This is a genomic window from Streptomyces sp. NPDC007205 (genome assembly GCF_040634095.1).
Classification (GTDB): Bacteria; Actinomycetota; Actinomycetes; order Streptomycetales; family Streptomycetaceae; genus Streptomyces.
Genome location: NZ_JBEYEW010000043.1, coordinates 1 through 41,817 on the forward strand (window position 1 = coordinate 1; position 41,817 = coordinate 41,817).

The following is a 41,817-nucleotide window of genomic DNA, read 5'->3' on the forward strand; positions in this document are numbered from 1 at the left end:
AGGGATCGGGCTTATCGGACGCACCGCAGGGTACGTGAGTCATGCACCTGCCCGCAGACTCAGCAGTGGAACCCTGCTCCTCCTGTCTGCGAGGCCCGCATGCGCACCCTCACACAGATGCAGCCCGACATCACCAAGTGGTTCGACCGGGACGTGTGGACCAGCGCCTTGAACAGCACCGGCTTCACCGTCACCCGCCACTGACCGACCTGGTCGGCGTCCCTGGCCGCAGCTGCCGGGACAGGCTTGCCCACCCCCGAGCGGCAGAGCTTGCCCCGACTCAGGGGGCGGCTTGCCCACCGAGTGATCCGTCCTCAGCCGACGGCCGGTGGCGGCGGCATCTCAAACGTCCCTACGTTCTTCCCCGGGACAGGGCGAGCCCTCCGTATGGTTCTCCGACCCAGGGGCGTCGGGTGTGGCTTTCAAACTTCTGCCGCTTGTGGCTTCCAGCGATTGGCCGCCCGACGCCCCACGACGACTCGGCTGCAAATTAGGAATTGCGAATGATCGCCAAGTAGGGAATCGACAGCGAGGTCGTCCGTCGGGAGGCACCAGCACCACACCGCACGGAGGCACCACATGGCCGCGATCTGGGCCGGCATCGATGCCGGCAAGACCCACCACCACTGCGTCGCGATCGACGAGAGCGGCCACCGGCTGCTGTCCCGACGCGTCGCCAACGACGAACCCGAGTTCCTCCAACTCCTCGCTGATGTACTGGACTTGGGCGACGAGGTGACCTGGGGAATTGACCTGGCTGACGGCGGAGCCGCCCTCGCCATCGCGATCCTCCTCAACCACGACCAGCCGGTGCTCTACCTCTCCGGCCGGGCCATCCACCGCGCCTCCGAGGGCTACCGCGGCGAGGGAAAGACCGACGCCAAGGACGCCGCTGTCATTGCCGACCAGGCACGCATCCGCCGCGACCTGCACCCCTTACGCACCGGAGACGAAACCGTCACCGATCTCAAGATCCTCACCGGCCGCCGCATGGATCTGGTCGCCGACCGCACCCGCACCGTCAACCGGCTCCGCGCCCAACTCACCGGCATCTTCCCCGGCCTGGAACGGGCCTTGGATCTCACCAACGCCGGCCCCCTCACCCTGCTGACCGGCTACCAGAGCCCGGCCGCCTTCCGCCGGCTCGGCGTCAAGCGCCTGGAGACCTGGCTGCGCAACCGCAGCGTTCGCAACGCCGATCAGCTGGCCGAGACCGCCCTCCAGGCCGCTGAGCGCCAGCACACCAGCCTCCCGGGCGAGAAGCTGACCGCCCAGCTGGTGCACACGCTGGCGAAGGAGGTGATGGCCCTCAACCAGCAGGTCGCCGAGATCGACAAGCTCATCGAGGTCCGGTTTCGTCAGCACCGCGACTTCGAAGTGATCACCAGCATGCCCGGCCTGGGCGAATCCTCGGCGCCGAGTTCCTGGCCGCCACCGGCGGCGACATGGCCATGTTCGGTACTCCTGACCGGCTCGCCGGCTACGGCGGCGTCGCTCCCGCTCCGCGGGACTCCGGCAAGATCAGCGGCAACCTGCGGCGCCCTCAGCGATACAACCGCAGACTCCAACGGGTCTTCTACACCTCCGCATTGTTCAGCATCCGAAGGTGCGAGGAATCCCGCCGGTTTTACGACCGCAAGCGAGCCGAGGGCAAGCGCCACACCCAGGCGGTCCTCGCCCTCGCGCGCCGTCGCGTCAACGTCCTCTGGGCCCTCCTGCGCGACGGACGGACCTATGAGGTCGTGCCGCCCTCAGCTCTCGCGGCTTGACAAACAGCATTAGGAATCGCTGGCGTGACGACGCTGCCGACACGGACCCGCCGGCCGCCGTCCTCGGCGGGCGGGTACACGACGACAGTCGGCGCACCGACCATGTACTCAGGTGCGGCGTGGACCTCGAGAGCGCATGCGGGACCCCAGAGGCATTCGTACGCTGGTGATGCTCGGGGCTACCGCGGAGGTCACCCATGCCCCGAACCATCTGGAGCGGTGCGATCAGCTTCGGCCTGGTCAGCGTGCCGATCAACGTGGTCGGCGCGACCGAGGACCACAGCATCAAGTTCCACCAATACCACCTCGAGGACATGGGCCGAGTGCGGTACCGCAAGGTCTGCGAACTGGAGGACCGCGAGGTCGACCAGTCCGAGATCGGCAAGGGCTACGAGCTGTCGAAGACCCAGGTCATCCCCATCACCGACGAGGATCTCAGCAACCTCCCGCTGCCGACAGCGAAAGCGATCGAGATCGACGCCTTCGTGCCCCTGGAGTCCATCGACCCGCTGAAGATCGCCGAGGGCTACTACCTCCAGCCGTCCAGCCCGGTCGCGGCCAAGCCGTACAAGCTCCTCGTCCAGGCCCTCGGCCGCTCCAGCAAGGTGGCCGTCGCGAAGTACGCCTGGTCCGGTCGGGAGAGACTGGGACTGCTCCGCGTCCGCGACGACGTCCTGGTCCTCCACGCCATGCGCTGGCCGGACGAGATCCGCGACCCCGCCGAGCTGTTGCCGCCGCCGGTCGAGGTGTCCGAGCAGGAGATCGAGGGCGCGCTCGCCCTCATGGACACGATGACGGTGGACGAGTTGGTGGGCCCCGACTTTGAGGACCGGTACACCGAGGCCATGGCCCAGATCATCGAGGCCAAGCGCGAGGAGAAGCCGCTCCCTGAGGCGCCCGAGCCGGAGCAGCCTGCCCAAGTGCTCGACTTGATGGCCGCGCTGAACGAGTCGGTGCAGAAGGTCAAGGCGTCCCGCGGTGAGGGCACCGGCCCGGCCGAGGTGCACGAGCTGCCGAAGCCGAAGAAGACGGCCGCGAAGAAGCAGCCGACCAAGAAGGCCGTAGCCAAGAAGGCGACCGCGAAGAAGGCGACAGGGCGGAAGCCGAAGAGCGCCTGAGGTGCGGCAGGCGTAGGGACACGGCAGACACGGCCGCGGTGACGGGGCTCTCTGGTTCACCGACGTAGATTCGGATGTATGAACGACTCCGTCAGACGCATCGATCCCTCGACTGACCCTGCATCGGCAGCGATCATGCTCGGCTGCAGGCCCGATCAGATCGGCCCATGCGCACGGTGCCAGGGACTCACAGTTCGGTACGGCAACAACGCCCAGCTCGTCTGCCCGGCCTGCCGCGCCAAGGAGCAGCCGGCTACCTAGTGCCGTGACCGGATAGGTTCACCGAGGTCTCGTGGTCTGCGGGTGCGTGAGGCACCACCGCTTCCCGGTTCCGACTGGTCGCAGGGCTGAACGACCTCGTTTGCGCGGTTGTAATCAACTTGCTGCCCGCCCCGTCGGGCGGGCAGGGTCTGAATCATGCTTGAACTACGCACCTTGGAAGCAGACGACTGGTCCCTTTGGCGGGAGTTGCGACTGGCCGCGCTTGCTGAGGCGCCCTACGCGTTCGGATCGACGCTGGCCCAGTGGCAGGGCTCCGGCGACCGAGAGGAACGCTGGCGTGCCCGTCTGTCGATTCCTGGCGCGCACGATCTCATCGCGCTCCTCGACGGCCTCCCAGTGGGCATGGCCAGCGGAGTGCCGGGCGAGGGAGCAGAGAACGTGGAGTTGATCTCGATGTGGGTTAATCCCACGGCTCGAGGCAAGGGCGTGGGTGACTACCTGATCCAGGCGGTCGAGCGGTGGGCGGCGGAGCGCGGTGCCACGACGCTGCGGTTGTCCGTCATGCCGGACAACCGCAAGGCGACCGCGCTCTATGAGCGGCACGGTTTCACGGACACGGGTGAGCCCGGCGAGCTTCTGGCCGATGGCGTGGGGAGGGAGCGGGTCATGGCGAAGAGCCTGGCCGCTGTCTGATCTCCACATCGGGCACGGCGGGATCCCCCACGTGCTCAGGCTGCGGCGGCGAGGGGGCGTCCGCCCCAGCGAATGCCCTTCTCGCTGCGGACGCGAGCGCGTTCCCGGCGTTGTGCGGCGAGTATGTCGGGGTGGCGGGCGTTGGCATTGCGCCAGCGCAGGTAGGCGTGCATCGCCCGGGTCTGCACCGTGTGATTCGGATGGTTGGAGTTGGCCAGGGGGAACTGCCGCAGCGGGCCGAAGTGCGCCTCGATCGGGTTGGCCCAGGAAGCGTAGGTCGGGGTGAAGCACAACTCGACCTTGTTCTTCTTCGCCCAGCGGCGGATGTCCGCGCCGGTGTGGGCGGAGAGATTGTCCAAAATGATGTAGATCGGGGCACCGTCGGGCCGGGCGGCGCGGATCGACTTCAGCGCGGCCAGCGTGTTGGCGGTGCCCTTGCGGCGGTGGTTGACGCCCCACAGCCGGTCGTCGCCGACGGAGTAGCAGCCGTGGAAGTAGGTCACGCCGTGCGTGCGGCGGTAGGTCGCCGGCAGACGGTCGGGCTTGCCCTGCCTTGCCCAGCAGGAGCCTGTGGTCGGCCTGATGCCCAGGGGCCCGAACTCGTCGAAGCCAAAGACTCGGTCCGGGAAGTGCTCCAGCACCTGTTCGATGCGGTCGAGCTTGGCGTCGCGCTCGGGGTCGGGCGACTCCTTCCACGTCTTGGTGCGCTGGAAGGTGACGCCGCGGCGCAACAGCAGGCACCGTAAGGCTTCACGGCCGATACGGATGACGCGGCCGTGCACACGGCGCAGATAGGCGGCGAGTTTGCGGACTGACCAGCGGGTGAAGGGCTGGCCGAGCTTGGTGGGGCGGGTGGTGGCCGTCTGGACGATGAAGTCCTCGTCGTCAGGGCTGAGCAGGCGGGGACGACCTCCCGCCCACCGACGGTCCAGACAGGCCAGGCCGATCTCGTTGAACCGGTGGATCACATCCCGCACCGTGTCCTCGTCGGCCTGGACCAGCTGGGCGATCACCGGGACACGGTTCCCGCCGGCCGACGCGAGCAGCATCATCGCCCGCCGATAGCGCACCGAGCTGGTACTGCCCCGACGCACGATCTGCTGCAGCTTCTGCCCCTCCTGATCGGTCAGTCGGCGCACCTTCACAGGCTCAGCCACCACACCTCCAGCGGTCGGAACGGACGTCATCGCCCACCCAACCGTTCCAACCGCCAACCCGGCGAACCTTCCCGGTCAGAGCACTAGCCGCGCGTCGATGCCAGGCAGCGCGAGGTGCGGTGTACGGGTCCTCGGCAACCGGTGTGCTGCTCCGCTGGCCGGCCGGAGGCAGTTGCTTCCTTAGTGGGCCCCACCGTTGCCTGGACAGTGGGCTGCACCGTTGCACCGAGAGTTGCACCGAGAGTTGCAGCACCCCTCCGCGCAGATCCGGCGTTCGCCCAGCTCACCCCCCATGGGCAAGCCACTCGCCCTTACCGACACCTCTTTCTCCGCGTAAGTCGGAGGAAGAGGAATTAGTTCAGCACAGGCCAGCACAGCCCAGAGTTCAGCCCATCCCGGCTCCGTTCGCTCGTCCCGCCGGTGCCCGGCCGGCCAGGACTGCCGCTGGGTCCGCCGTCGGCCCGCTCAGGAGCGCGGCGGGCGGGTGCGCGCGCTCGCGCGCCTGGTGTCGCGCGAGCCGCTGACCAGCGGAGATTCTCAAGAAAGTGCCCCGGAATCACTTCCGTTCGGTGATTCAAGTGCGGTATATTTGTCTCGTTGGTGGTCGGTGGCACGGCCCCAACACCGAAGCCACGCATCCCTCACTACGGAGGACTCCCCTATGTCGCACGCGGTCATGATCACCACTTCCGCCGGCAACGCCATGGAAGGGCACGGCCTTACGGACGCGCGCATCATCCTTGCCTCGGATGCCGACTTGCACCCGGAGCAGCAGGGACTGAGCATGACGCGTCGCGCGGTTGCGTACTCCGTGTACAACCCCGCGACGGAGCGGTACAGCCTGGTGACCCTTGACGGCCGGTGGATCATCCCGGGGCGGGAGGGCTACAAGACTCGGGGCCCGGTGGCGACGTACGCGCGGAAGAACATCGCGGATGTGCGCCCGGATGGGCTTGTGATCCTGGAACCGGTGCGGCACAACGGCCGGTACGCGGTAACGCGGTTCGGGGGGGGCGTAAGGCGGGCATCTGCCGTCGGCAGATCCACCATGCGACGCGCGGGGGGTACGGGTTCGAGTGTTCGTGTGGTGCTGTTCTGACCCCGGACGCCGTTCGCCGTGAGGGGTTCACGATCGTGTCTGACGGCCGCTCGGGTACTCACGATGTGGCGTACGCGGTGCGGTCTGAGCACGGGATTGAGTGGTCGGCGGATGTGGCCATGACGGCGGACGCGCCCGTGGTCGTGGCTACGCCGTTCCGTCCGGCTGCTGACGTGATCGCGGAGGGCCACGCCCGTAAGACGGCGGAGACTGCCGCTGTGGCGGAGCCTGCGCCCGTTCCGGCGCCCGTCGCGGACGTCGACACCCCGGACGTCCCGGCGGACGCTGAGGCACCGTTCTGCGCCCCCTACAGCGTGGCCGAGTACAGCATTACCCCGGACGTGTCGGCGGTCGGCCGTATCGCGTACGGCGCACCTAAGCCCGTCAAGCGCTGGAAGGTCGTCGACGCGAACGGGCGTGTTGCCTCCGATGATCACCTGTCGCGGCTCGCGGCGGACACCCGCGCCGACTTCCTGAACGGCGAGTCGGGCCACGCGCAGACTCCCGACACGTGCCCGGAAGGCACCCCGGACCATGTCCGTCCCCTGGTCAGTGTGGGCGCGCACGGTCGCGCTTACGTCACGGGTGGGGGCGCACGACTGAACATCGAGTCGGCGGACGGGCGCGCACGGTTCACGCTGCACACCGTGCCGGATGAGGCACACCAGGAAGCGCGCGACGGGTTCCACAAGCGTGCGCGGGACCTGTCCGGGGAGATCGTCAAGCGTGCCGACGGGCGCCCCGTGTTCAAGCCCGCGAAGGTTCAGATGTGGTCGGGCAAGCCCGCGCCGCGTAAGGCGTTCGAGCCCAAGGAGTACGCCCCGGGATCCATGCTCGCGTGGATGGTTGACGGCGTGCGGTTTACGGGGCAGGTGTGGGCGACCCGTGTGCAGGGTGGCGCCTGGAACGGTGACCAGGGGGAGGCTACGGCCGTCGTCGTGGCGACCGTTGACGGCCGTCGGGCACGTCGTGATGAGGCGGTGGCGGTGCCGCTCTACGCAGGATCGCGTCGGAAGCGTGCTTACGCACACGTGTCCATGCCGTACGGGGTGACGGACAACGGGGCGGTTCAGCGGTACCTCGCGGACGTGACCGTGATCGCCCCGGAGTGTGCGGCTGACGGCCTGTTCGATGTGGTCACCCCCCACGTGGATGACGTGGACGTGTGGGAGGGCGAGGGCGGGGCGTTCGTGCGCGAGTACGACGACACCCCGGCGGAGGTTCCGGCGGAGGCTGACACGGCGAACGTGGCGCCCGTGGTCGACACCCCGGCGGAGGCTGACCGGGTGGTGGGCGAGTACTGCCACCGTTGCCAGGAAGAGGGCTTGGTGATCGCTGGCACGTGCCGCCGTTGTGGGCGGGTGGACATCGTGGCCGCGATGACGGCGAGCGGTCCGCGTATGTGCCCGGCGGAGGAGAAGGCGCGTGCCACCGGGCGCCTGTACTGCCGCCGTTGCTTCCGTACCGGGGTGGCGCTGTACGCCTCGAAGTACTGGACTGCGGACGGCGAGGGGCACAGGTTCCACATCTGCGCCGACTGCTACGGGCGCCGACTGCCGGAGGCGGGTCCGGCACCGGTCAAGGCTCCGGCCGGTGAGGTTATCCGGGCCGCCCGGGCAGCGCACAAGGAGGCGGAGGAGTCGGGCGCGAGCGTCGGCGAGATTCACCGCGCCGGGGAGGCCGCGCGCAAGGCGGTCGCCGTGGCGTACGGGCAGCGTCCGGCCGACGTGATCAGCGACCCGTGCAGCGTGGACGTGTGGGAGGGCGAGGGCGGGGCGTGCATCGGCGTCGACCGGCCCAGCGCGCCGGATGCTGGATGGGGTGCTGTGCCCGTCGACACCGACCCCGCGCCGGAAATGGGTACATGTACCGCTCCGGCCGTTGGCGTCACCCCGGTACTCCCTGACGCCGTGAGCGACCCGGAAGCCGTCGGCACGTGGGACGGCGAGGGCGGCGCTGTGCCCGGCATCGAGGCGCCGCGCACATGCCTCGTGGCGGATCGGCCCGGCCCGGACCCGTACGCCGTCCGTCCGGCCGTGGCCCAGTGGGCCACCACCCCGGGCACCAACCACCGGAGCGCGACGCTGACGTGCGCGGGGGAGGAGTACCGCGTCTATCACGCCCCTGATGCGGTGCTGCCCTACACCGTGCGTCGGACCGTCGGCGGTGCCGACGTCGACCTGGGAGGCTGGGTCGGCATGGACGACGTGCGCGCGATCGTCCGGGCTGACCGCCGCCGCAGTGCCGCCCTGGAAGCGGACCGCCGCCGTGTCGAGCAGGAACAGCGGCGCGCGGCCTACCGGTTGGAGGGGCAGCGGCGGCAGGCCCCCGTACGGTTGACTGCGGAAGAGCGCCTGGCTATCGCCCGTCGCACAGAGGAAAAGCATCGTCCCATGGCTGCGGAACTCTACGTCTCGCCGATCACAGGAAGGGCAGTGCTGGCCTGGGTGTGCGGGACGTGCGACACCACGCACGATGACCACCTGTGGAGGCCGCAGACCATCGGGGGAAGCTACCGCAGTGCGCTGTCCGTCGACCGGGCCACCCTTGCTGCCCTGGTGGAAAAGCGCGGGTGGACCGTCACCAGCGCCTGGACGGCCCATGGGATGCGCGGGCACACCATGCGTGCACGGATCGCCCCGACCCCGGCCTACCTCGCGTGGGTGGACGCGACCTACGGGCCGAACCCGGCCACGCCCGAGGTGGAGGCGGGGGAGCGCATCGTCCCCGTCCAGCGGGGATGGTGGGACGTGGTCAGCAAGGAAGGACACCGCTACGAACTGACTTGGCGGCCGACCCTGACCGGGCCGGTGTGGAGCGTGCGTCACCGCAGCGCCGGCGGCTTCGAAACGGTCGCCACGACCGGCATGGCGGGCACGGTCCTGATCGGTATGCGGGTCCACTCCGCCAAGCGGGACCACCAGCCCGCGGACGAGGGGCGCTCCGAATCGGTACATGTACCGCTCGCGAGCTGACAGGCCGGTCCTCCTGGCCCCCGTCCTCGGGCGGGGGCCCGCTGCTCGGCGGCCGGCTCCCGGGCAAGGGGCCCGGGGCACTGCCGGACCGGGGCGGCAGACCGGTGGGTTCCCGAGAGTGGAGCCGGCGAGGTGCAGATGGGCACTCAGGGAAACGGAGTTGACCACGGGGCGGCAGGGATTGGTACATGTACTGGATGGGTGCGCGCATCAAGTGGCAGGACATCATCGACCGGGCCCGCGACATCGTGGAGGGCTACGACGGCGGCGTCACTGTACGACAGGTCATGTACCGGCTTGTCGCCGAGGGGCTCTTGCCCAACACCGCACCCACCTACCGCAGGCTGTCCTCCCGGCTCGCCCAGGCCCGCCGCGACGGACTCTTCCCGGACCTCATCGACACGATCCGCGAAGTCCACGTCCCGCCGGCCTGGCCCGACGCCGACGCGTTCGTGGCGGACATGCCCCAGTGGTTCCGTCTGGACCGCACCCGCGGGCAGGAGTGGGCGCTGTACGTGGCAGCGGAGAAGGACACGCTGCGCCAGCTGCTGACCGGGTGGCTCGCCGAGTACAGCATCCCCGTCCTGGTCGTGCGCGGCTTCGGTAGCCAGAGTTACGCCGACGTCGTCCGTGACCGCGCGCGCAGCGATCCCCGCCCGGCTGCGCTGCTGTACATCGGGGACTTCGACGCCAGCGGCTCCGACATCGAACGCGACTGGGTGCAGCGCACCGACTGCTGGGAGCGGGTGGAACGGGTGCTGCTGACGGACGGGCAGGTCCGCGAGTACCAGCTGCCGCCGACCGAAGGGAAGAGGGACGATCCGCGCTGGCCCGGATTCGCCCGCCGCTACGGTTTCGACCTGGACCGTCCCGTCCAGTGGGAGGTCGAGGCATTGGAACCGGCCGAACTCAAGCGCCTGGTGATGGAAGCTGTCGACGGCTACATCGACCGGGAGCTCCTCGCCGAGGTCATGGCCGAGGAAGAGCAGCAGCGTGCCCGGCTCGGCGGCATCCTCGGCCAGCAGTAGAACGGCTGAAGGAGCGCATGGACTCGGCCATCGGGCAGAACCAGTGCGGCGAATCCCGCCCTGGGCGGGTCTCGGGCTGCGAGACTTGGTCCTGCCCCGCTGTCCCCCGTCGGCGGGGCACCTACGCTGCAGGGGCAGGCGGCCGGCCGCGGTCAAAGAAAGCGGCCGGCGCCCAATCCGCCGAAGCGGGTGGCAAGGGCACCGGCCAACCGAAGACACACACCGCCCAGGACAGAAAGTGACCCGCACGGGTTGCGCCGTTCTTCGAGTGTAGCGGTGCGGCAGGCTCGTGGAACGCCTCCCTTGCCCGCGATGACGTAAGTCCGGTAGCTTTCTTTCGTTGGGTGTGTTGTGGCAAGCGCACCCCGGACCGAAGCCCAGACCGTCGCCTTTCTGACAGAGACGATCACCACGCACCGAAGGGATCCGCACCCGATGACTAACAGTTGGGCCTGTGGCGGCTGCGGCATGCTCAATGGCGACCGCGCATCGTGTGAGGCATGCGGAACCAGCAGCCCAACCGCCACCGCCGCCGATCTCGCCGTCACCGCCATGCATGATGCGGCTGCCGCCCGAAGGGCCCAGGTCAATGAAGCCGCTGGTGGAAACCACGAGTTGGCCGCCCTTCTCGGCCGCGTGGTCGATGCCCACCTCGACGACGCGCTTGCCCTGCGCAGCCTCGAGGTCGTCTGATCAGCGCGATGAGGGCCGCTCCGCACCCTCGACTCCCAGTGACCTACGCGGGGCGCCCGCCTGCAATGCATGAACCAGCCCCTGCCTCGCTCTCGCCCGCAACGCCGCCGCCGGCGCCCTGCACAACCGACCAGGAGAGATTGATGATCCGCGCCGGACGCCGGAAGTACGTCCAGAACAGCGAAGAACTCGCCGCCGCCATGGGCGTGACGATCGGCACCTTCCGCAACAAGAAGCCCTACGCCAACGAGGCCTTCCCACCCCTGATCAGCTCCGACGGGGCGCGGGTGAAGCTGTGGGACAGCGAGCAGACCGCTGCCTATCTGGTCGGCCGCCCCATCCCCGAACTGCCGCAGGCGGACGACGAGCAGGACCTCCTCGACCGCAACGAAGCCGCCGCCGAGCTGGGCATCACTCCCAAGACCTGGGACGACTACAAGACACACCCCCAGATCGCCCCCCACCTGACCAAGGTGAAGGGCGTGGAGCACTGCCCGCGCGGCATCGTGCAGGCCTTCCGGACCGGTAAGGACGCCAGTACCGATACCGGACCCAAGGGCCGGCCGAAGGGCAGCGGGGACATGGTGCCGCGCGACGAGATCTCCGCCAGGGTCGGCGACCTGCTCGACGAGGACCCGGCGGTGACCCTCGCAACCGTCCAGGAGCGCGTCGGCCTGTCCTATGCCGCGGCCGCGCGTGCCCTTCCCCGGCTGCGCGGGGAGAGGATCGCCGACCTGCTGCAGGCCGAACCGGACCTGACACCCGAGGAAGCCGCCATCCGTCTCGGCTACCCCGCCGCGGTGCAGCGCACAGCCCTTGCCAGCGCCGCCACGGAACTGCGCGCCCGGCAGGTCCAGCCGTACCTGCAGCGCGTCGCCGACGTCCTGGTCGGCGCCGGCCTGGCGGAGGCGCAGGACGTCCGGGTGCAGCGCTTGGAGGGCGACGTGCTCGCCGCGGCCGTGGCGCTGAGCGGATGCGACGCGCCCGCCCTCGTGTGGGACGAGCGCTACGGCTGGCGTACCGCGGTCAGCCGGCGTCACCCGATCGCCAAGGAGACCGGCACCCCGCCGGAGGGCGACGGCATCCGCTACCTCAGCGAGCACCAGCAGCCCGAACCCCCCGAGCTGCTGGCCGCGCTCACCGACCACCGGCACGGCACCAGGCATCCCAAGACCGTCCACCCGGCCGGAGGTGCCCTGCAGGGCTGACCCGCCGGCAAGAAGACGCGTGACACGACAACCTCGGCCTGCGGCCCGGACATCGTTTCGGTGTCCGGGCCGCGTCACGTAGCCGGTGTCGGCAGGCATGCCAATTCGCCTGGAAAACAGGCGCATTCACCTCCCGCTGGTGATGATAGTGCGGTATCTTTGTCTTGTGGGTTTCGTGGCAGAGCCCACCACCGAAGACAGACACATCCCCAGGGAGACTTTCGTGCTGGACACGATGAAGAACACCGCCCGCCAGTCGCTCACCGACACCCTCACCGACCTCGGCCGCGCCATGGACGAGCAGCGTGCCGTCACCATCGCGTACGCCGACGCGGACGAGGCCCCCTCCATCCGCACCATCGAGATCCACGACATCGTCACCGGCGGCGACGACGGCGCCGTCTTCGTGCAGTCCATGGACCGCCTGAGCGGGAACTTCCGAGGCTTCCGGGCCGACCGCATCCAGATCTACATCACCCTCGACGAGCCGTACGTCCTCGACGCGCCCACCGTCCCGCTCCCGGTGCGCTTCACCGCCCACACCGAGAAGGAGTTCGTGGCCCTGGAACTGGAGCGCGACTGACCGCACGCGGCACACCGCACGGTGCCGGGCCCGCCGTACGGGCCCGACACCGCGGCCGCCGCTCCGGTCGCCGCCACCCGCGCACCAACCCCTGGAGCCACCGCATGCCCGCGTACGCGCCGCCCACCCAGCTCGCCGAGCTCGCGGCCACCCCCGCGACCAACACCTTCCGCCCCAAGCGCGCCACCGTCCTGTCCTACGGCCTGGGCGCCGATTCGACAGCAATCCTGCTGATGTACCTGGCCAACCCCACCGCCCACGGCCTGGAACCCGACCTGAGCGACCTGATCGTCGTTCACGCCGTCACCGGCGACGAATGGGAGGACTCCCTCTCCTGCTGTGATATCGGTAAGTCCGGCTATCACAATCTGCAGAATAGAGGGACGAGGGTCAGGATCGAGAGCTCCGGCAGCTCTGGATCACTGTAGATCTCCACGGTGCGGGGCTGCTCTCGCTGAAGGACCTCCCGTACGTGCGTGGGTAGTTCGGGATCAGTGACCGGCGAGTTGGCGCCTGCACCGAATGGTGAGTCGGCCTGCTTCATGCCTACGTGCGCCCTTGGTTGATGCCCCTTGAGCATCCTCAGTGTGCCTGGCCAGGATGCGCCACAACTCGCCTGTCAGCGTCCAGAGTCCGCGAGGTGAGCACCCGTGACGCGCTCGAGGCGGTGCCGCGTCGGCGACTCCCTTGTGACGAGCTCGGCGATCCTGCCGAGCGCTCCGGGACCGATCGGCCGGCCCAGGTTCCGGGCACGGTGGTCGCGGTCAGCTGCTGGTTCTGGGCCGGTGCGGGGAGCTGACAAGCGCAGGGTGCCCCACATGGGTGAGGCGGCCGGAGCATTGATCGCGAGGAGACCGGCGGGCGGGACCCCCGTGCAGGGGTCCGTCAGTCGCGAGGATCAGGCCGTCGCAGCTGGTCTTCCGTGATGGTGAAGTGGAGTGGCGGGTCGCTGGCAGGCGGATTGATGGCCTGATCCAGCGAGGTGCAGGAGACCACGAGGTCGTTGTAGTCGAGATCCCGCAGAGGCTCGACGTTGTCGTCGGCGCCGAGCGTGATGACCAGGCCGTCCTGGATCGTGTACGCCGCGCTCTTGCGTACGCCACTGGGCTGCCAGCCCGAGGCGACGTTGTCGTTCCATTCCAGCGTCAGGGTCCACCTGTCTCCCGACACCTGCGTACCGACGCCGGGAGTCCCGGCGTACGGGCCGTCGGCGGAGTCCGACCCGGAAATGACGAAACGCTGGTCGAAGGCTGACTCCCAGCTGACCACCTGCACGAACCACTCCCCGTGAAAGGTCTGTGTCACCGCAGAGCTCCCTCCCTCGCCGTGCCGCCCTCACAGTCGCGTGTCATGTGACCACGACCTCGATTTCCCGGGACTCCTGGCGCCAGTCACCGTTGTCCGCCTGTGCGGCCGTGGCCACGAACACCCGATACGTCCCCTGTTCGAGTGCAGGGATGTCCATCTGTCCGGTCAGCGGGAGCGGGCCGGACGAGGTCTGCACGCCCGCCGGGGTCCGGACGGTGACCAGGACCTCCGTCCGGGGCGGGTTGTTCACGCAGTCCCAGCGCAGCGTGAAGAGACCTCCGCGGACCGGCGCCGGTGGCTCACAGGTGACCTGACCGACGACCGGCTGGACCACCTCGAGCCCGGTGCGGCGGGTGAACGCGCTGCTGCACCCGTCGAGCCGTCCGTTGTCCGTCACCGAGGCGAGAGCGCCGCGCCAGCGGCCCAGGGCGCCACCCGGTGAGTCGACGCTGTCGCCGAAGCGGTGCTCGATGTCGGCTGCGGTCGAGTTGTTGCGCTGGCCCCAGTGCAGAATCCCGCTGAAGTTCCGGTCGCGGGCCAAGGACTCGGCGAATGCCACCAGTTGGGCGGATCCCCGGATGTCCGTCAGCCCGGCGACCTCGACGACGCAGGTCAACTGTGCGTGCTCGGGGCCGATGAGAGCCCGGGTCGCCCCGGTGAAGCGCAGGGACGCGTACCCGACGAAGGCTCGCCCGCTGAACTCCTGGCGTGCCTCGTAGGCGATGAGAGCGTCGACGAACGCGATCAGCATCGGGTCCGACGCGTCGAAGAACACCTCGACCGAGTCGACGTTGAGGTTGCAGCTGCGATCGAGGTAGTTGTGACCGTCCATGACGGCGTAGCTGATCGCGTCGTAGTCCAGGTCGGACTGTTGGCTTTCGAAGAGCTTGTACGCGATGCATTGCCAGACGAACACCCCGGCAGCTCGCTCCGCCGGATCCGACCGGTCGAGCAGCACGTGCCTCAGTTCGTCCAGCGTCTCACCGAGGCGGTTGCCCGAGGCGGAGAGCCCGGCGAGGAAGGCCAGGAGCAGCGTCAGGGTGATCGCCAGTGCGGCGGCCAGCGCGGTCAGGGTGGCCACTCCGGCGACGGCGGTGATCGCGGCGATCGCACCTCCGACGGGCACCGTGTTCGTGTCGAGGAACTGGCGAATCTCCTCGGCCACCGTTTCGATCACGCCGAGCATGAAGTCGCCGTTCGAGCAGGCCCGTTCCAGGAAGCTCGGTGGCGCCGCCGTGTCAGGGACGGAGCTGCTCGGGCTGTAGCCGCGGCTGTTGCCGGCCATGGAGAATCGAGGGGCTGCGATCTGCGGGTCGAAGGGAACGGCCATCGTCCCGACGCGTTCGGCACGGCCCACCGGGGTGCCGGTGACCGGATTGCGCACGAGCGGCACGTTCCACCGTCGGGTCACGCCGCACAGGTTCTTGCGGAAGTTGTCGTGGGTGGTCAGACAGACCGCGATCTGGAGGAACCTCTGCCGCCCGGCGGCGCCAGCCGGGAGATTGAACAGCTCACCGCCGAGGCCCTGTGCGATCAGCGGCTTGACCTCCTGCCAGGTCCGCAGGCGCCGCTCCTCGTGCATGGTGTACTGCCAGACCGCACTGAGCACCACAGAATAGACGACCCCGAAGCGCCCGGCGGACATCAGCACGGCGTTGAACAGATCGTCGTCGCGCCGTATCTCGAAATTGCCCGGACCGCCATACCGGGCGGCCCCGTAGAGCGCCCGGAGTTTGGTGTCATCGGTCAACTGATGGGATGGGCGGCTGGGAGCGGGTTCGATCCAGTAGTGCTTGCCGCCGTCGGTGACCAGGTGCATCGCAAGGACCGAATCGGCGATGGGCGGGGAGTGGAAGTCGCCTCCGTGCGTGCCGGTGGTCAGCGCCCCGAAGACGGTCTGCCCGCCAGCGCCGCCCAGCGTGCGAAACGCCCATGGGCCGAGATACGAGGAGTTGTTGTACACGCTCTGCAGGTGCACCGCCAGGCTGTCCCGGTTCTGGTCGTCGCCCGTGTCCATTTCGGCATAGGCCTGGTAGACGCGTTTGCCGGTCTCGATGTGGAAGGGGTACAGGCCCACGTCCTCTTCGGAGTGCGTGGTGTCGTACGCCTTGGGGTGCTCTTCGGCGAGGCGATCGATGAACGCCTCGGTGAGGCAGCCCGGAACGACTTCGTACAGCGTACGCCCCATGGCCGGGTACACGTTGTTCGGATCATGGGTTTCGACGAACACGTCGTCGCTGACGGCGGCTCGGGACAGACTCCAGTGACTGCCGGCCGCGTGGACCCGCTCGGTCGGTTTGCGGTTCGTGAGGAGATCGATCAGATCTTCCAGCGACGTCGGATACGCGGTGGTCGGAGCGGACGGGATCAGGTCGACACCGGGTTCGTCGTGCTTGCGTGTCCAAGGAGCCTTGTGGACCTCGGTAGCGGCCATGGAAGATCCCCCTCCGGCTGGAGCGGTGCGCAGGCCTTCAGGGCGAAGGGTATTACTCCTCCTCGCAGCACAGGTGAACCTGTTAAATTTCGGCCAAAACTATCTTATTTCTAGAACTACCGGTTTGTCGACTCCCGCGGTACGTTGCCCGTGCTGACAGGCCAACCGCGACGTCTTCAGGGGGCTGGAACGCCACCCTGAGGTTCACGCGCCACCTTCACCTGGCGGAGGGACTGAGTCCGCATGCCCGGATGGTACGTACACACCGAGACGGCACGGATGGCCGCCGAGCGGCTCCGGGCCGGAGATGTCCCGGCCGGCTGGCCGCTGGCCCCTGGCGAAGCCCCGGAGCTGGGCGAGCTCGCCCACAATGGGCGCAACTACCTGGCCCTCGGCGCCCTCGGCCCCGACCTGTTCTTCCTGCTGCCCGACTTCTCGGGCCGCCCCGGTGAGCACATCAGGAGGTTCGTCGACACCTCCCTGGACATCTGGCAGCACATCGACGACCGGTTCCTGAGCATCTGGGAGAGGTGGATCGAGCCGATCGGCGCCAGCGACGCCGACCTGGCCGCCCAGCTGTCGGGTGGCCTCAGCAGCGAGCTCGGCGAGGCCCTCGACCTGCTCGCCACCAGCCTCCGCGACTTCGGTCTCGGCCTGCTCACCCGGTTCGGGGACATCTTCGGCTAGTTGAGCAGCGGAGTCCCCAGGTCCTATGCCAACTCGGCCTTCTACTGGTCGGACATGTTCCACTACCGCAAGACGTACCAGTTCCCGTGGGAGCTCTACCGGCAGGCCCGTGCCGGCCGTGACGCGCCGGACGGTGCCACCGACGAGGAGCGGGAGAGCAGCCGCAGGAGCGCCGAGGCCCGGATGGTCTTCGCGCTCGGCTGGATCTCGCACTGCGCGACCGACGTCACCGGCCATGCCTGGACCAACGCCAAGACGGGCGGCCCCTACCGGCTGCACTGGCAGCGCCATCACCTGGTCGAGAGCCATATGCACGCCCATAACTACAACGGCCTGCACGGCGGTTCGCCGTACTATGCCGAGTGCGGCACGTCCGCCCTGCACTTCCGGATCGCGTTCCGGCCCGGCGCCGAGCCAGAGTACGTCGGCCGCGACGACCAGCCCGCGTACGACTACTTCACCGGCTTCCCCGCCTATGATCTCTCGCGCACAGCGGTCGGCCAGCTGAGCGGTCATCAGTTCTTCGACCTCGATGGCCAGCCGCTGCCCGGCCATCTCTGCACCGCACTGACCGATGCGATGCGGAGGGTGTACCACCCTGTCTACGACGCCCTGATCCCCTGACATGTTGACCGGACTACGGGCAGCGACACGCGCGTGTCGTGGTCGATCCGTCCTGCTGCATCGGTAGGAAGTCACGCAACCCGAATGGAGGGATCTGCGTGGCGATGCCGAACGATGTGGAACGCGATGTCGACGCGATCCGGCTCCCGCGGTGGGGGCGGGTGGTGGAGACCGACGGTGTGGTGCCGTACGAGGTACAGGGCGCCGACGGCCAGCCGATCGAGCCGGTGCGCCGGTACCTGCGTGACTTCGTCGCCCAGGGCCGCCGTGCTGGAAGCGTCCGGAGCTATGCCTACGACCTGTTGCGGTGGTGGCGGTGGCTCCAGGTCGTCGACGTCGAATGGGACAAGGTGACCTCGGCGGAGGTGCGTGAGTTCGTGCTGTGGCTGCAACGCACCACGAAACCGCGCCATACGCCCAGGAAGAAGACGGCCGCTACCGCCGGCACGATCAACCCGATCACGCGTAAGCAGCACCCGGGAGACCAGTACGCCGTCCGCACGATCCGTCACAGCAACGCGGTGATCCGCAGCTTCTACGAGTTCTGGATCGAGCGGGGAGCTGGGCCGCTGGTCAACCCGGTGCCTCAGGAACGTCGCGGAGGGCGTCGGCCGAACGCGCACCACAACCCGCTGGAGCCTTTCCGGCCTGAAGGCCGGTTGCGTTATAACCCGCCTGTTCCCAAGCGTCGTCCGCGAGCGATGCCCGATGAGCAGTGGGACGCCTTGTTCTCGGCTCTGCGCTCGGACCGTGACCGGGCCCTGGCCTCGCTGGTTATCAGCAACGCCACCCGCGCCGCCGAGGTTCTCGGCATCCGCTGCGGCGACCTCGACTGGGGTGATCAGCTCGTCCGGGTCCGGCGCAAGGGAACGGGAGCCGAACAGTGGCTGCCGGCCAGCAACGACGCCTTCGTCTGGCTGCGACTTTACCTCGACAGCATCGGCCCGTTGGCGCCGAGCGACCCAGTCTGGTGGACCCTGCGGCGACGGCGCCGCGGCGATGGCCCACCGGCCCGGCAGCCGCTGAACTACGACGCTCTCCGGGCCGTCTTGCGCCGGGTCAACGATGCCCTTGGCACGAACTGGACGATGCACGACCTGCGGCACACCTGCGCCCGCAGGATGCTCCGCGACCGCAATCTTTCGCTCCGCGACATCCAGACCATCCTCGGCCACGCCCACCCCTCGACCACGCAGCTCTACCTCGAAGAGGAGCCCGAGGAAGTCATCCGCCGGGTGCACCAGCACCTGTTGGACCTCAAGCAGACCCAACAACCCGCACTCAACCCCGTCCCCGCCCCGGCCCACGGCTACGACGCCGCGGACCTGGCCGTGCTCTTCGGAGAAGTACCGCGATGACCACCACGACCAGCACGCCCGCCCAGCCCTCGCAGGAAAAACGCTTCCCCGCCTTCATCGGAGCCCAGCAAAGGGGTCCGACCCGCCGACGCGTCGGGCCGATCGACAGCCTGTCCAGCCGCGAGGTGCTGCACAAGCTGTCCCAGCTGCGCACTTGGGTCGACCTGCCCGCTGCTGAGGTACGCGCGCGACTGCGCGCTGCCGAACGCATGCTGGAGTGGCTGACGCAGCGGCCCGGCGACGGGTGGCAGGAGCGATGGGAGTCCTGCGAAGCCGACCCGGGGCCGCTGAGCTGGATTGCCGACGCCGCCGCGACCGAAGGGCGCTCAGAAAAGAACTTCCGCAACGAGGTCACCAGCGGCCTCGCCGCCCTCCTGCTGTGTCGCCTGGTGCTGCCCAGCTACGACTTCCTGGTCGGCTACGGCGCCGTCCGCCTGTTCACCGACGTGCGCAGGGAGCTGTCCGTCGAAACCTTCACCCGCGCAGAGGAAGCCGCCGGCGCCCGGGGCATGGCCGGACGCCAGGTCGCGGAAGTCCTCACCGCTCTGTCCAAGATCGTGCTCCACACCGGCAAGGATCTCCACCAGATCACGACAGACGACGTGCTGGAGTTCCGCGCCTGGAACATCAGCCGCTACCACCGGCATAAGAGCGGCCTGCACGGAGCCTGGGACGTACTGCGCGACGTCGGCGTCCTCGACACGGACAAGAGTCTGCGCGCCTCCATCCGGCTGGGCCAGCTCACGACCCAGGAACTGGTCGCCCAGCACCAGATCCAGTCCGCATCGGTCCGCGACATGCTGGTCCACTACCTCAACGAGCGGCGCCCCGGCATGGACTTCAGCAGCTTCCGCCAGCTCACCAGCACCTTGGCCGGCACGTTCTGGGCCGACATCGAACAGCACCACCCTGGCATCGACAGCCTCGACCTGCCCACGGAAGTCGCCGACGCCTGGAAAGCCCGGCTCGCTTTCACCTCCGGCAAACGAGGGCCGAAAAGGCCCCGCAAGGGACGCCTGGAGGTCCTCGGCCGGGTCCGGACGCTATACCTCGACATCCAGGAGTGGGCACATGAAGACCCATCCTGGGCACCGTGGGCGGTCCGCTGCCCGATCCGCCGCAGCGAACTCGAAGGCGTCTCCAAGCGCAACCGCGCGCGGACGGCGGAAGTGCACCAGCGCATCCGCGAGCGCCTGCCCCACCTGCCCGTGCTGGTCGAGACGGCAGAAACGCACCGCGACGACCAGGCCACCCTGCTGGCTGCCGCCCGCCAGACGCCCATCGACGAGACCTTCGAGCACGCCGGGAGAACCTACCGCCGGAGCCGATACCGGTGGGACACTCGCAGCGCAACCCAGCACGGTCCGGACGCCGTCCTCGTCACGGACGAAGACAGTGGCGAACGTATCGAATTGCTGCACGCTGAAGAAGACGCGTTCTGGGCCTGGGCGATCATCGAGACGCTGAGGCACACCGGCGTCCGCGTCGAGGAACTGCTGGAGCTGACACACCTGGCCTTGGTCTCCTACCGCCTACCCGACAGCGGCGAGGTCGTTCCCCTCCTGCAGATCGTGCCGTCCAAGAGCAACGAGGAGCGACTGCTCCTCGTCACGCCGGAACTAGCCAGCGTGCTGGCAACCGTGGTCTGCCGGATCAGGGGAGACGACGGCCGTGTCCCTCTCGCGGCCCGCTACGACCCACACGAACGCGTGACCGGCCCAATGCTGCCGCACCTGTTCCAGCGCAAGAACGGATGGCGCAGGGAGATCATCAGCACCCGAGTCGTCAACAGACTCCTCAACGACACGCTGGAACGGTCCGGACTCACTGACCGGGCCGGCCAGCCGCTGCGATACACCCCGCACGACTTCCGCAGGATGTTCGTCACGGACGCTGTCACCGGCGGCCTGCCCGTCCACATCGCCGCGAAGATCCTCGGTCACCACAGTCTGAACACCACCCAGGCATACCTCGCGGTTTTCCAAGAGGAGCTGATCAGGTCCTACCGGGCATTCCTCGACACCCGGCGCGCTGACCGCCCCGCCGCGGAATACCGAGAACCCACCGAGCAGGAGTGGGACGAGTTCCAGAAGCACTTCGAGTTGCGGAAAGTCGAACTGGGTACATGCGGGCGTCCCTACGGCACCCCCTGCGCACACGAGCATGCCTGCGTCCGGTGCCCGATGCTCCGCGTAGACCCACAGCAGCGGCGACGGCTGGAAGAAATCATCCGCAACCTCGGTGACCGCATCGAGGAGGCCCGCGTCAACGGCTGGCTCGGCGAGGTCCAAGGACTCCAGATCAGCCTCGAAGCCGCGCGGAACAAACTCGCCTCACTCGACCGACTCGCCCGGACCCGCAACCGCACCCCCGTCAACCTTGGGATGCCGATCCTCTCAGAAAGGTCAGGATGACCCCGCCTTGTCGGGACTTCGAGGCCTCATACACCAGGTTCTTCTTGTGTTCTTCATCAAGATGCGACCGCACTGAAGGTAGGCGCACACTGAGAGAAGACAGCTTGGATCTCACTGAACCATCGTGGGGCCTTGATATGACTGTGAATCCTAAGGCTGTGGCTGTTGTCCACGGGCGAAACCAGCAGGCTACTACTGCCATCTTCAATTTTCTTTCCGCCTTGGGGCTAGAACCCCAGGAGTGGGAGTATGCGACAGCCAAACAGCCAGGAGCAGCCTTCACTCACGAAGTCGTGGAGAAACTCTTCGACGACATGCAGGCAGTAGTTGTCCTAATGACTCCCGACGACGACGCTTATCTGCGTGATTTCCTTCGGAAGCCATCAGATCCGAGCTACGAAGCAGAGCCTACCGGCCAACCTCGACAGAACGTCCTACTTGAAGCAGGTATGGCGTTTAAAGCGGAGAGAGGTCGGACAATAATCGTCCATGTTGGCTCCCTGAGAGCCATAAGTGACTTTGCTGGCCTCAATGAAGTCCGCATAAACGGAGACAGCGAGAGCATCTCGCAAGCACTGAACAAATTGGCCTTGCGGCTAGAGCACGTGGGATGCGCCACTAGGCGTGGTGAGCGTTACACAGATCCCAGCGGTTTTCGAGCGGCCCTCGAGCAGATTTCGGACTACGACGCACGGACGCCTGACGCCCTCAACGCTCCCAACGCTAGGGGCGAGACGATGGCGGTCACCATTGAGAAGATGGGTCTAGTCGACATCGAGGACCGCAACGACGACGCCCACCTACTCCCTCCTAGCGACTTTTACACAAAGGCCCAATTTCAGGTGGTCATATCCGGACCAAGTCTTTACCGCACATTGGACAGCAATAGCAAGATGATCCATCAGCTACTCGGACGGGGAGTTCATGTCTATCTCTTGCTTCTGGATCCGTCATCCCCGGACCTTCCGCTCGTCATAGCTCGAGAAGAGGGGCACCCAGTAGGGGAAGACATATGGAATTCCATTCGAATCATTGAAAATAAATTCGCGACGTCTCGCGGGCTTCACGTTGGACGCATGGAAAGGATGCCTGGATTTACAGGTGTCATGATAGATGGCGACATTGCGCCTACCGGCGCGAGCCCCGCAGACAGTCAGTCGCAGATTCGCGTCCAGCCCGTTCTGCTGTATAGCACTCATCATGAGGGGCTAGTTCTAACGCTCAAAAAGATGGAGCACCCATGCGCATATGACTTCTTCGCCAGCGACCTCCGAGAGCAGTGGAAGAAGTCAACCAAGGGGCTGCCACAGCGGACTTCTTGAACATATTACGTGAATTGAACGCTGAACCTTTTTGGGTTAGCGCATAGGCGGACACGCGATCAGGGACTGCCGTTCCTGATCGTGCTCTTTGGTCCGGTAAAGCCTGTCCTGCGTCTTCTGTGTCCTGGCCCCCTTCGACGTGCTCGTGCGCGCCGCCCGCCTGTGCTGGGCCCTCGGCCTGCCGCTGCCCGCCCGCTACCGCGACCTCGAAGCGAAGATCGGCCACCGCTTCAAGCAGAGCCACAGCCTCGCGGAGGTCTACGCAGAGGCCGGGCGCCTCGAACGCGAGGAAGGCCCCCTGGTCTGGAACCGCGGCGACGCCATCCGGCAGGAGCTCGGCGCCGGCGAAGCCGATGACTACCTGGTCCGCGTCGCGCTGGCCGCCTGACCCTCTACACCTGAGCGCCCTCCCAGGGGCCGCCGGCCACGCGGCACGGCCCCTGGGAGGGGTTGCCTTTGCCCGCTGCTGTAAGCCCGGAGGTCAGAGGCGATCACGTTTTCGGCTTGGCGCGTTCGGGCCTCAGCGGTCCTCCACGATGAAGCAAGCCCGTTCGTAGAGCTCGTCGAACGTGATGACTTCGACGTCCTGGATGGATCGCCTGTACTGCTCGAAGGAGGTGATCTTCTCCGGGTTTACCGAACCGCGGTCGGCGAACTCACTGAGGCGACCGATGACCAGCACCTGTCGGGGGCGGGCGGTAGAGATCTCAATGTCCGTCGGGGCGCCGTCGTCTTCATAGAGCTTGTGCAGCTCGCCGGTGACCAGTCGGAGGGCCTTGTGAGCGGTCTTCTGCACCTGCGCCACTGCGCCGACGACGTCCTTGGAGACCTGGTAGACGTCCGGGGGCCGGTACGGCGTGCCAGCCAGCAGGGGCGTCATATGTGTCTTGATTTCGCAGAGCAGCAGGCTGCTGATGAAGCCTTTGGAGCGCATGACGGCGTCACTGCGCTTTCCCGCCCCGGTGAAGATGTTGGCGCCGGTTGTGATGCGCTCCAGCTTCCCGTCGTTCAGTGGTTCACAGGCCACGAGGTTGAGCCCGTACCCGAAGATCCACGGATTTTCTTCGAATAGGCCCTGCCAGACTGCCTCTGGCCCTGCGACCTGTTGGCGCTCCCGCTCGAAGTAGTCCGGATCAGTCAGCAGCTGGCGGAACCGTTGGAGTTGTGACTTGCGGTTACTGATCAGTCGGATGTCTTCTTCCGTGAGGGCGCCGCCGACAGCGGTCCTGACGGCTTCGAGGAGAGTCGTGCGGTCCTGGTCGGCCAGGAGGCGAGCCAACTCGGCTTCGTCGCCGACGACCAGCCGCAGACTGCTCTCAGGGATGTCCAGTCCGACGCAGCTCTGGAGGAAGCGGATGACCTTCCAGAAGCTTTCGTGGACATCGCTGGTGTCGACGAGTGCCTTGACGATCTGTGGGGCCTCGGGGCCGGGTATCGCTTCCGTGGCTGCTGTCTTCGCAGCCTTGGTCTTGTCCTTCTTCCAGAGTTTGATCCTGGGAGAAAGGACGCCGTCCTTGTTGATGAGGGTGACGTTGCACAAGGTGGCCACCCGCGGCCGGTCGTCGAGAAGGAAATTGGTGATCAGGCGGCTTCTGCGCGTGTCGTAGAAGTAGGGGAGCCCTTGGCCGCGAATCTCGAGATCTGAGAAGTCCTGCGTGGTGACGTCGAACTCTGTGGTCGGGAGACCGATGCGGAGGCGCCGTAGGACGGGCAGATCGGGCTCGGCCGTTTGGTTCCTCCAATCCGGTGAGACGGCCGGCAGCGGTCCCATGTCGCCTTCGACCACGAGGGACTGGACGTCTGCGCGCTGGAGACGGGCGAGTACGGCTTCCAGGCGTTGCCAGACCGCATTGGTGACCGCCTCCGTGAATGCTGGCAGGAGGACAGAAGGCACGGTGAGGACTGCCTCGTAGGTGGCGGCCGTCCATCCGTCACCGGGCATGGGGTGGTAGAAGCCGCCGTCACGGCGCAGCGTCAGTACAGTCGGGCGGAGAAGGTCTCGGGCGACTTCCTCGCCGTCGCGGTCGAGGAGGCTGTAGGTCTGTCCGAGGACGAGGTCGAGTTTGCCGGTGTCGTCGTCATCGAGCGGCAGCGAGACTAGCGGGTCGGTGTCCGGTGCGGGGGCTGGCGCGTAGACCGGCCGCCCCGATATGAACTTGAAGGCGCGGAGGGTCCAGCCGTCCGGCCCGAGGAGGCGATTCAGCTTCGCGACCAGTTGGGATGCGTGGTCAACGTCGGGCTGCACCTTGGGATGCACGAACCGCCCCAGGAAGGCGAGAAGCACCTCGTCAGGGCGGTCGTGGAGTTGGAACTGGGGGTACTTGAAGACCCAGTCATCAGACCAGTCGAGCGGGTTGTTGACCCGGTGCTGGATGATGTCTTCACGTGCCGTCCTGAACCGGCGGTCCGTCGACGCCAGCCTGTCGAGGTCGTACAGGGATCCAAGGAAGTCGATCTCATCGAGCCGCCCCCACCAGGGGCCGCCTTCACCGCTCAGGTAGTCGACGATGTCGCGTCGTGTGAGGGTCGTGATCCTCTGCGTGCTGTTGCTGCGTGATGCCGGGGAGGCGGCGGACTGCGTCATGCCCCCAGGATGAACGCCCTCCGCCTCAGATGGTGGGTGATAGGACATCAAATGTCTCTGACCTCAGTGGTGACGTCGGCGATGATGCGGCATCGGCGAGCAGCGCTCGTGCCTCGCCCGCCTGGCCGCGGCCGTCGATCCACTCGGCCTGGCCCGGGCCCTCATGACTTGCGCAGCCGCGTCACCGCCCGGCTAGTTGCTGGACGCCTGCACGGTGGGCGGCAGCGGTATGTCGTAACGCGCGAAGAGGTCTCGGAAGAAGCCGGCGACTACCCGAGGACCGCCATTCTGGTCGAGCTCGTGGCCGCCGAAGCGGTAGACCTCGTACCCGGAAAGCTTCAACTGCCGATCTTCCGACACCATCTGGGCATACAGCTCGGGGTTCGCCTTGCCGTTGACCGAGTAGTGCTGTTGGCCGTCGACCTCCAGGACGACGCGCACCCGGTGGGGCAGCAGCAGGAGGAAGTCCATGCGCTGCCTCGCCAAAGGGCCTGGCGTGGTCCGGGCCTTTGCGGTGTAGGGGTCGTAGTGGAGATACACCTGGGGAATCAGGGCGGGCAGGGCAGGCCCTCCCTCTCGGAAGTACAGCGCCGCGTACGTGTGGAACAGGACCTTCTCCGGCGGGGAGGCAAGCGACTGTGCAAGCCGTGCGCACAGATGCCCGGAGGCGGCCGCCTGATCACCTGACACGGCGGGATTCGTCTCTTGCCACCAGCTCACGAGCTCCGCCCACGACAGGCCGGCGGCCCCGAGCGGCCGGGTGTACGTCAGGCAGAACTTGGCGTTGCGGACGATGTCGAGGCGGTTGTTGACCGCGTCGCGCAGAACGATCTCCGGCTTGGGGCCGTTAGCGGCAAAGATCAGATTCTTGAACTCTCCGTCGACGCCGGTCATCCCCAGGGACGCGAGGACCTGGTCCAACTCCGGCGCCTCGTACTCGTCGAGGACCTTGCGCGCGACGGCGGTCAGCTCCGGTACCGTCAGCGGCCGCAGCCGATGCATGACGTAGCGGAACTTGCTCTTGAAGGCATCGCTCTCATCGCCTGGCGACAGTCCCAGACGCATGCACTCGCCCGGAACCTCGTACGACTTCAACTCGGCTACAACGCTGGCTATGGCGGAACGCAGCGTTTCAGGCTTGACCGCATCTCCCATACCCCGAGGCTAATGGGCTGCACCGACACAAAGCAGTCAGCCCGATCGGGCCCTACCCCTCCGGAAACGGCCAGCGGCCCTGCCGGCGCGCGGGCCTGGCCGGGCTCACCCCTCGGACACGTGCGGGCAGGTGTCGCGCTGCTGATAGCTGCCCAGCACGCCGGAGCCCACAGCCGCCCAGAAGGCTCGGGAGTCCTGGAAATGGCCGCCCAGGGTGTGTCAGGACAGGCCAGGGTGCTCGAGGCGCAGCGCGCCCAGGCCCGCGGTGGCCAGCCCGCACCGCTGATACTTCTCCATGGTGTAGGGCTGCTCGACCCACCCGAGTCGGCAGTGGGCGCAGACGGTGTAGTCGACGGCGAAGGCGACGTCGCCAGCGAGGTTCGCGGCGCGCTCCCTCCAGCCGGGCCGTTCCGAGGAGGGAGTGTCCTGCCAGGGCGCATTCAGCCTGATCACGGTCCAGCCGGTGGGCTGCCGGCCCCATCTGCCGCCGCTGATCGCGCGTAGGACCCGCTGCCAGGGCGTGCCGTCCGCAGCCCATGCCACCTCGCGGGCCTGCGCGGCCAGTGCCAGGGCCTCTTGCCGTTCGTCAACGCTTCCCATGCCGTCTACCGTGCCCAAGCAGCCGAAGGCCCCAACGCCCGGGCGCCGACCGGAAATCCAGGCGCGCTGCCCAGCCCGGGCTCGCCACGGAGCCCTTGACGGACCTGGACCGGCGGCCGGGGCGCGATAGGGCGCAGACCTGCCCTTTCCTTTTCGCGGGTGGGGGCGGCCCCGCCCGGACGCGTGCCGGTCGGCGGTGCGGCGCGCTGCGCGCGCCGTACCGCCTCGCCGCGTGCCGGGCAGCCGCTCCGCGTCCGCCCGGACCGAGCGCTCCGCGCTCTCACGCGCTGCGGGAGGCGGCAGCCGGTCCCAGTGCGCTCCGCGCCCTGCTCCCTCGCTTCGCGCTGCCGTCTCCCTTGCCTTCGGCGCTCCGCGCCGCACGGCCCGGCCCGCACCCGGACGGGGCCGCCCCCACCCGCGAAACATCCTGTGACCTGCGGAGAAAGGCGTTTCCCTTCCTCCGTTAGTGATGAAAATGAGGTATATTTGTCTCGTGAGGCGGTCCCGTGGCAAGGGCCCCGATCACCGAAGACACCCACCCAAAACCAGGGAGAACCCGTGGCGTTCGACTACGACAACCCCCACGAGATCAGCATCTTCACCACGCTGCACCCCGACGGCGAGATCGCCGACTCGGTCGGCGAGCCCACCCGCACCACGCTGCTGACCGAACTGCCCATCCTCGCCGGGGCGGCGCCCTACGCCACGCTGCCGCTCGCCGACGGCATCGAGCTGCACCACCAGCCCGCCAGCCCTGGCGCGGACAACCCGATCGCAGCCACCCTCGCCGCCCACTACGGATATGAGGGACTGCCCCTGCGCGGGACCGTCTACATCACCGGCGACAGCGCCGAGAGCGACACCGCCACCGGCATGGAGCTCGACTCCTTCGACGACCTGCACCGCGCCCTCAACACGGCGGCCGGCACCGCCGGCGTCCGCCTGTACCGCAAGATCCGCCCCGACGAGACAGTCGCGGTCGCCTACGACGACTACGTCCCCGGCGACGTGTTCTGGTTCCTCGGCACCAGCCACCGGGTCCTGCGCTTCGAGGCCATGGACCCGGACAGCGCCACCGTCCAGATGTGGCCGGAGCCTGCGTCATGGTCTGCGACGACGAGTTCGAAATCACGGCACTGCCTGGCTCTCCATCTTCCCCGAGCGCGCCGACCGTGCCCCGGCCGGATTCTGGCAACGCACCGGCCACCAGCTCCTGCCGGCCACCAGGTGAGCACCCTGGGGCGGCCCCACGCCGGGCCGCCCCGCCCCATCCGAACCACCTGCTCACCGAAGGGACACCGGCATGTCCGAACTGTGCAACCACCGCCGGCCCGACTTCCACTTCGAGGGCGAGACCTGCATGTACGGCCGCGACCTCCGCACCGGCGACAAGCTCCCCGTCCTCAAAGGCTCCGCCCAGGCCGTGGTCCGGGAAGTCGAACCGGCCGACGAGGACGGATGGATGTCCGGCCTCCTCGACGTCTCCCGGGACGGCCCCACCCTGATCAGCTCCGACACCGTCCTGTCCGTACGCCGCCCCGAGCCGGAAACCCACCCCCGCCCCCACCCCGATCCCACCGCCGACCAGGACGACGGCCCGGTCACCACGGCGACCGTGGAACTCACGGTCACCGAAATGGTGACGTACGAGTTCCAGTCCGAGGTCGAGATCCCGGCCGAAGTCGTCAACGACGAGGACGAACTGCTCAGGTACCTCAACGAGAACGAAGAACTGTGGCTCGACGACCTCGACCCCACCGGGAAAAGCAGCGCCCTCTACATCACCGAGCGCACCCTCGACGAGGTCAGCCTCACCAAGACGGGAGGCCAGTCGTGAGCACCTGCAAGAACACGGCGCGCCGTCCCGTCACCGACGACTCCGTCCAGCGACTGGCCGCGTACGACGAACTGGCGGTCTCGGCGCGCGACTTCCTCGCTGCCGTCGGCGGCGGCAGGAACGTGGCGGGCAGAGCGGTGACGTACGGTCAGAGTCCCCGCGCAACGCGCAACCCAACTCCGATGTGATCGTTGGCATCGTATGAACAACACCAAGCGCGCTCTTGCAGCCGTGATCCTCACCGGGGCCGCACTCGGACTGGCCGGCGCCTCTCACGCCATGGCGGCGCCTGCGGGCCTGGAATTCCTGCAGGGCCTCGCATTGGCCGGCAACGGTCAATCGAACGTCGACTCCTCCACGAACAACAACGTCGTCGCGCACGGCAATCAGCAGCTCTCAGGGCAGAACATCAGCAACTCTCCGACCCTGACCACTGGCGGTTTGGACACGAACCAGAGCATCAACGTCAACGAGTAGCTTCAACGCGCACCTTCCGGTTGGCGTCCGTGTCAGTCCCTCCCATCGCGAGGGGCTGTACGTGGTGTACGCCCACAGCGGCGCATTCCGTCACCTTGGGACATCCAGGGTCGAATTGACCGTGTGATCCCTGAGCGGCCCGGCGTGGCCGACAGGCCACGGGGTCGCAGAGGGCACACCTTCACGCCGCTCCCGAGGAGGCCGCAGGCGCCGGCCTCACGCCCCCCAGGATCCGACTGGGCAAGTGGGCGCAGCGGCCGTCCAGGCGCCGCAGAGCGCGGCGCAGCTTCAATTCTCACCTGGCCGGGGCGCGCCGCCGTCCGTGCCGGTCGGCGGTAGGGCGCGCTTCGCGCGCCCTACCGCCTCGCCGCGTGCCCGGTGACCGCTCCGCGCCCACCGGGACGCGCGCTCCGCGCGCTCACGCGCTGCGGGATGCGGCAGCCGGTCCCAGTGCGCTCCGCGCCGTCCGCCCCCGGGGGGTCCGGCCAGTTGTGGGCCCGCACTTGACGTCCCGGGCCCGGTCAAGGGGCTTCCCGCGGCCGGCCGATGGTCGGCCCCGCGCCGTGGGGGAGTCGGTGTCGTATGGCGTCTGTTGGGCGTGGCGGCCGCCGCGCCCCTCCTGCCCGGCCGGGGAGGGCCTGGAGTGTCGGGTGTGGGCCCGGAGCGGGACAGGCATGGGGGACTGTGCAAGGCAGGGCGCGGCGGTCACCGGATGTGGTGCAGCTGCTGCCGCACCGGCTGTGGTGGCAATCCACTCGCTTGGATGCCAAGTGAGGGCGCACTTGCGTGGCTAACCGACCGTCTGCTCAGCGCGCTTTGAGGGTGTTACCTGCGGCGTGCCGCCTGTTTTGCGAGCTAATGCACCGGGGGTCCGCCCGGCGTCCATCCCGGACGCTTTCCGATCGACTGGAGGCAATTCGTGTCCGCCGACAACCGCACCGTCATCGCCACCGCGGCCCTGGGCGCCACGTCCGCTGGCATCGTCGCGGTGGAACACCCGGTACTTGTCCCGGCCCTCACGTTCGCGCTGGCGGTCTGGGTGGCGCTGTGCGCCTTCCTCAAGGGGTGACTGAAGGACCGATGCCGAATCGACGGCGGGCGATAGACGGCGGTGGGCTCCTCGTGCTCCTGGTCGTCGTGGACGTGCTCCCGGTACGCGGCGAGCAGTGTCGGCGGGCGGGGCGAGCGCGACACCCGCGAGACCCGGGCTACCCGCTACGAGGCGAGGCCGGCCATGACGAAGGCACTGACCGCCGTACGGCTCTCCGGCGTGCCCGCCGACATCATCGCTCTCGCAGCGCCCTCGGTGACATCCCGTCTGAGGACCGGGTCACGGTCGGCGCGGCCGGGTCTTACACGCCTTCGGGAGCAGAGTTGAAAATCGCTTCCCCGCCGGGGTGTTCGTGGGAGCGCCCCCGCCGAGGCGCCACGACGCAGCGCCCCTGGAACGGAGCCCGCCCCCTGGGGGCCAACGGCCCCGGGCCGGTGCCTGTCTGCCTGGGTGTCGTCAGGGGTCCGGTTCCGGCTGCGTACGAGGCCCCCGGCGGGGTCGGTGTGTTGTTGGTTGGTGGTGTGGGGTCATCGGGTGGTGGTGATGGCTGCTGCTGCGGCGACGAGGGCGGTCATGACGCCAAGTGCGGCGAGGGCGGCTTGTACGGGGGCTGAGAGCGTGGGGCGGAAATGCACGAGGAGGAAGGCGCTGGCTGCCACCAGGCCCGTGACGATGACGGTCAGGAGGGCCAGGACGAGTACGGACAGGGACATCAGGAGTTCCTCGGTTCTCAGGCGCGGTCAGCGCGTGGCGGACGGGGCTGTGCAGTTCCGCCTGTTCGGTGACGGGTGTGCTGCACAGCACGCCGCACCCTGAGGGAGCCCGGGGTTAGCGGCGCAACCGGAGAGAGCACCAAGGCGGCCGGGTCTTACACGCTTTCGGGCTCAAAGTTGGAATTCCTCCCGAGGACGTCCGTTGGGCACGGCGGCCGCCACGCCGTGGTGCCCGGCGGTGCTGCGCCCCACCGCTCCGGGGCCGGCCGGCCCCGGGCCCGCACCCGAAGTCCCGGGTCCCGTCAGGGACCCGGCCCCGGGCTCCGCACGAAGTCCCCGGCAGGGTGCTTCCCCCAGCCGGCCGACGGTCGCCCCGTGTGGGTGTTACGAAACTTTCTTTCTCTGCGAGGGGGATAGCGAGTGGTTGTGGCCTGCGGGTATGCGCAGGTCGGGGGTGCTTTTGCCGTTGGTTGTGCGTCTGTCGGGCTACAGTCGGCCTTGGTCGGGCACAGGTGTGCCTGGCGCTCGCTGCCCCGCTTCGGCGGGGTTTTTTGTTGCCCGGATTCGATGGCCCCCGACACGCGGTGTCGGGGGCCATCGTCGTGTGTGAGGAGGCGTGGGTGCGGATGAGCCTGGCCGAGTTGGTCGTGTTGCTGGTCCCGCTGGTGCTCGCGGGTGTGGTGGTCGTGGCGATTGTGGTGCATGGCCGTATCGCGCGGCGGGCGGTGGAGCTTGCTCGTCAGGAGGATCTGCTGAGCTTGGTTCGGGAGAGCGGCAGTACGCTCTCGGGCCTGCTGAGAGCAGCCCGGGGTGGGCGGGCTGTGGATGCGGCGGTGACGGCCTGGATGGATCAGGAAGCCGGGCGGGCCGGCGGTGGGGAGGTGGTCCGGTGAAGCGACTGAAGCGACGTATTTACGGGCCGGACAGGGATCCGGTCGGCCGCCACGTGGGCGAGGACGTCCTGGGGCGGGCGTTGCGTGAGTTGTGCAGTGACGCGGAGCGCAGGCTGCTGCTGCGGTATCTGCACGGGGAACCTCCCCGGCAGCTCGCCCGTGACTTGGGCCTGGGCGAGGGGATCTTCGGCATGCTGATCGCCGGTCTGCTGGACCGGGTCCGGAGATCGAAGTACGCCTCGGCGCTGCGTCAGGAACTGAGCGGTCCTCGCTTCAGCGCCGAGGTGTGGGGCGGCGCCGCGGAGGTGTCGGCGCACCGGTGTGAACGTCCGGGCTGTGGCGCTCCGCCGTTTCCGCAGCGGCCCGTGGGCCGTCCTCGCCGTTTTTGTTCGTCAGCGTGTCGGCAGGCGGCGTACCGCGAGCGTCTGCGGACCGGGGCGGGACGCCGTCTGGCCGCAGCGGGCCGGCTGGCCGGCCCGCGTCCTGCCCGGCTGACGGACTACTCGGCTGCTCCGCCGGCCTTTCCCCCGCCCCAGGCACTGCCCGACTCGGGGGCGTTCCGGAACTACCTGGGCAAGTCGATCAGGCGGTGGCATGCGCCGACCGCCGCCGAGGACCGGATGCCAGGCACACCGGTGCTGTGGCCCGCAAGCTTCCCGCCGCACTCCCGTCCCACCGCAGTGTTTGACGGCCAGGGCCGCGGAATCAGGCTCGGCAAGACGGTAGAAATCGGCTGGCTGATCGCGTCGAGTCTTTGGATGCGGACCGGGCTTCTTGCTCTCGGCAGGCCGGCCTCCGGCGGCATCCAGCCGCATGGGGCCCACCGCGTGTCCCGCCCGCGCCCGGCGTTCCTGCCTCCCACTCCCAGCTCGCCCATGGCATCTGCGTACCCGAACTCACCCGGCAAGGCCCTCGCAGTCGGAATGACGAGGCCGGTACCTCTCGCCCACTGACCGAGTACTGGAATCGTCTGGCGCGTGCCCTGGGGAGAGAGCGGTCCCGAGTGGTGCTTTTCCTACCGCACGCCACAGCACCTGCAGCGCGCACGCCGAAGGCCGACACTGCTGCACCGCCGACACGGCAGACCTGGAGCACTTCTCACCGCTGGCCTGTCCAATGCCGTCAGCTTCCCGTCACACCCAAGCCACGGCGCAGGGCACGTCATCGATAGGAGACCCCCTCGGCGCGTGCCCAAGATCTGTGCCAGAACCGAGAGATGACGGCACGTGTCCGGCCAGAGGCCAGGCGCGTGTATCCCCGGTGCGACTCGTCACCGGGCAGCGAGGAGGCCGTCCACCATGGCTCGGAGCCCATCGAGGTAGGTGTCCTCAGCGGTCAACGGTGCCCACTGGTCCGCAGCCTGTGCCAGACGGGGTAGTTCGCTCGGGTCGAGATCGGCAAAGACCTGCTCCCGGTAGGTGGGGCGGTCGTCGTCTGTGCGCCTCCGGGCCGCTGTCGCCCGGACCACGATCTCTCCGACCGTGTAGTACCAGATCGCGCGGTATCCATGTATGGCCCGCTCAAGGGTCAGTCCGCATGCGACCAGGCCGTCGACGATCTGCTCGACGAACCACAAGGCGGATGTGGACAACAAGTCGTCGGCAGTCAGCACCTCCACGATCCAGGGGCAGGCGGCGAGCGCCTCATGGATCGCGCCAGCAGCGACGACGATCCGCTCGCGAGGCTGGGCGGGCAGTTCGGACTGGTGCAGCGCCCTCTCGGCGTAGTCGTCCAGCAGCAGGACGAGCAGTTCTTCCTTGTTGCGGACGTGGTGGTAGAGCGCCATCGGCGTACTGCCGATCTCCGCGGCCAGCCGCCGCATGGTCAGCCGGTCCACGCCTTCCGAGTCCACGATCCGGCGGGCAGTTGTGACGACCTCCTCGCGGGAGATACGGGGAGGTCGGCCGGGCGTTTTGCGCGGTGCGGACGGTTGCGGCATGCCCTCATCATCCCCCGGGTGTCGACAGCGGTGAGCTCCTACCGCTACTTTCTTTACATGTATAAAAACTCGCGGGGGCGGCCCGGAGCGGTGCTGGCGGCGGTGGCCGTCGCCCAGTTCGCCGTCGCCCTGGACTTATCCGTGGTCAACGTCGCACTGCCCGCGATCCGCACCGCGCTGGGGTTCGCACCGCTCGATCTGTCGTGGGTCGTGCATGTCTACGCGCTCACGCTCGGCGGATTTCTGCTGCTGGGAGGCCGCGCATGTGACCTCTACGGCCGCCGACGGCTGTTCGTGCTCGGCTTGGTCATTTTCGGGCTGTGCTCGCTGGCGGGCGGGCTCGCCCAGGCACCCTGGCAACTGATCGCCGCCCGCGCCGGCCAGGGCCTGGGAGCCGCCGCGGCCACCCCGGCCACGCTGGCGATGCTCACCACCACCTTCCCCGAGGGCCCGCAGCGCGTACGCGCGCTCGGGGTGTGGAGCGGGGTGAACGCCGCAGGCGGAGCGCTGGGCGTGCTGGCGGGTGGGCTGCTGACCCAGTACGCGGGCTGGCGCTGGGTGATGCTGATCAATCTGCCCATCGTCGCGGTGGCTCTCGCGCTGGTCCGCGCAGGCGTCCCCGGCGAAGCACGCCCCGCCCGGCGCGAGAGGCTGGATGTGCTCGGTGCCGTCCTGGCCACCGGTGGAGTCGGGCTGCTGGTGACCGGTGTCGTGCGCACCGACGCCCAAGGATGGGACTCCCCGGCCACATGGACAATGCTCGTCGCCGCGGCCATACTCCTGGCCGCCTTCGTCGTCACCGAATCCAGGGCTCCCGCACCGCTGTTGCGCCTCAGCCTGCTGCGCAGCCGCTGGGTCGCCGGCGCCAACATGCTGGTCTTCTTCTCCACCGCCGGGCAGTTCGCGGCGTTCTACTTTGTGTCCCTGTACATGCAGCAGGTTCTGGGCATGAGTGCCGCAGCAACCGGTGCCGCGTTCCTGCCCTTCTCCGTAAGCCTGGTCGCGGGCAGCATCGTCGCGACCCGCGTCACCGCCGCACGCACCCTCCGTGCCTCCCTGGTGCCCGGCGCCCTGCTGGCCGCCGCGGGCTTGGCCTGGTTCGCCTTCATCAGTCCCTACGGCGGCTTCCTCACGGACGTGCTCGGCCCCTGCATCATCACCGGCATCGGCGTCGGGCTGGTCATCGCCCCGATCGTCGCCGCCGCAACCACCGGCGTCGCCCCCCATGAGGCCGGCATGGCCTCCGGCCTCATCAACAGCTCCCGCCAACTCGGCGGCTGCATCGGCCTGGCCGCCCTGGCCGCCATCGCCGCACACCGCACCGGCACGGCAACCGACCCCGCCGCGCTCAACGACGGCTACGCCCTGGGCCTTGCCATCGCCGCCGCCCTTTTCGTGCTCGCGGCCGTCGTGGCGATCGGCGTGCTGCCCCGCCGCCAGGCCGAAACACCCGCCCCGCAACCCCCCACCACCGCAGAGAACCGACTGGAAGGAACGCCCTCATGACGACAACACCCCTCTCACCCATCGACCTGTTCGCCTCGGCGCTGCACATCCACCCCGACGGCGATGTCCGAGCCGCCGAACGGCGGATGACACACAGCGACTCCGGCGCCTGGCAGCTCGCGACGTTCCACGTGGAGACCGACGCCGACGTTCACGCCGACCACTGGGAGATGCACCCGCAGGCCGAGGAGGCGGTGTGCTGCCTGACCGGCGGTGTCCGCCTCTACTTCCGTCCCGCCAGGCCCGAGGACACCCAGGACATGGTGCAGTTGAAGCCAGGCACCGCCGTGATCGTCCCCCGTGGCCGCTGGCACCGTCTGGAGCTGGACGCGCCCAGCGACCTGATGTCGATCACCCTTCGCCACGGCACCCGCCTCGAAAAACGAACCGGCACTTACGGCCTGACCCGCGATTGAAGTTGGGTCGTGTGGGCTTGGCGGTCGGCCGGCGAGTGATTCAGCAGGCCATGGTGCGGACGAGGACGAGTTCGGTGCTCGGCTTGTGCAGGGTGGTCCGCTTGGCCGCGCGGTCAGAGACCAGTCCGGCGATGGCGCGGTGGGTCTCGCCGTACTCTTCCCTGCGCCCGGTGTATCGCTGGAGTGGGCGCCACTGCCGGTGCTCCGCGTTGGCGTGCTCGACACAGATCCGGTTCGAGGACTGGCGGCGGCGCATCTCGCGTCACCCATATTGTTCGGTCAGCGGCGCGTTGTCGGTGTCTTTCGGCTTCCTCGGCGGTGCACTGATCTGGTCGGGGAACTCGTTGGCCAGGCCCCGGTAACCCTCGTCGACCTTGGCCTTTACCGTGGGTTGATCGGCGATGCCCTCCGTGCGCACGGCGGTCTGGTCGTGCATCCGGCCGGGCCGGACGCCTCCGGACCACAGGGTGGGGTCAACCCCCGGTCGCTGATCGTGGTGGTCTTGATCGTGTTCTGCCTGCGCTTGCCGGAGACGAAGGTCCGACGTCCGGGGCAGTGTGCCTTCGGGCGGCGGACCTGGGTCTCGGTGCCGTCGATCCGCAATGTGATGTTCTCAGCCGCTGCGTAGGCGAACACGTTCGCCAGGGTTCGCAGCCGAACGCCAGGCCGGTCAGGCACCGCGAACCCGCGCTCGGTCAGCAGCGGTCGGATCTCGCTGATCGCGCGGCCGATGGCGGAGGAGCCCACCTCGTAGATCACAGCCAGTGCCGCGTGAGACAGACCGGTTCGCAGGTGGACAAGGGTCGCCAGGACACGGTCGGTGAAGACCAGTTCGTACTTCGGCTCGACCCCGGCCTGCCGTCGGCGAGCGCCCCGGCGCCGTTCGCACCGAACGGACTCACAACGCGCCTCCCAGCGTGGCGCCAGTTCTTCGATCAACTCGCCGAGATGATGGCGCGAGAGGCCGCAGAAGGCAGGCTGCGACATGGCCGCGCGGGCTTGCTTGATGTTCACACCACAAGAATCAGCGCGGCCGATGCCATGTCACGGCCCAGCCGACGGAGAGACGTCAGACCCGCTCCAGGGGCCGGTGCGGCCCGCTGGGTAGCTCTGCTTTGATCGTGTCGCCCGGGCGCACCGCGCCGCCCTTCTTCACGATGCTCATGATTCCGGCCTTGCGTACGATGTTCCCGGCCTCATCGCGGCCAACAACCTGCTTCAGCAGCCCGTCGCGGAAGTTGTCGATCTGCAGGCAGGGATTGCGCAGGCCAGTCACCTCCAGCACTGCATCGTCGCCGATGCGCAGCAGCGTGCCGACCGGCAGGCCGAGCAGATCGATGCCACGGGTGGTGATGTTCTCGCCGAGGTCACCGGGTACCACCTTGAATCCCTCTGCACCGACCTCGGCGAAGAGCTCTTCATGGATGAGGTGGACCTGGCGCAGGTTCGGCTGGTTGGGGTCCTGCGCGACGCGTGAGCGGTGCTTGACCGTCACGCCTGCATGGACGTCACCCTCCACACCGAGCCCGGCAAGCAGCGTGATGCTGTCCCGGTTCGGCTTGGTGAATGAGTACTCGCCGTTGCGGCTGACTGCCGTGACTATCCCGCTCATCCTCGGAGCCCCCTCCTCAGAGACAATGATCAACCACGACCCTAACCCTCAAGGCGCAGCAGCCACGGTTAATCGCGGATGAGGCCGCTACTGACAGCGGGATGGCCCAGCCAAGTCTGCCGCCGGGCCCCCTGCGCAACTGTTCGGGGGAAGGCGATCGCCGCAGGATTCCTTCTCGTTGATTCGCCCCGCTGGGATTCGTCCACTCCGGGTAGAGGCTTTAGTCGGGCGCGGGAAGGCGTGCCGGGGCCGTGGCGCTCACCTGCTGGAAAATGACCGAGGTGCGGAAGCCGGTGATTTCACCGCGCTTGCTGAGCCGGTCGGTCAGGAAGGCGTGCAGGTGGTCGAGATCCTGCACCGCGACGTGAAGGAGGAAGTCGTCGCCTCCGGAGAGCACGAACACGTGGAGGACTTCCGTCAGGCCGCTGGCGAAGACCTTGAAGGCGTCGATGACCCCGCGGCTGAGGGGGCGTACCTGAACGGACACGAGCGCCTGGACGCTGCGATTGAGGGCCGCGGGGTCGATGTCGGCGTGGTAGCCGCGGATGACGCCCCGGCGGTGGAGCGCCCGAACTCGCTCCAGACAGGTCGAGGGGGCGATGCCGAATTGCCGGGCGAGTTCGCGGTTGGACTGCCGCGCATCTGTCTGGAGGAGCCGGACAATCTCCGAATCAAGTTCGTCCATGACCGGCAACCGTATCCCATCTCCACTCAAACGTTCGGTTGAGGTCTTCTTCTGGCAATCGTTCGTGCAGCATATCTGCATCTCACCGAACAAACGTAAGGGGGAGGCGGGCTCATGCTCGATCACGAGCAGGTCGCGATCCGCACCGGTCGGCGCTCGGGCCTTCCGGTGATCGTGGCCGTTCACTCCACGGCACTCGGTCCGGCGGCCGGCGGCCTACGGCTCTGGCACTACCCCGACTGGCGGGACGGCCTCACCGACGCCCTTCGCCTGTCGGCAGCGATGACCTCGAAGTTCGCCGTCGCGGGGCTGCCCAGCGGTGGTGGGAAGGCCGTCGTGGCACTGCCGGAGGGGAGGGAGCTCGATCTCAGCCGGCGCCACGACGTGCTGCGTGACGTGGCAGACGTCGTTGACTCGCTGGGCGGGGCGTACTCCACCGGACCCGATGTCGGGACCGGCCCCGACGACATGGCGGTGATCGGGGAAACCACCCCCCATGTGTTCTGCCGGCCGGTGCATCTGGGCGGCAGCGGGGACTCCTCCCCGCACACCGCGCAGGGGACGCTCGCCGCGCTGCGGGCCGTCAGCCGACGGCTGTTCGGCAGTGCGAGTCTGGACGGCCGCAGGCTCGCCGTGGTCGGTCTGGGCCGCGTCGGCGCCCACCTCGCTCGCCTGCTGGCCACCGAGGGAGCCGTCCTGACAGTGACTGACATCGACCCCGGCAAACGGAAGGTCGGCGCCGAGCTCGGTGCGGTTTGGCGGTCGCCCGACGAGATCCTCGCCGCGGACGTGGACATCGTGATCCCTGCGGCCCTCGGCTCCGTCCTGACCAGGCGGACTGTGGCGGAGCTGCGCTGCCGTGCCGTGGTCGGGCCGGCGAACGACCAGCTCGCCACCCCCGACGTCGCAGACCTGCTGCACCGGCGCGACATCATCTGGGTGCCGGACTACGTCGCGAGTGCGGGAGGAGTCATCAACGCCGTCAGCGCCGAACTCCACGGCGTCAGCGCCGACGAGGCCCGCGCTCGGGTCCGCGCGGTCGAGGACACCGTCGACGACCTGCTGGAGACCGCGCGACGCCGCGGCCAGGCCCCGGCGCAGGCGGCGAGCGAGCTGGCCATGCGCCGCCTGCGCGCCGCCTCGGCCCCGCCCGGCTCACCCACGGCGTCGTTGCGGCTGCGGGCAGCGGGGCCCGGCGATGCCGAGAACATGGCGCTGCTGCACGCCGACAGCTGGCGTCGGCACTACCGCGGCGCGTACTCCGACGCGTTCCTGGACGGCGACGTGGTGGCCGACCGGAGGTCCGTCTGGTCCTCGCGCCTTTCCGCCCCGAGTGGTGGCGGCGCGACGGTCGTGGCCGAGGACGACACCGGGATCGTGGGGTTCGTCCACGTCGTCCTCGACGAGGACGGCCGTTGGGGCAGCCTCGTCGACAATCTGCACGTGATCCAGCACCGACGGCGGACGGGCCTCGGCACCGCGCTGCTCTCCCACGCCGCGCGGATGGTCGTCGAACGCGCGAGGGGCGACGCAATGTACCTGTGGGTGCTCGAACAGAACACGGCGGCCCAGGAGTTCTACCGAGCCCTGGGCGGGACCTGCGTCGAGAAGGCGCCGGTATCACCCCCCGGTGGCGTACCGTCCAGGCTCGCGGGCTCCCCCGCCAAGCTCCGCTTCACCTGGCCCGATGCCTCGCTGCTCGCACAGAACGGCGGACGACGTGGCGCACCGACACCCCGGAGGAACACACCATGACCACCGAGACGGGTACCGCCGTCGCCCACTACGAGCGGCTGCTCGCCGAGCACTACACCTGGATGTTGGGCGGCGACGTCCATGAGGTCGCGGACCGGCAGGCCACGCTGCTCGCGGAACTCGGCCTGGCGGGTGGCGAAGACTGCGGCACGGCCATCGATCTGGGGTGCGGTTCCGGTGCGCAGACGCTGGCGCTGGTCCGCCTCGGCTTCTCTCCCGTGATCGCCGTCGACAGCAGCCGCCGGCTGCTGGACGAGCTCGTCTCCTACGTGCAGAACACAGGGGCGGTGCGGCCGGTGCGCGGCGACATCCGCACCGTCCTGCCCGAGGCGGCCGAGCCGGGCACGGTCGCGGCTGTCGTCTGCATGGGCGACACGCTGACCCACCTCCCGTCCAAGGCGGACCTGCCCGTGCTGCTCGGCCACATCACCCATGCCCTCGTCCCGGGCGGGCACCTCGTCGTCACCTACCGCGACCTCACGGCGGAGCTGCGCGGCACGGACCGTTTCATCCCCGTCCGCAGCAGCGACGACCGGCTGCTCACCTGCTTCCTCGAGTACCGCGACGAGGACACGGTGATCGTCCACGACCTGCTCCACATCCGGACGAACGGCTCCTGGCAGCAGCAGGCGAGCAGCTACCCCAAGCTGCGGATCGCGTCCTCCCGGCTGGTCGAACTGTGCCGGGCGGCGGGACTCGACGTCCGCCGCGACACCGCCGACTCCCGGGGCATGCGGATCCTGCACGCCGTAAAGCCCTGACCGCCGTTCACGGCTCTTGTACGACGCCCGCGAGGACGGTGGTGACGACCCTGCCGAGGGCCGCGGTCCCCGGCGGGGTGCCTTTCCGGTCGGCGAACAGCAGATGCCCCGCGCCGACCAGCGTCGCAGCGAGCGTGTCGACGTCCGCATCGGCCGCGAGGCGCCCCAGCTCGCGCTCGGCGGTGAGGTAGGAGGCGATCACGGCCGTGGCCTCAGTCAGCACCGGTACGCCGGTCGGCGTGGCCTGGCGCAGCCGGGCCCGCAACTCGTCCCGGGAGATGACGAGACCGGCGACGGCCACGGCGACCGACTCGAACAGGGTCATCAGCGTCTCGGTGAGGTTTCCGGCGACGGTGCCGGTGCCGGCGCGGTCGCGCAGCTCGGCGGCCCGGGCACGGATCCGGCCGATGCGGTCCAGCACGAGCTCGGCGAGGAAGGCGTCGAAGTCGGCGAAGTGCCGGTGCAGCACGCCCTTGGCGCAGCCCGCCTCCGCCGTGACCGCCCGGCTGGTCAGCGCGCTCGGACCGCCCCGGAGCAGGACGCGCTCGGCGGCATCGAACAACTGCTCGCGCGCATCGCGCATGGCCACGCCTGTCGGCACCGCAGATCCCTCACCTTCACTCACCGGGGCCCACCTTGACGAGTGGGCATGCGCCCACTATGAATGGGCGCATGCCCACTTTATCGCCGGAACCAGCTCCCCGTTCCGAAGACGAGACCCATCAACAGCGCGACGTAGCCGGGTCCTTCCGCGCGGACGCAGAGCGCTACGACCGGGCCCGGCCCCGCTACCCCGACGCCCTGGTGGCCCGGATCGTCTCCGCCGCCCCCGGCCGCGACATCCTCGACGTCGGCTGCGGAACCGGTATCGCGGCCCGCCAGTTCCAGGCGGCCGGCTGCCGGGTCCTCGGAATTGAGCCGGACCCTCGGATGGTCGAGGTGGCGGGTCGGCTCGGTGTCGAGGCCGCCGTGGCCACATTCGAAGCCTGGGAGCCGGCCGGCCGCGAGTTCGACGCGGTCGTCTCGGGGACGGCCTAGGGTCTGTCGCGAAAGTTGATCTTGTTGGTTGGTGATCACGTCCTGTGGGACGTGGGGATCTGACGAACGGGCAGTGGGCCCGGCTTGAGCCGCTGCTGCCGCG

At 68.4% G+C, this 41,817-nt stretch carries 40 protein-coding genes and 2 pseudogenes; 27 read left to right on the plus strand and 15 right to left on the minus strand.

Going from position 1 to position 41,817, the window contains the following annotated elements; genetic code table 11:
- Positions 1–579 precede the first annotated feature (579 nt).
- The 3 genes and pseudogenes from ABZ624_RS36785 to ABZ624_RS36795 all read left to right on the plus strand — a co-directional run bounded on the left by ABZ624_RS36785 (position 580) and on the right by ABZ624_RS36795 (position 3,802).
- A pseudogene (locus ABZ624_RS36785) lies at positions 580–1,769 on the plus strand (IS110 family transposase).
- 197 nt (positions 1,770–1,966) lie between these two features.
- Positions 1,967–2,887 (plus strand): Ku protein, encoded by a 921-nt coding sequence (locus ABZ624_RS36790; RefSeq protein WP_360098969.1) that lies wholly within the window; start codon positions 1,967–1,969, stop codon positions 2,885–2,887.
- Positions 2,888–3,304: 417 nt separating this feature from the next.
- Positions 3,305–3,802 (plus strand): GNAT family N-acetyltransferase, encoded by a 498-nt coding sequence (locus ABZ624_RS36795; RefSeq protein ID WP_360098971.1) that lies wholly within the window; start codon positions 3,305–3,307, stop codon positions 3,800–3,802.
- A gap of 35 nt (positions 3,803–3,837) precedes the next feature.
- Here ABZ624_RS36795 and ABZ624_RS36800 read toward each other — a convergent pair whose 3' ends face one another.
- Complete coding sequence (locus tag ABZ624_RS36800) at positions 3,838–4,959, minus strand: IS630 family transposase (RefSeq protein WP_360098973.1); 1,122 nt, start codon at positions 4,957–4,959, stop codon at positions 3,838–3,840.
- Between the two features lie 661 nt (positions 4,960–5,620).
- Here ABZ624_RS36800 and ABZ624_RS36805 point away from each other — a divergent pair.
- The 7 genes from ABZ624_RS36805 (at position 5,621) to ABZ624_RS36835 (ending at position 12,973) form a co-directional block, all read left to right on the plus strand.
- Positions 5,621–6,058: a hypothetical protein gene (locus ABZ624_RS36805; RefSeq protein WP_360098975.1), complete on the plus strand. Its 438-nt coding sequence runs from the start codon at positions 5,621–5,623 to the stop codon at positions 6,056–6,058.
- A gap of 119 nt (positions 6,059–6,177) precedes the next feature.
- The gene (locus tag ABZ624_RS36810; protein ID WP_360098977.1) at positions 6,178–9,033 is read left to right on the plus strand and encodes a hypothetical protein; all 2,856 of its coding nucleotides are present in this window, start codon (positions 6,178–6,180) and stop codon (positions 9,031–9,033) included.
- Between the two features lie 188 nt (positions 9,034–9,221).
- A complete protein-coding gene (locus tag ABZ624_RS36815) occupies positions 9,222–10,061 on the plus strand; it encodes a hypothetical protein (RefSeq protein WP_360098979.1) in 840 nt (279 codons plus the stop codon).
- A gap of 435 nt (positions 10,062–10,496) precedes the next feature.
- Positions 10,497–10,754, plus strand: coding sequence for a hypothetical protein (locus ABZ624_RS36820; RefSeq protein WP_360098981.1), 258 nt, complete (start codon positions 10,497–10,499; stop codon positions 10,752–10,754).
- Positions 10,755–10,897: 143 nt separating this feature from the next.
- The gene (locus tag ABZ624_RS36825; protein WP_360098983.1) at positions 10,898–11,962 is read left to right on the plus strand and encodes a hypothetical protein; all 1,065 of its coding nucleotides are present in this window, start codon (positions 10,898–10,900) and stop codon (positions 11,960–11,962) included.
- Between the two features lie 223 nt (positions 11,963–12,185).
- Positions 12,186–12,545: a WYL domain-containing protein gene (locus ABZ624_RS36830; RefSeq protein ID WP_360098985.1), complete on the plus strand. Its 360-nt coding sequence runs from the start codon at positions 12,186–12,188 to the stop codon at positions 12,543–12,545.
- 104 nt (positions 12,546–12,649) lie between these two features.
- On the plus strand, positions 12,650–12,973 hold the full coding sequence (locus ABZ624_RS36835) for a hypothetical protein (RefSeq protein ID WP_360098987.1): 324 nt from the start codon (positions 12,650–12,652) through the stop codon (positions 12,971–12,973).
- A gap of 457 nt (positions 12,974–13,430) precedes the next feature.
- On the opposite strand, the gene ABZ624_RS36840 is transcribed toward ABZ624_RS36835, so the two are convergent.
- Both ABZ624_RS36840 and ABZ624_RS36845 read right to left on the minus strand, forming a co-directional pair.
- Positions 13,431–13,850, minus strand: a complete 420-nt coding sequence (locus ABZ624_RS36840; protein ID WP_360098989.1) for a hypothetical protein — start codon at positions 13,848–13,850, stop codon at positions 13,431–13,433.
- Positions 13,851–13,893: 43 nt separating this feature from the next.
- Positions 13,894–16,287 carry a hypothetical protein gene (locus ABZ624_RS36845; protein ID WP_360098991.1) on the minus strand — a complete coding sequence of 798 codons (2,394 nt, stop codon included), beginning with the start codon at positions 16,285–16,287 and terminating at the stop codon, positions 13,894–13,896.
- A gap of 243 nt (positions 16,288–16,530) precedes the next feature.
- Here ABZ624_RS36845 and ABZ624_RS36850 point away from each other — a divergent pair, with 243 nt between their 5' ends.
- From ABZ624_RS36850 to ABZ624_RS36875, 6 genes are all read left to right on the plus strand, one after another.
- Positions 16,531–16,974: a hypothetical protein gene (locus tag ABZ624_RS36850; RefSeq protein WP_360098993.1), complete on the plus strand. Its 444-nt coding sequence runs from the start codon at positions 16,531–16,533 to the stop codon at positions 16,972–16,974.
- Positions 16,975–17,598, plus strand: a complete 624-nt coding sequence (locus ABZ624_RS36855) for a hypothetical protein (RefSeq protein ID WP_360098995.1) — start codon at positions 16,975–16,977, stop codon at positions 17,596–17,598. It abuts the gene before it with no gap.
- A gap of 38 nt (positions 17,599–17,636) precedes the next feature.
- On the plus strand, positions 17,637–18,956 hold the full coding sequence (locus ABZ624_RS36860; RefSeq protein WP_360098997.1) for a tyrosine-type recombinase/integrase: 1,320 nt from the start codon (positions 17,637–17,639) through the stop codon (positions 18,954–18,956).
- Positions 18,953–21,370: a tyrosine-type recombinase/integrase gene (locus ABZ624_RS36865; RefSeq protein ID WP_360098998.1), complete on the plus strand. Its 2,418-nt coding sequence runs from the start codon at positions 18,953–18,955 to the stop codon at positions 21,368–21,370. The genes ABZ624_RS36860 and ABZ624_RS36865 overlap by 4 nt, the downstream gene beginning before the upstream one ends.
- A 104-nt stretch (positions 21,371–21,474) precedes the next feature.
- Complete coding sequence (locus ABZ624_RS36870; RefSeq protein WP_360099000.1) at positions 21,475–22,692, plus strand: nucleotide-binding protein; 1,218 nt, start codon at positions 21,475–21,477, stop codon at positions 22,690–22,692.
- 139 nt (positions 22,693–22,831) lie between these two features.
- Positions 22,832–23,080: a hypothetical protein gene (locus ABZ624_RS36875; protein ID WP_360099002.1), complete on the plus strand. Its 249-nt coding sequence runs from the start codon at positions 22,832–22,834 to the stop codon at positions 23,078–23,080.
- A gap of 132 nt (positions 23,081–23,212) precedes the next feature.
- Here the strand turns inward: ABZ624_RS36875 and ABZ624_RS36880 are convergent, their stop codons facing one another.
- The 4 genes from ABZ624_RS36880 to ABZ624_RS36895 form a co-directional block, all read right to left on the minus strand.
- On the minus strand, positions 23,213–25,276 hold the full coding sequence (locus ABZ624_RS36880) for a Shedu anti-phage system protein SduA domain-containing protein (RefSeq protein WP_360099004.1): 2,064 nt from the start codon (positions 25,274–25,276) through the stop codon (positions 23,213–23,215).
- A 192-nt stretch (positions 25,277–25,468) separates the two neighbouring features.
- Positions 25,469–26,431, minus strand: a complete 963-nt coding sequence (locus ABZ624_RS36885) for a hypothetical protein (RefSeq protein ID WP_360099006.1) — start codon at positions 26,429–26,431, stop codon at positions 25,469–25,471.
- A gap of 219 nt (positions 26,432–26,650) precedes the next feature.
- Positions 26,651–27,031 (minus strand): hypothetical protein, encoded by a 381-nt coding sequence (locus ABZ624_RS36890; protein WP_360099008.1) that lies wholly within the window; start codon positions 27,029–27,031, stop codon positions 26,651–26,653.
- A 522-nt stretch (positions 27,032–27,553) separates the two neighbouring features.
- Positions 27,554–28,066 (minus strand): hypothetical protein, encoded by a 513-nt coding sequence (locus ABZ624_RS36895; RefSeq protein ID WP_360099010.1) that lies wholly within the window; start codon positions 28,064–28,066, stop codon positions 27,554–27,556.
- 268 nt (positions 28,067–28,334) lie between these two features.
- Between ABZ624_RS36895 and ABZ624_RS36900 the strand changes: the two genes are divergently transcribed.
- The 4 genes from ABZ624_RS36900 to ABZ624_RS36915 all read left to right on the plus strand — a co-directional run bounded on the left by ABZ624_RS36900 (position 28,335) and on the right by ABZ624_RS36915 (position 30,414).
- A complete protein-coding gene (locus ABZ624_RS36900; RefSeq protein ID WP_360099012.1) occupies positions 28,335–28,868 on the plus strand; it encodes a hypothetical protein in 534 nt (177 codons plus the stop codon).
- Positions 28,865–29,056 (plus strand): hypothetical protein, encoded by a 192-nt coding sequence (locus tag ABZ624_RS36905; RefSeq protein ID WP_360099014.1) that lies wholly within the window; start codon positions 28,865–28,867, stop codon positions 29,054–29,056. The genes ABZ624_RS36900 and ABZ624_RS36905 overlap by 4 nt, the downstream gene beginning before the upstream one ends.
- A 13-nt stretch (positions 29,057–29,069) precedes the next feature.
- Positions 29,070–29,345, plus strand: a complete 276-nt coding sequence (locus ABZ624_RS36910; RefSeq protein WP_360099016.1) for a hypothetical protein — start codon at positions 29,070–29,072, stop codon at positions 29,343–29,345.
- 919 nt (positions 29,346–30,264) lie between these two features.
- The gene (locus ABZ624_RS36915) at positions 30,265–30,414 is read left to right on the plus strand and encodes a hypothetical protein (RefSeq protein WP_360099018.1); all 150 of its coding nucleotides are present in this window, start codon (positions 30,265–30,267) and stop codon (positions 30,412–30,414) included.
- Between the two features lie 509 nt (positions 30,415–30,923).
- Here the strand turns inward: ABZ624_RS36915 and ABZ624_RS36920 are convergent.
- Positions 30,924–31,109 (minus strand): hypothetical protein, encoded by a 186-nt coding sequence (locus ABZ624_RS36920; protein ID WP_360099020.1) that lies wholly within the window; start codon positions 31,107–31,109, stop codon positions 30,924–30,926.
- 626 nt (positions 31,110–31,735) lie between these two features.
- Between ABZ624_RS36920 and ABZ624_RS36925 the strand changes: the two genes are divergently transcribed.
- Positions 31,736–32,002, plus strand: coding sequence for a hypothetical protein (locus ABZ624_RS36925; RefSeq protein ID WP_360099022.1), 267 nt, complete (start codon positions 31,736–31,738; stop codon positions 32,000–32,002).
- Positions 31,999–32,955, plus strand: a complete 957-nt coding sequence (locus tag ABZ624_RS36930) for a hypothetical protein (protein WP_360099024.1) — start codon at positions 31,999–32,001, stop codon at positions 32,953–32,955. Before ABZ624_RS36925 ends, ABZ624_RS36930 begins: the two co-directional genes overlap by 4 nt.
- Positions 32,956–33,272: 317 nt before the next feature.
- Here the strand turns inward: ABZ624_RS36930 and ABZ624_RS36935 are convergent, their stop codons facing one another.
- The gene (locus ABZ624_RS36935; RefSeq protein ID WP_360099026.1) at positions 33,273–33,941 is read right to left on the minus strand and encodes a TetR/AcrR family transcriptional regulator; all 669 of its coding nucleotides are present in this window, start codon (positions 33,939–33,941) and stop codon (positions 33,273–33,275) included.
- 57 nt (positions 33,942–33,998) lie between these two features.
- Here ABZ624_RS36935 and ABZ624_RS36940 point away from each other — a divergent pair, with 57 nt between their 5' ends.
- Positions 33,999–35,447 carry an MFS transporter gene (locus ABZ624_RS36940; protein WP_360099042.1) on the plus strand — a complete coding sequence of 483 codons (1,449 nt, stop codon included), beginning with the start codon at positions 33,999–34,001 and terminating at the stop codon, positions 35,445–35,447.
- A complete protein-coding gene (locus ABZ624_RS36945; RefSeq protein ID WP_360099028.1) occupies positions 35,444–35,863 on the plus strand; it encodes a cupin in 420 nt (139 codons plus the stop codon). Before ABZ624_RS36940 ends, ABZ624_RS36945 begins: the two co-directional genes overlap by 4 nt.
- 40 nt (positions 35,864–35,903) lie before the next feature.
- Here the strand turns inward: ABZ624_RS36945 and ABZ624_RS36950 are convergent, their stop codons facing one another.
- From ABZ624_RS36950 to ABZ624_RS36970, 5 genes are all read right to left on the minus strand, one after another.
- Positions 35,904–36,119, minus strand: coding sequence for a hypothetical protein (locus tag ABZ624_RS36950; protein WP_360099030.1), 216 nt, complete (start codon positions 36,117–36,119; stop codon positions 35,904–35,906).
- A 6-nt stretch (positions 36,120–36,125) separates the two neighbouring features.
- Positions 36,126–36,299, minus strand: coding sequence for a hypothetical protein (locus ABZ624_RS36955; protein ID WP_360099046.1), 174 nt, complete (start codon positions 36,297–36,299; stop codon positions 36,126–36,128).
- Positions 36,245–36,850: a transposase family protein gene (locus ABZ624_RS36960; protein WP_360099044.1), complete on the minus strand. Its 606-nt coding sequence runs from the start codon at positions 36,848–36,850 to the stop codon at positions 36,245–36,247. Before ABZ624_RS36960 ends, ABZ624_RS36955 begins: the two co-directional genes overlap by 55 nt.
- 82 nt (positions 36,851–36,932) lie before the next feature.
- Positions 36,933–37,475, minus strand: coding sequence for an MOSC domain-containing protein (locus tag ABZ624_RS36965; RefSeq protein ID WP_360099032.1), 543 nt, complete (start codon positions 37,473–37,475; stop codon positions 36,933–36,935).
- Positions 37,476–37,695: 220 nt separating this feature from the next.
- Entirely contained in the window at positions 37,696–38,160 is a 465-nt protein-coding gene (locus ABZ624_RS36970) for an Lrp/AsnC family transcriptional regulator (RefSeq protein WP_360099034.1), read from the minus strand.
- Between the two features lie 114 nt (positions 38,161–38,274).
- Between ABZ624_RS36970 and ABZ624_RS36975 the strand changes: the two genes are divergently transcribed.
- Both ABZ624_RS36975 and ABZ624_RS36980 read left to right on the plus strand, forming a co-directional pair.
- Positions 38,275–39,915: a GNAT family N-acetyltransferase gene (locus ABZ624_RS36975; protein WP_360099036.1), complete on the plus strand. Its 1,641-nt coding sequence runs from the start codon at positions 38,275–38,277 to the stop codon at positions 39,913–39,915.
- Positions 39,912–40,676: a class I SAM-dependent methyltransferase gene (locus ABZ624_RS36980; protein WP_360099038.1), complete on the plus strand. Its 765-nt coding sequence runs from the start codon at positions 39,912–39,914 to the stop codon at positions 40,674–40,676. The genes ABZ624_RS36975 and ABZ624_RS36980 overlap by 4 nt, the downstream gene beginning before the upstream one ends.
- Positions 40,677–40,683: 7 nt before the next feature.
- On the opposite strand, the gene ABZ624_RS36985 is transcribed toward ABZ624_RS36980, so the two are convergent.
- Positions 40,684–41,277 carry a TetR/AcrR family transcriptional regulator gene (locus tag ABZ624_RS36985; RefSeq protein ID WP_360099040.1) on the minus strand — a complete coding sequence of 198 codons (594 nt, stop codon included), beginning with the start codon at positions 41,275–41,277 and terminating at the stop codon, positions 40,684–40,686.
- Between the two features lie 71 nt (positions 41,278–41,348).
- Between ABZ624_RS36985 and ABZ624_RS36990 the strand changes: the two are divergent.
- Positions 41,349–41,711: pseudogene (locus tag ABZ624_RS36990) on the plus strand (methyltransferase domain-containing protein); the annotation flags it as partial.
- Positions 41,712–41,817: the final 106 nt, after the last annotated feature.

Coding starts and splice junctions, on each gene's coding strand:
- ABZ624_RS36790 (WP_360098969.1), top strand. CDS start 1,967: ATGCCCCGAACCATCTGGAGCGGTGCGATCAGCTTCGGCCTGGTCAGC.
- ABZ624_RS36795 (WP_360098971.1), top strand. CDS start 3,305: ATGCTTGAACTACGCACCTTGGAAGCAGACGACTGGTCCCTTTGGCGG.
- ABZ624_RS36805 (WP_360098975.1), top strand. CDS start 5,621: ATGTCGCACGCGGTCATGATCACCACTTCCGCCGGCAACGCCATGGAA.
- ABZ624_RS36810 (WP_360098977.1), top strand. CDS start 6,178: ATGACGGCGGACGCGCCCGTGGTCGTGGCTACGCCGTTCCGTCCGGCT.
- ABZ624_RS36815 (WP_360098979.1), top strand. CDS start 9,222: ATGTACTGGATGGGTGCGCGCATCAAGTGGCAGGACATCATCGACCGG.
- ABZ624_RS36820 (WP_360098981.1), top strand. CDS start 10,497: ATGACTAACAGTTGGGCCTGTGGCGGCTGCGGCATGCTCAATGGCGAC.
- ABZ624_RS36825 (WP_360098983.1), top strand. CDS start 10,898: ATGATCCGCGCCGGACGCCGGAAGTACGTCCAGAACAGCGAAGAACTC.
- ABZ624_RS36835 (WP_360098987.1), top strand. CDS start 12,650: ATGCCCGCGTACGCGCCGCCCACCCAGCTCGCCGAGCTCGCGGCCACC.
- ABZ624_RS36845 (WP_360098991.1), bottom strand. CDS start 16,287: ATGGCCGCTACCGAGGTCCACAAGGCTCCTTGGACACGCAAGCACGAC.
- ABZ624_RS36850 (WP_360098993.1), top strand. CDS start 16,531: ATGCCCGGATGGTACGTACACACCGAGACGGCACGGATGGCCGCCGAG.
- ABZ624_RS36865 (WP_360098998.1), top strand. CDS start 18,953: ATGACCACCACGACCAGCACGCCCGCCCAGCCCTCGCAGGAAAAACGC.
- ABZ624_RS36880 (WP_360099004.1), bottom strand. CDS start 25,276: ATGACGCAGTCCGCCGCCTCCCCGGCATCACGCAGCAACAGCACGCAG.
- ABZ624_RS36885 (WP_360099006.1), bottom strand. CDS start 26,431: ATGGGAGATGCGGTCAAGCCTGAAACGCTGCGTTCCGCCATAGCCAGC.
- ABZ624_RS36890 (WP_360099008.1), bottom strand. CDS start 27,031: ATGGGAAGCGTTGACGAACGGCAAGAGGCCCTGGCACTGGCCGCGCAG.
- ABZ624_RS36900 (WP_360099012.1), top strand. CDS start 28,335: ATGTCCGAACTGTGCAACCACCGCCGGCCCGACTTCCACTTCGAGGGC.
- ABZ624_RS36910 (WP_360099016.1), top strand. CDS start 29,070: ATGAACAACACCAAGCGCGCTCTTGCAGCCGTGATCCTCACCGGGGCC.
- ABZ624_RS36920 (WP_360099020.1), bottom strand. CDS start 31,109: ATGTCCCTGTCCGTACTCGTCCTGGCCCTCCTGACCGTCATCGTCACG.
- ABZ624_RS36925 (WP_360099022.1), top strand. CDS start 31,736: ATGAGCCTGGCCGAGTTGGTCGTGTTGCTGGTCCCGCTGGTGCTCGCG.
- ABZ624_RS36935 (WP_360099026.1), bottom strand. CDS start 33,941: ATGCCGCAACCGTCCGCACCGCGCAAAACGCCCGGCCGACCTCCCCGT.
- ABZ624_RS36940 (WP_360099042.1), top strand. CDS start 33,999: ATGTATAAAAACTCGCGGGGGCGGCCCGGAGCGGTGCTGGCGGCGGTG.
- ABZ624_RS36945 (WP_360099028.1), top strand. CDS start 35,444: ATGACGACAACACCCCTCTCACCCATCGACCTGTTCGCCTCGGCGCTG.
- ABZ624_RS36950 (WP_360099030.1), bottom strand. CDS start 36,119: ATGCGCCGCCGCCAGTCCTCGAACCGGATCTGTGTCGAGCACGCCAAC.
- ABZ624_RS36955 (WP_360099046.1), bottom strand. CDS start 36,299: ATGCACGACCAGACCGCCGTGCGCACGGAGGGCATCGCCGATCAACCC.
- ABZ624_RS36960 (WP_360099044.1), bottom strand. CDS start 36,850: ATGTCGCAGCCTGCCTTCTGCGGCCTCTCGCGCCATCATCTCGGCGAG.
- ABZ624_RS36965 (WP_360099032.1), bottom strand. CDS start 37,475: ATGAGCGGGATAGTCACGGCAGTCAGCCGCAACGGCGAGTACTCATTC.
- ABZ624_RS36970 (WP_360099034.1), bottom strand. CDS start 38,160: ATGGACGAACTTGATTCGGAGATTGTCCGGCTCCTCCAGACAGATGCG.
- ABZ624_RS36975 (WP_360099036.1), top strand. CDS start 38,275: ATGCTCGATCACGAGCAGGTCGCGATCCGCACCGGTCGGCGCTCGGGC.
- ABZ624_RS36980 (WP_360099038.1), top strand. CDS start 39,912: ATGACCACCGAGACGGGTACCGCCGTCGCCCACTACGAGCGGCTGCTC.